Origin of the sequence: Anabaena sp. PCC 7938 (assembly GCF_049315035.1) — a bacterium.
In the GTDB taxonomy this organism is placed as follows: Bacteria; Cyanobacteriota; Cyanobacteriia; order Cyanobacteriales; family Nostocaceae; genus Anabaena; species Anabaena cylindrica.
This window is the reverse complement of the sequence record NZ_CP186034.1, coordinates 57,672-115,342: the sequence shown is the minus strand read 5'-3', so window position 1 is coordinate 115,342 and position 57,671 is coordinate 57,672. Positions and strand designations below refer to the sequence as shown.

38 protein-coding genes and 8 pseudogenes (1 of these 46 only partly in view) are annotated in these 57,671 nt (G+C 39.3%); 15 read left to right on the top strand and 31 right to left on the bottom strand.

Annotation, left to right across the window (positions count from 1 at the left end; genetic code table 11):
- A pseudogene (locus ACOWPH_RS00520) lies at window positions 1-600 on the top strand (transposase); it begins 788 nt to the left of the window's first position.
- A 27-nt stretch (window positions 601-627) separates the two neighbouring features.
- Here ACOWPH_RS00520 and fabF read toward each other — a convergent pair.
- From fabF to ACOWPH_RS00440, 16 genes and pseudogenes are all read right to left on the bottom strand, one after another.
- Complete coding sequence (fabF, locus tag ACOWPH_RS00515) at window positions 628-1,890, bottom strand: beta-ketoacyl-ACP synthase II (protein ID WP_015213484.1); 1,263 nt, start codon at window positions 1,888-1,890, stop codon at window positions 628-630.
- Window positions 1,891-1,896: 6 nt separating this feature from the next.
- A complete protein-coding gene (gene acpP, locus ACOWPH_RS00510; RefSeq protein ID WP_015213483.1) occupies window positions 1,897-2,142 on the bottom strand; it encodes an acyl carrier protein in 246 nt (81 codons plus the stop codon).
- 413 nt (window positions 2,143-2,555) lie between these two features.
- A pseudogene (locus ACOWPH_RS00505) lies at window positions 2,556-3,140 on the bottom strand (3-deoxy-7-phosphoheptulonate synthase); the annotation flags it as partial.
- A gap of 48 nt (window positions 3,141-3,188) precedes the next feature.
- Window positions 3,189-3,602, bottom strand: coding sequence for a thioesterase II family protein (locus ACOWPH_RS00500; protein ID WP_052334507.1), 414 nt, complete (start codon window positions 3,600-3,602; stop codon window positions 3,189-3,191).
- A 261-nt stretch (window positions 3,603-3,863) separates the two neighbouring features.
- The gene (locus ACOWPH_RS00495; RefSeq protein ID WP_015213482.1) at window positions 3,864-4,304 is read right to left on the bottom strand and encodes a hypothetical protein; all 441 of its coding nucleotides are present in this window, start codon (window positions 4,302-4,304) and stop codon (window positions 3,864-3,866) included.
- A gap of 566 nt (window positions 4,305-4,870) precedes the next feature.
- Window positions 4,871-5,842: a hypothetical protein gene (locus tag ACOWPH_RS00490; RefSeq protein ID WP_150110993.1), complete on the bottom strand. Its 972-nt coding sequence runs from the start codon at window positions 5,840-5,842 to the stop codon at window positions 4,871-4,873.
- Between the two features lie 358 nt (window positions 5,843-6,200).
- The gene (locus ACOWPH_RS00485) at window positions 6,201-11,249 is read right to left on the bottom strand and encodes a non-ribosomal peptide synthetase (RefSeq protein WP_015213480.1); all 5,049 of its coding nucleotides are present in this window, start codon (window positions 11,247-11,249) and stop codon (window positions 6,201-6,203) included.
- A 106-nt stretch (window positions 11,250-11,355) separates the two neighbouring features.
- Window positions 11,356-20,628, bottom strand: coding sequence for a type I polyketide synthase (locus ACOWPH_RS00480; protein ID WP_015213479.1), 9,273 nt, complete (start codon window positions 20,626-20,628; stop codon window positions 11,356-11,358).
- 358 nt (window positions 20,629-20,986) lie between these two features.
- Window positions 20,987-21,733, bottom strand: coding sequence for a 4'-phosphopantetheinyl transferase family protein (locus tag ACOWPH_RS00475; RefSeq protein WP_015213478.1), 747 nt, complete (start codon window positions 21,731-21,733; stop codon window positions 20,987-20,989).
- Between the two features lie 26 nt (window positions 21,734-21,759).
- Window positions 21,760-22,194: an acyl carrier protein gene (locus ACOWPH_RS00470; RefSeq protein ID WP_015213477.1), complete on the bottom strand. Its 435-nt coding sequence runs from the start codon at window positions 22,192-22,194 to the stop codon at window positions 21,760-21,762.
- Between the two features lie 222 nt (window positions 22,195-22,416).
- On the bottom strand, window positions 22,417-23,583 hold the full coding sequence (locus tag ACOWPH_RS00465; RefSeq protein WP_015213476.1) for an MFS transporter: 1,167 nt from the start codon (window positions 23,581-23,583) through the stop codon (window positions 22,417-22,419).
- A 66-nt stretch (window positions 23,584-23,649) separates the two neighbouring features.
- On the bottom strand, window positions 23,650-24,459 hold the full coding sequence (locus ACOWPH_RS00460) for a response regulator transcription factor (RefSeq protein WP_015213475.1): 810 nt from the start codon (window positions 24,457-24,459) through the stop codon (window positions 23,650-23,652).
- 480 nt (window positions 24,460-24,939) lie between these two features.
- Window positions 24,940-25,269, bottom strand: a complete 330-nt coding sequence (locus ACOWPH_RS00455) for a hypothetical protein (protein WP_042465773.1) — start codon at window positions 25,267-25,269, stop codon at window positions 24,940-24,942.
- Between the two features lie 419 nt (window positions 25,270-25,688).
- Window positions 25,689-26,429 (bottom strand): DevA family ABC transporter ATP-binding protein, encoded by a 741-nt coding sequence (locus tag ACOWPH_RS00450; protein WP_015213473.1) that lies wholly within the window; start codon window positions 26,427-26,429, stop codon window positions 25,689-25,691.
- A 15-nt stretch (window positions 26,430-26,444) separates the two neighbouring features.
- Window positions 26,445-27,605, bottom strand: coding sequence for an ABC transporter permease DevC (gene devC / locus ACOWPH_RS00445; protein ID WP_015213472.1), 1,161 nt, complete (start codon window positions 27,603-27,605; stop codon window positions 26,445-26,447).
- A 65-nt stretch (window positions 27,606-27,670) separates the two neighbouring features.
- Window positions 27,671-28,963, bottom strand: coding sequence for an ABC exporter membrane fusion protein (locus ACOWPH_RS00440; RefSeq protein WP_015213471.1), 1,293 nt, complete (start codon window positions 28,961-28,963; stop codon window positions 27,671-27,673).
- A gap of 1,016 nt (window positions 28,964-29,979) precedes the next feature.
- Between ACOWPH_RS00440 and ACOWPH_RS00435 the strand changes: the two genes are divergently transcribed.
- The 6 genes and pseudogenes from ACOWPH_RS00435 to ACOWPH_RS00410 all read left to right on the top strand — a co-directional run.
- Entirely contained in the window at window positions 29,980-31,776 is a 1,797-nt protein-coding gene (locus tag ACOWPH_RS00435; protein ID WP_015213470.1) for a ScyA-related TPP-binding enzyme, read from the top strand.
- A gap of 14 nt (window positions 31,777-31,790) precedes the next feature.
- Complete coding sequence (locus ACOWPH_RS00430; RefSeq protein WP_015213469.1) at window positions 31,791-32,927, top strand: 3-oxoacyl-ACP synthase III family protein; 1,137 nt, start codon at window positions 31,791-31,793, stop codon at window positions 32,925-32,927.
- 53 nt (window positions 32,928-32,980) lie between these two features.
- The gene (locus ACOWPH_RS00425; RefSeq protein WP_015213468.1) at window positions 32,981-33,967 is read left to right on the top strand and encodes an SGNH/GDSL hydrolase family protein; all 987 of its coding nucleotides are present in this window, start codon (window positions 32,981-32,983) and stop codon (window positions 33,965-33,967) included.
- Between the two features lie 17 nt (window positions 33,968-33,984).
- Window positions 33,985-35,022 carry a methyltransferase gene (locus ACOWPH_RS00420; RefSeq protein ID WP_015213467.1) on the top strand — a complete coding sequence of 346 codons (1,038 nt, stop codon included), beginning with the start codon at window positions 33,985-33,987 and terminating at the stop codon, window positions 35,020-35,022.
- Between the two features lie 46 nt (window positions 35,023-35,068).
- Entirely contained in the window at window positions 35,069-35,377 is a 309-nt protein-coding gene (locus tag ACOWPH_RS00415) for a hypothetical protein (RefSeq protein WP_250855195.1), read from the top strand.
- Window positions 35,286-35,630, top strand: a pseudogene (locus ACOWPH_RS00410) (IS4 family transposase); the annotation flags it as partial. The gene ACOWPH_RS00415 and the pseudogene ACOWPH_RS00410, both read left to right, overlap by 92 nt.
- Window positions 35,631-35,719: 89 nt before the next feature.
- On the opposite strand, the pseudogene ACOWPH_RS00405 reads toward ACOWPH_RS00410, so the two are convergent.
- Window positions 35,720-35,830: pseudogene (locus ACOWPH_RS00405) on the bottom strand (ISAzo13-like element transposase-related protein); the annotation flags it as partial.
- A gap of 13 nt (window positions 35,831-35,843) precedes the next feature.
- Here ACOWPH_RS00405 and ACOWPH_RS00400 point away from each other — a divergent pair.
- Window positions 35,844-36,213, top strand: a pseudogene (locus ACOWPH_RS00400) (IS4 family transposase); the annotation flags it as partial.
- 439 nt (window positions 36,214-36,652) lie between these two features.
- Here the strand turns inward: ACOWPH_RS00400 and ACOWPH_RS00395 are convergent.
- The 3 genes and pseudogenes from ACOWPH_RS00395 to ACOWPH_RS00385 form a co-directional block, all read right to left on the bottom strand.
- Window positions 36,653-40,214: pseudogene (locus tag ACOWPH_RS00395) on the bottom strand (NB-ARC domain-containing protein).
- Window positions 40,215-40,472: 258 nt separating this feature from the next.
- Window positions 40,473-41,672, bottom strand: a complete 1,200-nt coding sequence (locus ACOWPH_RS00390) for an ISAzo13 family transposase (RefSeq protein ID WP_081593737.1) — start codon at window positions 41,670-41,672, stop codon at window positions 40,473-40,475.
- Window positions 41,673-41,789: 117 nt separating this feature from the next.
- Window positions 41,790-41,999 (bottom strand): annotated as a pseudogene (locus tag ACOWPH_RS00385) (IS4 family transposase); the annotation flags it as partial.
- A gap of 5 nt (window positions 42,000-42,004) precedes the next feature.
- Here ACOWPH_RS00385 and ACOWPH_RS00380 point away from each other — a divergent pair.
- From ACOWPH_RS00380 to ACOWPH_RS00350, 7 genes and pseudogenes are all read left to right on the top strand, one after another.
- Entirely contained in the window at window positions 42,005-42,319 is a 315-nt protein-coding gene (locus ACOWPH_RS00380) for a P-loop NTPase (RefSeq protein ID WP_277882383.1), read from the top strand.
- A gap of 76 nt (window positions 42,320-42,395) precedes the next feature.
- Window positions 42,396-43,145: an SDR family NAD(P)-dependent oxidoreductase gene (locus tag ACOWPH_RS00375; RefSeq protein ID WP_042465771.1), complete on the top strand. Its 750-nt coding sequence runs from the start codon at window positions 42,396-42,398 to the stop codon at window positions 43,143-43,145.
- Window positions 43,146-43,179: 34 nt separating this feature from the next.
- Entirely contained in the window at window positions 43,180-44,487 is a 1,308-nt protein-coding gene (locus ACOWPH_RS00370; protein WP_015213460.1) for an MFS transporter, read from the top strand.
- Window positions 44,488-44,579: 92 nt separating this feature from the next.
- Window positions 44,580-45,224 (top strand): HAD family hydrolase, encoded by a 645-nt coding sequence (locus tag ACOWPH_RS00365; protein ID WP_015213459.1) that lies wholly within the window; start codon window positions 44,580-44,582, stop codon window positions 45,222-45,224.
- Between the two features lie 177 nt (window positions 45,225-45,401).
- Complete coding sequence (locus ACOWPH_RS00360; RefSeq protein WP_015213458.1) at window positions 45,402-45,929, top strand: MgtC/SapB family protein; 528 nt, start codon at window positions 45,402-45,404, stop codon at window positions 45,927-45,929.
- Between the two features lie 174 nt (window positions 45,930-46,103).
- Window positions 46,104-48,233, top strand: a complete 2,130-nt coding sequence (locus tag ACOWPH_RS00355) for a sensor histidine kinase (protein WP_015213457.1) — start codon at window positions 46,104-46,106, stop codon at window positions 48,231-48,233.
- A gap of 120 nt (window positions 48,234-48,353) precedes the next feature.
- Window positions 48,354-48,680 (top strand): annotated as a pseudogene (locus tag ACOWPH_RS00350) (DUF2808 domain-containing protein).
- 20 nt (window positions 48,681-48,700) lie between these two features.
- Here ACOWPH_RS00350 and ACOWPH_RS00345 read toward each other — a convergent pair.
- The 11 genes from ACOWPH_RS00345 to ACOWPH_RS00295 all read right to left on the bottom strand — a co-directional run bounded on the left by ACOWPH_RS00345 (window position 48,701) and on the right by ACOWPH_RS00295 (window position 57,222).
- Window positions 48,701-48,943 carry a DUF7219 family protein gene (locus ACOWPH_RS00345; RefSeq protein ID WP_015213456.1) on the bottom strand — a complete coding sequence of 81 codons (243 nt, stop codon included), beginning with the start codon at window positions 48,941-48,943 and terminating at the stop codon, window positions 48,701-48,703.
- Between the two features lie 8 nt (window positions 48,944-48,951).
- Complete coding sequence (gene ssuE / locus ACOWPH_RS00340; protein WP_015213455.1) at window positions 48,952-49,539, bottom strand: NADPH-dependent FMN reductase; 588 nt, start codon at window positions 49,537-49,539, stop codon at window positions 48,952-48,954.
- 12 nt (window positions 49,540-49,551) lie between these two features.
- Window positions 49,552-50,766 (bottom strand): FMNH2-dependent alkanesulfonate monooxygenase, encoded by a 1,215-nt coding sequence (gene ssuD / locus ACOWPH_RS00335; RefSeq protein ID WP_015213454.1) that lies wholly within the window; start codon window positions 50,764-50,766, stop codon window positions 49,552-49,554.
- A 170-nt stretch (window positions 50,767-50,936) separates the two neighbouring features.
- Window positions 50,937-51,737: an aliphatic sulfonate ABC transporter permease SsuC gene (gene ssuC, locus ACOWPH_RS00330; RefSeq protein WP_042464688.1), complete on the bottom strand. Its 801-nt coding sequence runs from the start codon at window positions 51,735-51,737 to the stop codon at window positions 50,937-50,939.
- A 117-nt stretch (window positions 51,738-51,854) separates the two neighbouring features.
- The gene (locus ACOWPH_RS00325) at window positions 51,855-52,898 is read right to left on the bottom strand and encodes a sulfonate ABC transporter substrate-binding protein (RefSeq protein WP_015213452.1); all 1,044 of its coding nucleotides are present in this window, start codon (window positions 52,896-52,898) and stop codon (window positions 51,855-51,857) included.
- A gap of 61 nt (window positions 52,899-52,959) precedes the next feature.
- On the bottom strand, window positions 52,960-53,769 hold the full coding sequence (locus ACOWPH_RS00320) for a class I SAM-dependent methyltransferase (protein ID WP_015213451.1): 810 nt from the start codon (window positions 53,767-53,769) through the stop codon (window positions 52,960-52,962).
- A 206-nt stretch (window positions 53,770-53,975) separates the two neighbouring features.
- The gene (locus ACOWPH_RS00315; RefSeq protein WP_015213450.1) at window positions 53,976-54,839 is read right to left on the bottom strand and encodes a TauD/TfdA dioxygenase family protein; all 864 of its coding nucleotides are present in this window, start codon (window positions 54,837-54,839) and stop codon (window positions 53,976-53,978) included.
- 37 nt (window positions 54,840-54,876) lie between these two features.
- Window positions 54,877-55,989 carry an aliphatic sulfonate ABC transporter substrate-binding protein gene (locus tag ACOWPH_RS00310; protein ID WP_015213449.1) on the bottom strand — a complete coding sequence of 371 codons (1,113 nt, stop codon included), beginning with the start codon at window positions 55,987-55,989 and terminating at the stop codon, window positions 54,877-54,879.
- Between the two features lie 74 nt (window positions 55,990-56,063).
- Window positions 56,064-56,279: a hypothetical protein gene (locus tag ACOWPH_RS00305; protein ID WP_042464686.1), complete on the bottom strand. Its 216-nt coding sequence runs from the start codon at window positions 56,277-56,279 to the stop codon at window positions 56,064-56,066.
- Entirely contained in the window at window positions 56,280-57,089 is an 810-nt protein-coding gene (locus ACOWPH_RS00300; protein ID WP_015213448.1) for an ATP-binding cassette domain-containing protein, read from the bottom strand.
- Window positions 57,082-57,222, bottom strand: a complete 141-nt coding sequence (locus ACOWPH_RS00295; protein WP_422665655.1) for a hypothetical protein — start codon at window positions 57,220-57,222, stop codon at window positions 57,082-57,084. Before ACOWPH_RS00295 ends, ACOWPH_RS00300 begins: the two co-directional genes overlap by 8 nt.
- Between the last annotated feature and the right edge of the window lie 449 nt (window positions 57,223-57,671).

The window sequence follows — 57,671 nt, the reverse complement described above, 5'->3', positions numbered from 1 at the left end:
GACGGGTTTCCCGTCGCAGGGGACTGCTGAACCCGAAGGGAGACAGATTTGACTGGCGTAATATTCCTGGTGAATATTTGCGTCAAAATAGTATTGAAGAAGATATCCAAACCAATACTTATCAAGCTACCTTACTGCACAAAGAATTTGCCCAGCCTCTTAATGTAGTGATTTTGGTAAAAACCAATCTAAAAACTAATGCTTGCAGTCACGTAATTCTGTTTTCTAGTGACATAACTTTATCTTATGAGAAAATAATCGACTACTATAAACTCCGCTTCCAAATTGAATTTAATTTCCGGGATGCCAAACACTTTTGGGGATTAGAAGATTTTATGAACAGAGGTCAAACTGCTGTGACTAATGCTGTTAATCTTTCTTTTTTTATGGTCAAGAAAGTCTCATTATCTTCTTGCTCAGTTTCGTGAAGATAATCCTGGCTCTGGCATTGTTGATATAAAGGCTTATTGTCGGGGTTTTCGATATGTTCGGGAAATGTTAAAAATGCTTCCGCAACAGCCTGAGCCTATTTTATTATCCCAGATTTTTGCCAAACTAACCTCTCTTGGTCGTATTCACAATGCTTCTACAGCCGTTTAACCCTCGTAATTTGGCTATAGTATTGAATTAGTCCTCAAATTTTTTGAAAGCTAAAGAAATATTATGTCCTCCAAAGCCGAAAGAGTTAGAAAGCGCAATATCTACTCTTTGACTTCTGCTTTCATGAGGCACATAGTCTAAATCACACTTGGGATCTGGCAGGTCTAAATTGATTGTCGGCGGAATTAAGTCTAGACCTACAGTCAACACTGTAGCAATAGCTTCAATTCCTCCAGAAGCTCCCAACAGATGTCCAGTCATTGACTTTGTAGAACTAATAGGAATTTGCCAGGCACGGTTTCCTAAAGCTTGCTTAATAGCCAAGGTTTCTGTGACATCGTTGGCTGTAGTGCTAGTGCCGTGAGCATTAATGTAACTTACTTCGTTAGGAAACAATCTAGCATCTTTTAACGCCAGTTCCATAGCTCTTGTTGCTCCCTCTCCATTAGGAATAGGAGTAGTTATATGATACGCATCACAGGTTATCCCGTAACCAACAATCTCTGCATAGATATGATTTGCTCCACGACGTAAAGCGTGTTCTAAATCCTCTATGACTAGAATGCCAGATCCTTCTCCCATAACAAAACCATTTCTTGTAGCATCAAAAGGACGAGAAGCGCGAGTGGGGTCGTCATTTCTGGTTGATAGGGTTTTAGCAGAAGCGAAAGCCGCTATACACAAAGGCGTAATTGCTGCTTCTGTACCACCACAGATCATCGCCTGAACCTGACCTGTCTGAATTAAGCGAAAGGCTTCTCCAATAGCATTAGATCCAGCTGCACAAGCAGTAACAGTACAAAAATTTGGACCTTTAGCTCCTGTATAAATTGCTGTCATTCCAGCTGCTATGTTAGAGATGGCCATGGGAATTGTAAAGGGACTACAGCGTCTAGGCCCGTGAGCCAGGAAACTCTTTTGCTGTTCTTCAATAACGGCGAGACCGCCAATCCCATTACCGAGAATAATGCCTACTTGAGTAGCATTTGAGTCATTGATTTCTAAACCAGCGTTGGCGATCGCTTGAAGGCTAGCAGAAACTGCAAATTGAGCAAAACGAGATGTGTGTTTAACATCTTTACGTTCTAGATAGTCATAGGGATCAAAATTCTTAACAGCACCTGCAATTTTACAAGTATGCAAAGAAGTGTCAAATTGGTCAATTAAACCAATACCACTGCTTCCTGAAATTAATCCCTCCCAATACTCCTTAACAGTGTTGCCTAAAGGAGTAATAGCTCCCATGCCTGTAACTACAACCCGTCTTAAATTTTTATTAATCATCATCATTAGAATTCAGATAAATACTTTTTGGTCAATATAATTAACAACTTGTTGCACTGTGATTAATTGCTTTGCTTCTACGTCTGGAATTTTTGTTCCAAAAGCATCTTCTAATGCTTGAAACATCGCTAGTAAATCCAGATAATCTGCTCCTAAATCTTGAGTAAGATTTGCATCCGGTGTAATTTTTTGTTGCTCATTTGCTAGTTCTTGAGCAACAACTATTTGAACTTTTGTAAATATTTCTTGTCTAGTCATTATTAACCTCCTCGTTAGATTATTTTCAAGACTTTCTAATGTTCAAAGAATTTAATATTTGTTACTTAAAATATATAATAATGATTTTCATAAAACAAGAGAAAATATTTTGAAAAACCAGGACATTTATTAATAATATTATTGGCATATAATCAGATTAATTTTAGATAGAGCTTACTAATCGAATGAGTTATATTATAGTCGCCTCCTCGCAAGTGAAAAGAGGGTTAAGCGTAGCGCAACCCAACATGATACTGAAAGCTTAACCGATATCTTAATGTTGGGTTTCCTTACGTCAACCCAACCTACTGATCTGGTGAGAAATTCGGGTTTTATATTGCACTTAAATCAAATAGTAGTCTAAGAGAAACATCCTATTAAAACAACCTTTAACTGACTTCTGCAAGCATCTGTTACCTAGAAATTCCAGACACAGAAATTCCACCAGCGTCTAGTCTATTATATTTATCTACACTCAAATTTTGATGAGCAGATAGAATAATTTCCTCTGTTTCTTCCCAACCAATACATTTATCAGTGACAGATATACCATACTGCAATTTTTTTATGTCCCTAGTAATTTTTTGATTTCCCTCATACAAATTTGATTCAAGCATCATACCAACGATAGATTCATTCCCATCTATAATCTAGTTTAGAACATTCTTAAAGACTCTATTTTGTAATTTGTGATCCTTGTATGAATTGCCATGACTACAATCAACAACAATTCTTTTGGGTAAATTTAAACCTTCTAGTTTTTTTTCTACCCAAGCTAAATTTGGCGCATCAAAGTTAGGTTTACCATCTCCTCCACGTAAAATAATATGACCATAAATATTCCCCTTAGCTTTAAAGGTACAAACTTTACCCATTTGGTCAATTCCCAAAAAATGGTGGAATTTATTTGCTGATTGCATAGCATCAAAAGCAACTTGAATATTACCATCAGTACCATTTTTAAAACCCACTGGTATGGATAATCCACTTGCCATTTCGGAATTTTGGAGTAGTACCTCTGGTATACCCTCATAAAGACGCAGTTCCTATAAAAAAATAGTATCAAGTAACTGATCAATAGGAGGGTCTGAGGATGGAATAAGAGGAGACCGACGACCAGAAACAAATAAATGTTGAGGTTCTAGATAGTGTCTTTTTTGGATTTGACGAGCTAATTCAAAACTAATTAAAGCTGCCATACTATGACCAAAAAAGGCATAACAAAGGTCTAAATAAGGGATTAAAACAGGTAATAAATTCTCAACCAATTGCGTAACATGAGTAAAAGGAAACTTCATTGATTTGTTTTCTCGTCCAGGAAGTTGTACCGGACAAACTTCAATGTCTGATGGTAATATCTCTGACCATTGACGATATGTTGAGGTACTACCTCCAGCATAAGGAAAACAAAATATAGAATAGGATTGATAACGGATAATTTCATTACTTATGTTGACCATGATTTCCCTCAATGCTAATAGAAATGATGTCTCAAATCAAGGTGTATTGAATATGAGTTATTTGCCTTTTTCTAACAATTCAAGAGAGTATTGTGGCGGCGACAAACCCATTAATTCAATATACAAAAAAGGGTGGGCTAAACATTGATAACTGATGTCCCATATTCATAACCAGCTTATGATTCTTAGGGACTGTAGCGCACCCTTTTAAACTTTCAAAAAATCGCAGTAAATTTGATCAAAGTCTTGCCAACATCTACTTTACTTGTGAGATGATATCTTAAATGCAGGTTTACCATCTACTAAAGTTAGCATCAGGTAACATTTACCCAACATATCACAATTCCAACGATGGACGGGAATTCCAGAACAGGTTAAAGATTCTGTCACAACTTCTGGTAAGTCTTTAAAGGTAATATTTTTGACTGAGTGCAATGATGAGAGAGCTTCTGCAAGTATCAAAACTGAACCAATTTCACTTAAACGTCTATCTTCTAGTGAAATGATATTACCATGTTGCAGCTCATTTAACTCAATATCCGATACTTTTAATCCTAGCAGATTGAAACCCTTCTGAATTTCAGGATTTCTTTTTGGAGTAGATACAGATGTTATTGGTGTTGAAGTTGCTGTAGACGTAATTTGAGGATTTTCTAATTGAGTAGATACAGACATCATTGGAGTAGGAGTGATTGTAGACATAATAGTAATCCGGTTTGATTTTGTTGAATTTATCCTAATTCACAATTAAGAAAATTAGATACAGCAAGACTTTTCTGATATGTATCTGTTACCTAATTAGAGAGAATTAGAATTATGGATGTAGTTAGGGAATACTTTTCCTAGCTGGTTCTAGAACCAAAATAAACTGTCAGTGAAAGCTAACTAAATACGTGTTTTAGTCTATTTTTATTGAAAACGTAGGATGAAGATTAATGCCAAGCTACAGAGTAGCTTCCTGTAAAGTAGGTAAAAAGAATATGAGTGTAAGAAAGTAATTTCATGCTCTGATTCTGCAATGCCCAACCAAGTATTAATCAGATTCGACATGAAACACTAGCGAAAAGTTTGTATTTTGGCTTATGGACTCGAATCTCTACCTTTTTTAGTCACAATTTCTGGGCTATGGGCGCTGATTACTGAAAATTTCTATTTCATTTTTCAGTAATCAGCACTCCTTGTACAAGTTGGTGTAAAAACAGACTATTTTAAATCAATTGGGCATCACCCATGAGTAATATCTGTGGTAATTTCTCTGCACAGTTCACTTAAATCAGATTTTTTTTGGCTTTTTGCTGTTTTTTGAGATATGAAGCAGTACCTAAAGCACCCAACATCAATAGCCCTAATGTGGAGGATGATTCTGGTACTGTAACTACTCGCAAAGAGCCGACAAACCGCAAGTTGAATACACCAAATCCGTTACCAATACCAAAACTAACATCCTCATCAACTTGGTTATCTTCCAGCACTAATTGAACTCTACCACCACCAACAGCAACATCTTGTAAGAAGGCGTTAGCTAACGCGTCTTCAAATAGATTTAGACCAGTAACTTTTGTAGCTTTAATGGGGTTAGTATAAGCAACGTCAATATCATCCCCAAGTGCTGGTGTAGGTCCGTAATCGAGAGCGACAAACAAGTCAGAATAACCAAAACTAATGATTGTAGTTGTCCCAAAGGAAAGGAATAGCTCAACATCATTTGAATTAGCTCTGTAAATTCTTTCCTCAATTGTGCTGTCAGGAGTACCAAACCAATCTTGACCCTGTATATCTTCACCCAAGTTCCATGTAGTAGTGAAACTGCGATCGCTTTTTTGTCCGAAGCCAAATCCCAAATTACTAAAATCAATAGTATTGTCAATAAACAAGCTGCTTAAGGTTGGAAAACCTGTAATTCCAGTAAGGTCTGCTGTTCTGGGAGCACCACTAAAAGGCTCTTCTGGACTTGCTTGCCGACCTGTCACGTAATAAGGAGCGCCATTACCTGTCGCATTTAAACTGATATCTGCGTGACCAACATCTGCCGCTGAGGGATCAAGATTGAAAAAACCGGAAGTACCCAGATTGTCCGATGGTCTTCCTAAAAAATCTAGACTGTATGTAAAATCCAGTGGCTTTGAGGTGAGAAATTGCAAGTCGTCAAAATTAAAAGTTGCTGCCTCAACAGGTGAGGGAGCGACGAATGCAACGGTAGAAGTAATGCCAAGAAGCATTGCAAATTTGTAGTTACGCATAGTAAACATTTGAAATTTCACTCCAATTGTAATTATTTTATCACTGTCCATGAGTACTTTAACAGTACTTTGATTGAATGCAAATCACATCTTTTTTCTATTTTTTACAAGTTGTGTATACTAACATTTCAGGGGTTATTATTAAATTATTTTGAGGTTAAGAATTTGCAATCATCCATTATATATTGGATGGTAAATTCTCTGAAAATGGTGAGTTACACTATTTGTTAAGAAAATGGGTGACTTGTCTACACAGGAAATAACTGGAAAATAGAGATTGGGAAAAGGAGGAAAATTATACTGCTGCTATTTAATTTTTGACCTTTTCCCTACTTCACATTGTTTTAATCTTCATCAGTTATGCTGTTAATTCTTGCAAACTGTTATGCAAATTAGCTTGCAGATTAGAATTGAGTCTAGGTTGAAGATCATTATTTTCCTTTATTGAGGAGGTCACAGGTACTATTGCAACCAGATCACTCACTAGTTCTAAATAACGTTCACCTAACTGATCAATAGTTGTTGATAGATGGAAGTTACTAGAATATTCAATCTCCACCTCTAAGGTACCATTCACTAAAGTAAAGAAAAACTCCAACAAAGTTGTACGTTTTTGTTGAGGAGGAGATAAGCGACGATCCCAGTCTTCTGGAATAAACTCAAATACCTCAGAGGAAGGAACAGTGCGATTACCTAAATAATTAGCTCTCACAGGCGTTAAATTAGTATCGGGATACATATAACTAGGTAATTGATCAGCTAACCAATCAAAGGACACACCATTCATCGGTAGCCATTCAAATTGTTGTTTGATTTGCTTGACTAATTGCTCCCATTTTATTTTTTCTGGAACTTGTATACCCATTGGGAAATTGACTGCAAAATTCCCCACACTCTCGAAAAATCTGTGATTATCACCCAAGTCTCTACCGTGAGAACGGTGACTTAATACTACTCCTGTTTTTCCACTCCATTCAGCCAACAAACGATACAAAGGCGCAAGTAAAAGATAATAAAGGTTAGAGCCATAGTACTGTTTTGCCTTGGTTAATAAAATTCTACTTTGGGATTTGGGTAAAATGAATCTTTTTTGAGCAGCAGAAGATTCGATATTGTCTCCTTTTTGGTAATCAAATGGAATGTGAAATATTGATTTCTCAGAAGGAAATTGGTACAACCAATAATAGATATGACTAGATAAATCTTCTTGTTGATCTTTTGCCATCAATAGACGTATATAGTCGCTATAGGAAGATTTAGGAGATGTTGGCAGATTAGCAACATTTGTATTTCCTAAAATTTGGCTGTAAGTTAACCAAAATTCGTTAAAAATTACGTTTGTACTGAGTAAATCAACGATTAAGTGATGCCCTACTAGGATAATGTCATAATATGAGTCATTAACTTTGACAATAATCGCTTTCAGTAGTGGCCACTGATCCAGTTGGAGTTGTTCTCCTGTTTGTTGTATTAAGCTCCGAATTTGTTCATCACGTTTTTCAGCTTTTAAATGACTACCGTCGTAGACAACTGCCTTTGAGGGGGCGGTTGGCTGAATAATTTTTTGTTGCCATTGACCTTGTTTTTCGACAAAGATGGTTCTCAAGATAGCATGATGCTCTATGAGTAAATTCAGAACTTGATTGAAAACATCGAGTTCTAAAGGTTGGTGGTAAAAAAAACGAGTGTAACCAGTCCATTGATAGGGATGTTCAAAGTATTTCATCATCCAGCGTTGTGCAGGGCCTAAAGGCAAGTATTCTCCGTCTTCAGAATTCTTCTGAGTAGTTTCTTGTAATTCACCACTGAGAATAGCTGCGATCGCTTTGCGGTCTAGTTTGCCATTATGATTCTTAGGTAAACTAGCTAACAATTCGATTCGGTGGGGAATCATGTAATCAGGTAACCAGCGCCCCACATATTCTTTGATTTGTTTGCTTTCCACTTGCTGACCTACTACACCAGCAACTAGTTTTTTCTGACCTGAGTCATAGTCTATTGCTACCACCGCCACTTCACGCACATCAGGATGGCTGTTGAGAACATTTTCAATTTCTCCCAGTTCTACACGGAAACCACGTATCTTGACTTGATGATCAACTCGTCCGTGATATTCAAAACTGCCATCTGGTAATTGTTTAGCTAAATCACCTGTACGATACAAATATTTACTGTTGATGTCTGCAAAGGGATTGGGGCGGAAAGATTGTGCTGTTTTTTCCGGGTTTTTCATATAACCCTGAGCCAGTTGTACACCACCAATCCATAACTCTCCTAATTCTCCTGGCTGCACAGGCTGCATTTGTTCATTGAGGAGGATGATATTAACATTGTCAATCGCTTTGCCAATAGGGATGCTAGTTTGTTCTTTGACATTACCAGTAATAATATGAGCCGTCACGTCTATAGATGCTTCTGTCGGCCCATAAAGATTGGCTAACCCAACGTTATCACCATACTTATCCAACCAACGCTGAATGAAAGATACAGGTAAAGCTTCACCACTAAACACTAACCAGCGTAAATGGGGAAATGTCTGCGATTCGTCTTCTAAAGCCGCGAGAAACTCGCCAAATAAAGACGGAACGAAGTGCATAATATTAATCTGGATGTCATTGATCCACTGAGCTAAACTCCAGGGATTTTTCACGACTTCCCGTTTTACAGGACAAGCTGTTGCTCCCACCATTAAAGGCCAGAAGATTTCCCAAACAGAGATATCAAAACAGCAGGATGTTTTTTGTGCAACCCGTTCTCCAGGGGATAATTTAAAGGCCTTCTGCATCCAGTTGAGCCGATTCATATACCCCTGGTGATTAAGCATGACTCCTTTGGGACGACCTGTAGAACCAGATGTGTATAATACCGTCATTAAGTCCAGAGAAGTATTTACACAGGGAGGAGTTTGCTCTGAGCTATGAGACCATGAGTTTTTACTAACTTGAGTTAAAATTTTGCTATCAGTAAAAGCTTCTCCTTCATCCAAAAATACTAGGGTAGACAAGGGTAACTGGGCTGTGAGACATTCTGCTAATTTTGAATTTACCCGATGCTCAGTTAATAAGGTTTGGACTTCAGCGTGTTCTAGTATGTATTGAATTCGTTCATTGGGATAAGCGGGATCTAAGGGAACATACGCACCTCCTGCTTTGAGAATACCTAGTATGGCTATCCACATCTGATAGCCAGGATTAAGCATCATTCCTACCAAAACACCAGGCTTAACGCCCAGAGTTTTTAAGTAATTAGCCATCTGGTTGGACAAACGATGCAATTCTTGATAAGTGAGTTTGATATTGTTATCAATAATAGCTATGGCATCGGGTGTGCGCTGGACTTGTTCAATTATTTCCAGGTAGGGTATTTCTATGGGCTGCTGATTCACAGTTGTATTCAGATTGAAGATAGGTGCTTGATTGGTTGTTGGTACTTGTTCTTGACTGAGAACACAAATCATCTCTCTCAGACTTCTACAAGATAGTAAAACCTGACGATTTACCTTTCCTAGGTGTTTTTCTAATTTAGTAATGATGCGGATCAATTCTAGTGAATCGATCCCCAAATCCACTTCTAAATCTTGATCTAACGCTTCATCAGAGATTAACCCGTGGCAAATTTCTGTGGCTATTTGCTGGAGGATAGACTTGATGCGAGTGTCTGTTGGTAGAGTTGACTGTGGCTGACTTTCTACAGTCGGTTGAATTTTCAGAGATACGAATTCTTTAATCTCTGCAATCAACTGTTGTAAAAAGGTATTGATGAAAGCTTCACTGAAGAAATTGTCATCATAACTGCTGCTAACGTGCAAGCAATTATCGAATATTTCTACTAACGTATCTACAGTACCGAAGTTGGTAGCAGTGGCGGCTCGATAATTAAGAACCTTGAGTGAACTATACTCAGATTTGATATGGGTTTGACCAATATTTGAGAGATATAAGTTAGATTTGACACCCATTTGAAACAAATTAGCAGCCGTAGTCGGAATTTTGCCATCTTCTAGTGCTAACTTGTCTCTAATCCACATTCCCATGAGACGAGTTTGAGCGCAGTCATAATTTTCTGCTAGTCCTTTGTGAATTTCTGAGTGAATGGTATGTAGTAAATTATGCCAATCTCCATTAACTAAAGTTCTCCCAACGGGAAAACTCAACGCTAGATTTTGGGCAAAACAGCCAATTGCTTGGGGAATATCGACCCCAGGATAAACACGACCACTGGTAGGTGTGTTGAGAATGACAGATTCTGGTAGTTTGGCGAACTGCGATGCTGCTCTTAAATAAGCGCCAACCAACAACGAATTTAAGGGTAAGCGCCATTCACGGGCGCGGTTGAGTAATTCATTGGTCACATCGGAGCTTAAACGATGAGACACATGACGATAACGAGCAGAAGTATAGCTGAGAGAATTACTTTGAGGATTCCAGAAGAATTTATTTTTGCCTTGCTTCGTCAGATATGTTTGCAGAGATGTTTCTGCTTGTTGATTTTGCCAACTGTTTAGATTTTTAGCAACTTCACAGTATTCTTGGACTGTTAGGGGAGGTGGTAAGATTGGTTCTTTGTGATTTAGTCTGGCATCATAAATTTCCATAAACTCACGTAACACGATTTGGTTACTTAGACCATCAGAAATAATGTGATGGTTTGTAAAAAAGACTTCATAGACTGAATCTGCAAGCCGAAAGACAAAAAACTTGTGTAAAGGCCACTCCGCTAAATTCCATTCCGCATTTATGCAACGATTGACTTCCTCATTGATGCAAGACTCTTGAGTTTGGCGATCGCATTCTCTAAGATCAGTAATGGAAATGCTTGGAGGTGTAAGATTGTCAAGGATCATTAGTCGATAATCCTGGAAACTGCTGGCTGCTGTAGGAATAGAAAAGTATGCTCTCAGCATCGGGTGACGAGTCAGGAGTTCTTGCCAACTTTGTTGAAAAACTTGGGTATCGAAAGCACCATGCAAACGCAACGTCGAGCAGAGACTACAAGTAGATACAGCCCAATGAGCAGCTAAAAATATATATTGGGAATCAATAATTGGCACTTCTTGTGCTATGTTTGCTTCGGGATGGGACGACAACACAGTAGCAGTTTGAGGTGAGGAAAAGTTTAGCGGAGATTCACCTGTTTGTTGCACAGTTATCCAAGTTTGAGCAATTTCTATCATTTCTGCCAAAGTTTGGATTTGCATTAATTGTTCCATAGGGACAATCTGTAAAACTTCAGCTTGTTTGGCTTTCGGAACTAATTGAATAAAGTTGTTGAGTAGTTCCACCATCTTAATAGAATCTAGCCCTAAATCACCCTCCAGATACATATCTGGTTCTAAATCTTCTACATCATGTCCTGTGATTTTTACTACTAAACTAAAGATTTTTTGTTGCAAGTTTTCGATGTTCATAATACTCCCGAAATCCTAGTAAAATATTTTTTCAACTCAACAACTATTGTTTTTGCATTTATTAGTGGTTAGTTATTTTTTGCTGAAAATAACTAACCACTAGATATTAGTTATGCAAATTATCAAGAGAGGGATAACTGAATCCAAATTTTTCGATTAAAGCTTTGTAACTAGAGTAACGTTGTTCGTGTGATAGTGGTGGCAGTTGTTCTACTAAAACCAAACAATCCATATTTAAAGCTTGCTGAATATCATGCAAATTTTCCAATTGACTGTAGTAAATTGGTGCTTTATAGGTTTTCCTTTCAAAAGGATAGGTTGGTAATAGTACTTTACGCAGTCCTTTAGGGAATAGAGCCACGCTATTAAATTGAACTCCTGCAACATATAACCGCGATATCATAGTCAACAAACAATCTATAATTGTTGATTTTTTCTGTGCTTGAATCCAAACTTGTAGCTCATCTGTAATACCTAGTTGTTGCTTGATAGATGCAGAATCTCCTAGGTATAAGTATGCGCCATGTTCACTACATACATCCTGGCAATCTGCAATCTTTAAAGCTCCAGATACTTGTAAAAGTGACTGCAATTTTTCGCTAGTTAAATTACTAGAAGATTTGAGAACTTCTGATGAAGTCACAATTGGGCAAGTCCAAACTGTGAGTGAAGTGGCTTCTAATCGGGGTTCTTCAACAGATTTGTTAATTTGCTTTTCTTCTAAATTCGCTAGTAAAACTATGGCTTGTTTCAGTGATAATGTTGCAGTTAAACAAGCTCCTACTAGAATCCCTATACCTTCTGCTAACAAAGCAGTTGGTTGCAGTTGGAGAGACATTAATAAATTGCACACAGCATATTGTGCAGCAAAAGTATGTGCTTTTTGACTAAAGTCGCTGTTCACGGTGTGTCTCCAGAGAAATTCGCAATCAGCGTAGGCTTTTCTAAATTCTGGAAAGCGATCGCTTAATAGTTTTGCGTCTTCAGGTGTGAGATTTGAACTATTATCTAAAACTAAGTAAGTTGGTGTTGCCTTTTGCGGATTAGAACGATCAATTTGCACATTTGAATTGATTTGGTCTAAACAAATGGCATTTAGGGAATCCAACAGATGTTGACGGTCGTTGACAACTAACGCAGTCTTGTAAGCAAGTTCGCGTTGGGAATTGCTGAGAGTAAAACAAATCTCTGACAATTCTTGTTCTGGGTGTTTGATGATATGCTCATGAAGCTGTTGAACAACTTCCTTGAGAACTTTTTGATTACGTGCAGTTAAGCATAGTAGATGGGGAGACAGAGAAGAAGTTGGTTCTGGGGATTTAATGGCTGATGAGAGAGGCGATTGTTCCACAATCACGTGACAATTAGTACCACCAAATCCAAATCCATTCACACCTGCGCGTAATAATTCGCCATTGCTTGACCAAGGTTTACCTTGTCCACCCACTACGTAGAATGGTGTATTGTCAAAGTTGATGTGTGGATTAGGTTGCTCAAAACCCACAGTTGCCGGAATCTTGCCGTGTTGCATTGCCAATACTACTTTAATCAAGCTGACAATGCCGGAACCAGCTAACAAGTGACCAATAGAAGACTTGACAGAACCGATACCACAAAAACTTTTAAGATTAGTGAAATCACGGAAAGCTTTGGTCATACCTTCGACTTCTACGGGGTCTCCTAAAGCTGTTCCTGTACCGTGAGTTTCAATGTAGGAAATAGTTTCTGGGTCGATGCCAAATTTAGTGTAGGCTCTACGGATAGTTTCTGCTTGACCTTCAGGTTTTGGGGCGGTGATTCCTTGAGAATGTCCATCGTTGTTGATCGCTGAACCTTTGATAACGGCGTGAATATAGTCGCCATCTTCTAAGGCTTTTCTCAAGGGTTTGAGAATTACTACCCCTGTACCTTCTCCCACAACCATACCGTTAGCACGGCTATCAAACGGGTAACATTCACCTGTGGGCGAAAGAGCTTGGACTCGGCTGAGGAATGTAAAAGGCGTAGGACTCAGGTTCAGGTTAATTCCTCCAGCGATCGCCATGCTTGTGTCACCTGCACGTATACTTTCACAAGCTAGGTGTAATGCCACTAAAGAAGAGGAACAAGCCGTACTCACTTCCATACTCGGACCAATCAAATCCAGACAATGACTCAGCCGCGCTGCAATTTGATTTAACTCATTACCAGCCGTGGCTTCGGGGAGCATTTCACTGGGTTGGAGGACTTCTGAGAGCATATCCAACAAATCTTTGTGTTCAGCCGTACTGAGTCGCTTAAACAAAGCACTATTCTGCAAACGCTGCTGTAATACGGAGTAGTATTGATAATTGAAGAAGTGTTCTATGTAGTTAATTTGTTCTCCACCAACAAAGACAGCAATATCTTTTGTGCGGTATCTACTTCCGTATCCTGCCTGTTGCAGTGCTTGCCAAGCTACCTCTAAAAAGACTCGCTGTTGCGGGTCCATGACTGTGGCTTCCCGTGGCGAAATCCCGAAAAACATGGGGTCAAAGTCAAAGGGATTTTCAATGAAACCACCACGTTTACAGTAAGTCTTATATGGAGTTGTGCCATTCTCCTCATAGTAATCCGCTACTGACCAGCGATCGCTCGGAACCTCCTGAATCACGGAGCGTTTTTCACTCAACAACTGCCAATATTGTTCTAAATTATCAGCCCCAGGAATCTTACATCCCATACCAATAATCGCAATATCTTGTTGCTTAACTTCCATAGACTTGAAGTTTGATGGTTGAGCCATTAAATGTTTTACTGGAGGCTCAACCTTGGGCTTGTTGATTGGTGTGACTGCCGATGAGACAATTGAGGCACCATACTGTTTCTCTAAATGATCTGCTAAATCATCTGGTGTTCCATACTCAAAGAATAATGTCGGAGATAATTGCTGTTTGAGAGTTAAACTCAATTGCTTGATTGCTTCTACAGCCCCCAGGGAATCTAGTCCCAACTCTGGAAAAGACCGATATCCTTCTACTTCATGTTGGGGAACCGCCAAATATTGACTAATTGTTTCCCGGACTAGACGGCGCATATTTGGAGGAGGCGCAGAAATATTTTCTTTTTCTGCCGACACTTGAGTTGTTTCTAACTCCAGCAAATCTATAATGTGAATCACAGAACTGTCCGAGGACAAACTTGTAATAAAGGCATTTACAGCCATATCTGTTTCTAGAAGCTTTAATCCTTTCACTTGCGCCCACATCACCAGCTTTTGTCCACCAATTTTGACCATTCCCTTATCACGCCACAGGGAGAAATTAACAGCGAGGGAATGTCCTGGTGCGCCTCGTTGACTGCGGTATGTGGCATAATTATCCAGGAAAATATTTGCTGCCGCATAATCTCCCAAGTTCGCACTCCATTCCGCCTTAGATGCAGCAGCTGAGGAGATGACAGCAAAGCATTTTAGAGGTTCGTCTTGGGTGAGATGATCTAAAATCATCGTTCCCTCGACTTTGGGAGCAAGCACACTAGCAACTGTTTCTGGTGTTTTTTGCGCTAACTTGAATCTCGTTCGATCCTGTACTCCCGCCGCGTGGATAACACCGTGTAAATGCCCAAAGCGCTCACGGATGTTTACCATTAACTGCTGCATCCCTTCGGCATCTGTCACATCGACAGCGTAATACAACACCGTAGCCCCTAGTTTTTCTAGGTTTTGGATTATGCGGATGCGTTTACTGGTGCTATCGTCACCTTGATGCAAGTACCACTCTGTTTTTGATGGTAGGGGATGACGACCAGTTAGGACTAAATTAATGGGGGCGCGGCTGACCATTCCCTGAGCGATTTCGGCGGCTACATCACTGACACCACCGGTAATTAACCAAGTATCTCCCGGTGTTAAGACTGGCTGATATTCCTGACTAGCAGAAATTTCCATGCTTTCTAAAGTACGGATCAACCGTTGTCCTTGACGGAGAACTACAATTCCTTCTGAATCTGGTTGGGTTTGCAGTTCTTTATACAAAATTTGAGCTAATGTTTCTGAAGATTCACTTGCAGGTGTAATATCTACTACCTTGGTTTGAATGTTGCTGTGTTCTTGGGTTAGCGTCTGGGCTAAAGTTGCTCCCATTGCTTGGTGTAATCCCTGGAGATGTTCATGAGCAGAGGTTACATAAGCACCCTGAGTTAACAGCAGGAAACTGATTGCAGAATTGGCATCATGTTTAATCAGTGCTTGCCCCAAATACAACACACTGTACATACCTTCTTGCAGTAAAGCATCATGAGCATTGATAGGCAATCGGGAGATGGCAGCTTGATGGTAATTCCACAGGTGGATAATAGCTGTAATTGTCAGCCCTTGCTGTTTTAAAGTTTGAATCAGTTGCTCATAGTCGGACGGTGAGGCAGGATTAATAGTAAAGTGCCATTCTGTATTTTGTTGGAATTTTTGACCGGCCGTGACAAAGTAAACAGTGTATTTTGCGGGGTCAAATAACTTTTCTAGGTTTTTACCAACCATTTGAGCGTCCTTAAATATTAGAACAACTCCAGATAAAATCTCTTTGGGTTCCACTAGCTGCTGTGGTTGCCATTGCCAGCTATAGAAATATGGTTGCGATGTTGGTTGGTCGAGAGGAGGAGAAGTTAACTGTGGTTCTGGTTGAGTACCCAATTTTGTCTGATTTCTTTCGTCAGTTTGAATCCAAAAACGTTGGCGCTGGAATGGATAAGTGGGGAGTGCTAACTTATGACGTGTAAAATCTTGGTCAAATCCACACCAGTCCACATCTACACCCTGGGTATAAAGTGTGGCCAAACTCTTGAGTATTGATTGCCAATTGTCTTCTTTGGTGAGAGAAGTTAACCAAGTTCCTGTTCCCTGGGGTAAACACTGTTTTCCGAGATTTGATAGGGTGGCATTCGGGCCAATTTCCAGAAATAATTCATAGCCTTGACGATGCAGTGTTTCCATCCCGGCGGAAAATCTCACCGCTTCTCGAATATGATGACACCAATAATTAGCATCGGGAATATCTTGATGACTGAGGATTTCGCCTGTCAAATTGGAAACCAAAGGAATGCTAGGCGCGTTAAACTGCACTGAGGCGGCAATTTCTGTAAAAGCCTCCAGCATTGGGTTCATTAAAGGAGAGTGAAAAGCGTGAGAAACTCTCAAAGCTTTGGCAGAAATTTTCTGAGACTCCAATTGTTGCAGAATTTCCTGGATAGCTGCTTTGGTACCGGAAATTACTGTTTGCTTGGGACTATTGACCGTAGCAATAGATACCTCTGGATAAGATGCGATTGCCTCTGCTACTCTTTGTTCATTGGTGAAAACTGCTGCCATCATGCCATTAGGAGGCAAGGACTGCATGAGCTTGGCTCTGTGGGCGATCAATTTCAAACCATCTTCTAAACTGAACACTCCAGCCGCACAAGCAGCCGCATATTCGCCCACACTGTGACCAATAACGATATCTGGAACAATTCCCCAAGATTTCCACAGTTCAAACAGGGCATATTCCAAGGCAAATAATGCTGGTTGCGTATACGCAGTTTCATTTAACACTGAGTTACTATCAGACTCAGGGTAAATCACAGACAATAAAGGTTGCTCTAGATAAGGCCGGAGAATTTGCTCACAACGTTCCAAGGTGCGGCGAAAAACTGGTTGAGTTTCGTAGAGTTGCCTACCCATACCAGGATACTGAGAACCCTGTCCGGTAAACAGAAAGGCGATTTTACGATGTTTGCTAGTTTCTGGTTGACTGAGTAAAACTGAACTGGGTTGAGAATTGGCAAAAGTCCGTAGTTGTTCGCTTAATTGGGTCGTAGATTCAGTTACCACTGCCAGCCGATGCTCAAAATGCGATCGCCCAGTGTTACTAGTGAAACAAACATCAGCTAGGGCAACTTGTGAATTAGTTGCTAAAAATTGCTCATACTTCTGTGCTAATTCCTGCAACGCGGTTTGACTCTTAGCAGAAAGCGTCAGTAAGTGCTGGGGACGCTCAAATTCTTGTTCTTTGTGACTTACTTGTGGTGCTTCTTCTAGAATCAAATGAGCATTAGTACCACCAAACCCGAAGGCACTTACGCCAGCAAATCGCTGTTCTTTACCTTTAGTCCATGTTTGGCGTTGAGTGGGAATTGACAAGCCTGTGTCTTTGATTTTGATATGAGGGTTAAGTTGTTGTAGATGTAGATGAGGCGGAATTTCTTGATGCTGTAAGGACAAAACTACTTTAATTAAACTGGCGATTCCAGATGCAGCCTCCAAATGACCAATATTAGTTTTGACTGAGCCAATCCAACAGATACATGAAGGCGTTCTTCCCTGGGTCAGTACTTCTTTTAAAGAATTCACCTCAATGGGATCTCCCAAAGGAGTACCAGTACCGTGAGTTTCTACATAACTAATTTGTGCAGGCTGGACTTGCGCCTTGGCTAACGCCTGACGAACAACTGCTTGCTGAGAAGGGCCATTTGGTGCTGTTAATCCGTTGCTGCGACCATCTTGATTAACTGCCGAGCCTCTGATCACACCGAGAATATTGTCTCCGTCTTTCTGGGCATCACTGAGGCGCTTCAGAACAACCATACCGCAGCCTTCACCGCGAACATAACCGTTGGCATTGGCATCGAATGTCTTACAGTGACCATCTGCTGCCATCATTTGCGCTTGGGAAAAGGTGATCGTTAATTCCGGCGTTAAGATGAGATTTACCCCACCAGCTAAAGCTAGTTTTGATTCTCCTTGCAGGAGGCTTTGACAAGCTTGATGCACCGCCACCAGTGAGGAAGAACAAGCGGTATCTACTATCCAACTTGGCCCGCGTAAATCTAATAAGTAAGATAAACGATTAGCTGCAATGCTGAACGCAGAGCTAGTACCAAAGTAAGCATCAGTGCCACTGGGATGATTAAACTGCAATCGTGCATAATCGTTGGTGCTAATGCCGATAAATACTCCAGTTTGACTGCCTTTTAATTTTTGTGGAGCAATCCCGGCATTTTCTATGGCTTCCCAACTGACTTCTAAAACTAGACGTTGTTGCGGGTCTATACTTTCGGCTTCACGGGGACTAATGCCAAAAAAAGCAGCGTCAAATTGATCCACATCTTCTAGGAATCCACCCCAACTGGTGTTCATTTTCCCTGGTGTTGCAGGTTGGGCATCATAAACTTGATGAATATCCCAGCGATCGCTCGGTACTTCGACAATGGCATCTGTACCATTTTGTAACAATTGCCAAAAGGCTTCGGGATTTTTAGCCCCAGGAAAACGACAACCGATGCCAATCACTGCGATCGCATCGGGAAATTGGGGTTCTTTCTCTTGGCTTGTCTCCTCCACTTCTTCTGGCTGGGAATTTTCCACCACCACGGCTAAATGTGCAGCTAAGGTAGCAATGGAGGGATAATCATAAACTAAAGTCGGAGAAAGGCTCAACTGCAACCAATCTTCTAATTCTGTAGACAGCATCATTGCCGCTAGTGAATCTACACCATAGCGAGCAAAGGGTTCTTGAACATCGATGACTTGCGGTGCAATTTTTAACTGCTGTGCAACTTTATCTACTAACCAAGCTTGGATTGTTTCTGCTTGTTTGTTTAAAGTCTGCAATGGCCGAGGAGGTTCAATCTTGGCTGTGGGAGTTTGGCTACTTTGCCACATATCCACAACATCTAGATTTCCCTCCAAAAACTTGGTGCGACAGGCATGACGCTGAATTTTCCCACTAGAAGTTTTAGGGATACTTGCAGGCTTGAGCAGTACCACAGCATAAACTTGAAGTTCGTGTTCCTCAGTTACCGCTTGCCGGATAGTTTTCACCACTTCATCGATATTCAGTTTGCGAATGGCAGTCCGTTCCACCTCAGAAATCACAACAAGTTGTTCTTCGCCATCTACTTCCACAGCAAATGCTGCCGCAAAACCAATTCGTAAAGCTGGATGACTTTTGACCGCCGTCGCTTCGATATCCTGGGGATAGTGGTTGCGACCCCGGATAATAATCATATCCTTAACGCGTCCGGTGACGAACACCTCACCATTGTGCAGAAATCCAAAATCACCAGTGCGGAGAAATGGGCCTTGTTCGTCTGCTAAACAAGCTTGAAATGTTTGTGCTGTCGTTTCTGGTCTTTGCCAATAACCTTGCGCCACACTATAACCAGAAACCCAAATTTCTCCAACTTCGTTAGCGGCACAGGACTCCATTGTTTCTGGGTTAACAATGAGAATTTGCGTATCTAGCCAAGAGTGGCCACACCCTACCAAATATCTAATATTTTTGGTATTTTTGTTAGCTAAAACAATACGGTTTTGTTCGAGTGCTTCGGCTTCGACTTGAAAGTAAATCGGTTCATCTTGGATGTTGCCACCGGAAACCATCAAGGTAGATTCCGCCAATCCGTAACAGGGGTAGAAAAATTTAGTTTGGAAGCCAGCCGGTTTAAATTTAGTGGCAAACCGTTCCATTGTTTCTTTACGCACAGGTTCAGAACCACTGTAAGCGCTATGCCAATGACTCAAGTCGAGGGATTCTATTTGTTCTGGAGTGAGTTTGCTACTAGCACAAAGGTCATAACCAAAGTTGGGGCCACCGGAATGATTAGCTTGATAGCGGGAAATTACTTGTAACCAGCGAATTGGTCGCTGCACAAAGGATGCAGGGGGCATGAGGATACATTTAAATCCTGTGTATATAGGTTGTAAATGTCCATCAATTAGACCCATATCATGGAAACCGGGTAACCAAGACACAGACACCGTATCAGGAGTAAGTTCAAATGCCTGTTTAATGTACTCCAAGTTCTGTAACAGATTGCCATGACTCACCATGACTCCCTTTGGTGTACCAGTGGAACCCGAAGTATATTGCAAAAAAGCCAAAATGTTGCTGTCTACTTTCGGGTTTTGCCAGTTGGTGGCTAATTCTTGGGTAATTTCATCAGTGGCCAGTACTTCGATTTTTGTGAGTTCTGGATCTTGGGTAAAGCGTCCTTGAATGTTCTCAAATAAAGATTTAGTCGTCAGAGCTACTTTGGCTTGGGCATCTGTAATGATTGACTGTAATCTAGTGAGCTTTTGATTTTGTTTTGGTGGATAAGCCGGAACCGCTACTACCCCTGCATATAAACAGCCGAAGAAAGCGGTAATAAATTCTAAGCCAGATGGATACAGTAATAAAGCTCGTTCGCCACTAGCTCCGATAGATTGGAGATGAGCTGCGATCGCTCGTACTTGGGTATCTAATTCTTGGTAAGTTAAACTAGCTGTCTCTATTTCTCCATCCTGTAAAAAAACAAACGCTAATCTATCAGGTTGGTGTAAAGCTCTGTGACGTAGAAGTTCTACTAATGAAGAAAATTGCAAGTTAGGAAAAGACACATTCATACTACCTTTTACTTGGTATGAGAAAATAAGAACTGTGGGCTGGGAAAATATTTTTATTCCCTAATTGGGTACAAATTAATCAGGGTATTTATCTGAGAAAAGCTGGAAATTAACTAAAGTAATTGAAAATTTGAGTCCTGAATACTGCGATCAGCTTATTATTATCGATTGTTAGAGTATTCCTGCAACTCCTCAATATTTTATCTGCGAATATTTAAGTTACAGTTATTAGTGACATAGTTAAATTTACGGAATGTCAAAGATATAATCAAGGGAAATTCTTTCGCTAATTAGGGATGTATATTAGGAAGTAGTGAGATGAAGTAGAAATCACTACTTTGTCTCTATCTCCTTCCTATTACTCCCATTGCCAGCATTTAAGCTGCCAATCGTGTCCTTCTACAGCTAAAGCGCCGACATAACCAAAAGCAGGTATCAGATATTGCAGTGACCAACGAGTGACAGTAGAGCGATCGCCTTTGATGCTATAGAGTTGAACTGGTTCTTTAGGAGATAATGAAACATCTAACTGATCCATCGGAAAAAGTAGTCCATAGCCAGTAGCTTTTAAATAAGCTTCTTTGCAAGTCCAACAATTAAAAAATGCCCCTAATTTTTCATCTTTAGGTAATTGATGAAAAACATTTTTTTCTCGCTCGGAAAAACATCGATCGGCAATTTGTTCAAAGTCAGAAATAGGACGGATATATTCAATATCAACACCAATTTGTCGTTTGCGGGTTATGGCATACAAAACCAATTCGTGAGAATGAGATAAATTAAAACTCAAGACACTACCACCAGATGTTTCTGCCAAAGTCGGCTTACCATGTTGTCCATAACAAAATTGTAATTGACTAGCATTCGTTCCCAAGTAAGAACCTAATATTGTCCTTAGTAAACCTCGTCCAACAATGAAACGTTTTCTATCTCGTTCCAAGTAAAAACGCTCGGATCTAGTGCGTTCATCTTGTGAAAGTAATTGTGCTAATGTCTGAATCCGAGATGTCGATTGATTTAAGAAAGTACACCAGACATGAACATCTTCGCTTAACAATGACCAGTTTGTAGGTGGAGAACGCCACAGGTAATCAACAGTGATCATAATATTTCATACTTCGTAGTTCGTGATTAGGATACGCAGACGTATTCAACTTCCTTGGCTAAATACTGTGCTAAAACCTCAACCGTCGGATATTTATACACCAACTCTAGAGACAGCCTGTATCCTAGCCAAACTTCCATAGCGTGGGTTAAACGTAGCGCCTCTAGGGAAGTTATTCCGTAATATTCCAGGGGGAGATGAGTGTTAATCTCATTGTGATTCACTAATAACAGCTTGGAGAGATAGAAAACTAACCAATTTTTAATGACTTCTTCGGTTAGAGAATGTTTTTGTGGAAGCTGCATTTCAGAGTTATTTCTAGACAATGAGGTATCATGATCGCTGCTAATATTTTGTATCCACGCAAAAAATGAATTTTGATTGTCTGTTAAAAACTTAACTAAGCTAGTATTGGTGACAGCATTAGTTACAGATGCAATTTTTGTTTCCAGTCCTTTCATAGTAAAGAAATGTCCTTTTTGATGATACTTCGTGGATGATTTGATTAACCCTCTTTTGTCACTTTGGGAGAATCCAGTCGCTCAAATGGTTACGAGGCTTTAGTTTCTACTTTTTATCTATAGATTTTAGTTTCTGTTAGGAAATAAAGCCTCAAACCTGGCTTAAATCAAACTCTCAGAATTTGGCTGAGATTATTGTTTTCCGAGAGTAACAAAACAGGGTTAATATGCTCTTTCAAGTTTGTGCAATTCCCTGATTATGTATGAAGCTATGATTATAAAAGTAGTGGCTGATAAAATAAATACTTGATTTCTGCCAAAGATTTGCATGATGAGGGAAGAAAGTATCGGACCCAATGTACATCCGAAACTATATATTGTTGTGAGTAAAGCACTTCCAGAAGATAACTCATTTCTAGAAAGTTCATCTCCCATCATTGCTATTGATAGAGGCAGAATCGGACTGACACTTGCTCCAATAATAAATGTCAGTATTTGAATAGTTATGTTATTTGTAACTATTCCCAGAGACAAGATTGACAACAGTGCAACACACATAGTTGCTAAAAGAATCTTTAATCTACCAAAACGATCTGCTAAATGAGTAATTGGCACAGTTGCAATTAAACCGCCAAACACAAATACAGCAAATGTCAGACCTATCTGCTCTACACTATAATTTTGTTGTAGTAAATAAACTGGGTACAAAGAAACCAATGTAGCTTCAGTAAAACCATAAGCAAATGCACTTTGTAAAGGCAGTTTTAACTTTTTCATTAGTTTTATTCGTGCAGTAGCTTGAAAAACTACTGGCTTTTCTGGTAATCCCAAGGAAACTGCAACTATACCGCAGATAATTAAAAGACTACCTAACGAAAAAGTTAATTTTGGAGAAATATTGTAGAGAGAAGAACCGATAACTGGCCCAATACCAAATCCCAAGGAAAATGCCAGTGCATACAAACCATTGGTAATTGCTCGATTGCTATCATGACAGAAGTAATTTAATGCTGTTTGCCCACAAACTAAGTACAAACAACAACCAAAACCCATAATAATGCGGATAACAAACCATAAAGATAGTTGGGTTGTCCAGGGAAATAAAGGAGCGCTAATACCCATAAGTATTAAACCCAGCATCATAGTTTTACGGAGTCCTATGCGATGCAATATTTTTGCTACTAAAGGAGTTCCTAAAGCTATCATCAGAAAATAGACTGTAGAGTTAGCACCTATCCACAAATCACTAACTTGGTATTGAGCCATAAGTGTGGATATAAACGGATTAAATAGCCCTAAAGATGTACCTGATAATAAAGCGATGATATACAAGGCTGGTAATCCAGTAGAAAAGGGAGAGCTTGATTTAGTTGAACTTAGATTTTGCATTGTCTTTGTTGAATTAGGAAATATATGAAAGTCTGGAAATTGACATCATCTTTCAGAAAAATGCCTTTAGTTCAAGGAAGATAAGGCGGGAATATATGGAATAACTGGTTGTATACGAGATGTATTTCGCCATTCTTTTGGAGGAAGTTGATGAATTTGACGGAATAAGCGAATGAAATAACCAGCATCGGGATATCCCACTTTATTAGCAATTTGATTCACGGTTTTGTCAGTATTTAGAAGTAAAAAACGTGCTTCTGTCATCCGGCGCTCAACAATCCAATCACGTACTGAACGCTGGGTTTGACGTTTGACTAAATGAGTTAAGTAAGCATGAGAGTAGCCTGCTGCTTGAGCTACATCAGAAAGATTGATTTGCTTATGATAATTCTCCTCAATGTATTGGAATACTTTACTAAGACGAGAACTATGAGGATAAAAATTTGTCGTATCTGTAGATTCTGACGTAACCGGCGATCGCTGATTTAAATACCACTGTTTCAGTACTGTTTGTTTGTTTAATTGAGCCGTTATTGCTGCTGATAATTCTTCTAGAGTACAAGGCTTAGTAAGATAATCATCTGCTCCTAAGTTCATGCCTTTACGGAGTTCAGCTTTGCTAAGTGTAACAGTCAGAAAAATAACAGGAACAATTGCTGTTAGTGGATCTTGCCGTAGTGTACTGAGAACATCATAACCATCAATTCCTGGCATAAGAATATCGCAAAGTACTAAATCTGGTAAGCATTCCCGTGTTCTTTGGATACCCTCAATCCCATTTTCAGCCCCAACTGTGGAAAAACCTTGAGATTTCAGGTAATTCATAAACAGGTTACGGGTTGTTGTCTCATCTTCAATCACTAAAATAGTATTCATGATTTTTCCTGCTAATGATTTCTTCAATTACTGAAGAATAAAAACCAGAATGATTTTCTTTTCCCACAGTAGAATGTTAAGCCTAAAACTGTGACACTACAATTTTGTAGGTTAAATCGAATTTGCAGGAATTAAAATAATTAACTCCAACTTGAGAAATCCTGACATTTTTCAACCTTTTTTTTGGCTCAAGAAAGATGATTGTGCTTATAAAAGCTTATCTGCTACAGGAGCTACATTTATTCGCAAACCTTGTTATTTATAAGATTGCCAAATTTTGATTTTTTCTACCAGTCAATATCTAAAATTTAAGGATAAAGTTAAAGTATTTTTTGATTCAAATTAATTTCATTAAATAATAAAGCTACCCACATTCTATCCTCATGGTATGGGTAGCTTATTGAAAAATAATCTTTAAAAATGAATTTTGTTTTTAGTGAAAATTTGGTAAATGTTTGCTAATGAACTAACAATTCTTGTTTAACTGCTTTGTTCTACGTATTTTGTTATTAGGGCATATAAAATAGAGCGCATTGTAATTTGTTTCTGTTTACAGCAGAATTTAAATTGCTCTTTAAGATTTTTGGGTATGTATCCTTTAATTTCTTCCAATTCTTCATCAGGAATATTACTAGGTAATTCATCAATCGGTAATCCCGTTTGTATCCATTGTTGAATTAAGATTTCCAATACTTCACTCATCTCAAAATTGTTTCTCACACAAAAAACCTTGAATTCGATTTTTAATGATTTTGGTATAATTCCCTTGACTACTACATATTTTCTGGTTTCGTTTGGAGCCACTATCATAAAAACTTTATTGACTAAACTATTTGAATTCATTCAGGGAATAAAATTTGAGGCTATTTGTTTGAAGTGTTCATATACATTAAAAACAATCTGTAGCTATTTACTTATGTTAGAATATTTTATGTTAACAACAACTAAACATCTTAAAGATAAGCATCAACTTTAGGTAATGCGCTAATTTACTTGAGTTCGTGATAATCTAAAACCTTGATTCTGTCATCAGTTCGGATGAATTACTTACGATACGTGGCGTTGTGAGTGGAAGTGGCATGACGCGAACCTAAAGATTTTGGGATTGTTTACCTTTGATCGCTATGATAATTTTTCTACAACCCGAACTGACTTGAACAGAAGTGGTAGATTGTCCTAACCTAGGTTATGAGAAACTACTTTGTAGCAAGGGTCACTTGTTCTGGTGTTCAACTTGCATTGATACCATCAGTTTTCAGCTGACCATCTTCCATATAAATAATACGGTCAGCAATATCCAGAATACGGTTATCATGGGTAACTAGCAAAATTGTACAGTCTTGTTCTTTGGCTAACTTCTGCATTAATTCCACAACATCACGCCCAGATTTTTTATCCAGTGCAGCTGTAGGTTCGTCTGCTAAGACAATTTTAGGATGGCTGACTAAGGCACGAGCGATCGCTACCCGTTGTTTCTGTCCCCCTGATAAATTCTCTGGATAGTAATTAACACGCTCTCCCAATCCCACAGTTTCTAGCATGGCAATCGCTTTGGCGTTGATATCTTGATTGAGAAATTGCTCATGCAACTCCAGAGACATCCGGACATTTTCTTGCGCTGTCAGAAAAGTCATTAGGTTATGCGCCTGAAAAATATAGCCAATCTGACGACGAAGTTTAGTTAACTGCTGTTTACTAGCTCCACAAATTTCCTGTCCTAAAATTTTCAGGCTACCTTCTTGGGCAGAACGCAATCCACCCATTAAGGTGAGTAAAGTGGTTTTGCCTGAGCCAGAGGGGCCAGTCATAATCACGATTTCACCAGCATTAATCTCTAGATTAATGTCAAATAAAACTTGTTTACGCAGTGTACCTCCACCAAAGTAGTGATTAAGCTGGTGAACAGCAATCACGGGTTCCACAATAGAAACTGTCGAGTTAAAATTTACTGGTAAAGATGTTTGTAACATGGTATTAATTAAGAGCTAAAAAACATCTGCGGGGTCGGCATCTCTGAGTTTTCGTAGAGCGATCGCCCCAGAAAAACTACACATAATTACAGTTAAAATCCACACCGTGAGCGCTCGTTCCATTTTCATGAAAATGGGCAACATGGTGGCAGATTGAGCCACTTGATATAAACCAGCTGAAAGCAGGAATCCGGGAAGAAAACCCAAGACTGCTAAAAACATGGCTTCTTGAAGTAAGACTTGTAAAAGATAAAGATCGCTGTAGCCCATTGCTTTTAGAGTGGCGTACTCTGGTAAATGGTCAGAAACATCAGAGTAAAGGATTTGGTAAACAATGACAATGCCCACAATGAACCCCACTGCTGTACCTAAACCAAAGATAAAACCAATACTAGTACCAGTTTCCCAGTAGTGTTTTTCAATTTGGGCAAACTCTTCTGTAGTTAAAACTTTGACATCATTGGGTAACTCAGCCACAAGTTGCGCTTGCACTGCTTCGGGAACGGCATCTGGCTGTAATTGAATTAAGCCAACTTCAATTTGATCGGGTCTATGGGCGGGAAAGAGTTGTAAAAAGGTAGAATCACTAGTAATAACGTTACCATCGGCAGCAAAGGAAGCACCATCAATAAATAAGCCTTTCACATCAATGGCAATGTTATTCAGCTCTGTCTTAAAGTTACCTGTTTTGTTAAATATATCTGCCACTTCCCCATATTCTGGACGACCTGCTTGATCGAACAAAACTTGATCCAACTGTTTAAGATGACTCTGATTTTCATTGATTTCAGGTGTTTTAAATACCGGTTGTGCTGGGTCGATACCCCAAACTAGGATGGCTCGCTCTTGTCGTGTTTGGGGATTTCGCCACTGTCCAGTAGCAACGTAAACTGAACTGACTGACTGCACTCCAGCATAACCTAGTGTTTGATAAAGTCGCTCTCTAGAAAAACTTTTAACGGAAAATAGAGTTTGCAGTTGGGGATTAATCAAAACTAAATCTGCTTGCAAGTTACGATGGGGTTTCACAGCAGCATCAAACAACGCACTTTTAAACCCTAACTGAATGAACATCAGCATATCAGCAAAGGCAATTCCTGCTACTGCCACTGCCAAGCGAGTTTTTTCTTTCATTAACTGCCGCCATGCAAGTGGCGTTTTGCGTAATAGTTTCATAGGGAGTAAATTCTTCGTTCCCAAAAGTTCTTGATTTTGAATTTTGAATTGATTTGATCTAGTGTTTACAGTTCAATTGCTGTCTGTACTTGCAAGTTTGTTAAACCTGCAACTTGTTTGCTGTCTTCGGAGCTAAGGCGAATTTTGACTTCAACTACACGGCTATCAAGATTTTCTCCGGGCTGATTACTAAACACATTTTGTCGATTCACTTGCAGGCCAATCTGAGCAACAGTGCCTCGGAGTTCACCAGGAAATGCTTGACTGGTAATCACGGCTGAATGTCCTAGTTGCACTTTGCTGATATCGGTTTGATAAACTTCTGCCACTGCCATCATTTGGTCGGTTTGGGCTAAGTCTGCAATGCCACTACTATTAATTTTTTCTCCCACTTTGGTATGAGTTTTAATGATCTGCCCGGCCATTGGTGCTTTGATAAAAGCCCCATTTAACTCGGTTTCGCTGCGTTTGAGTGCGGCGATCGCATTTTCTACTTTTGTTTTTGCTAGTTCAATATCTACAGGTCGAATCTCTGCAATACTAGTCAGTGTAGCTTGAGCTTGTCTGAGCTGTTTGTTACTGGTGGCATTAATCCGGGTGAGTGTTATTTCGGCTTCGGCAAGTTGTCTGCTGGCAGTGGTGTTGATGCGGTTGAGAACTGCTTGAGCTTCGTCTAATTGTTGTTTGGCAGTTTCCCAACTCAAACGCTTACTGTCAAAGGCCGAATGAGAAACAGCTCCTGCCAAAGATAGTTGTTCATAGCGTTGATATTCGATTTGTGCATTTTCAAGTTCTGCTTCTAATTTCCTAATTGTGGCTGCTTGCGCGATTTGATCTCCTTGCCATTGTGCTTGGATACGGCCAACTGCTTCTTCTTGCGCCGTTCTTTCTCCTGCCCATTGTGCTTTTATGCGTTCAATGTTTGCTTGCTGTGCCTGAATTTCTCCGGCTCTAGCTCCGGCTTCAACTTGAGCAAGTCTAGCTTGCGTCATTCTCACTTGTTGTTTAGCTTGTAGCACAGCAGTTTCTAAGCGATCGCGTGAGTCTAGAATTGCTACAGTTTGTCCCTCGTCCACAAGATCGCCTTCTTTAACTAAAATCTGGGCAATGCGATCGCCGTCTAAAGCTAAAGGCGCAGATAAGCTAATGACTTCCGCTTCTGGCTCTAGTCGTCCTAATGCTGTGACTTTTTGCCTGCGTGGGGGGGTAGTTGGTATAGTTTCAGATGAAACTGCTCGACTAAACTGCCCAGATTGGGAAATACCATATACAATGATTCCACCTGTAATAGCAGTAGCAGCAATTATTAAGGCAACTAATTTTTTATTTCCTGGTTTTAGTAATAGTTTTTGACTCATATTATTTATCCTTTATGAAAAATCCATTACTTTTTCTGACGTTGCACAACAATGGCTGAATTTAAACACGTAGGCCTTCAGGTAGTGGAACTCTCTCCTTTCCCAGTCAGTTTGCCAATTATTCTGGAGTTTTACCAGTAAATATCTGAAATTTAAACAGCAACTTAAGAACAGGTCGTTTATTTCTGTGTAGACAAAAAAGCTGATACGATATCTCTGTACCCAGTTATGGTTATTTCTAAAAATTTGTAATATGGATCACAAATAATCCTAGATTTCCTTACTAAATTTTAAGTTGTTGCTTAAATTTGTGATCTTAAATAGACAAAATTTCCCTGAATGGCGAGACTGAACTTGAGAAAAATGAAAGCCACCTTCGGGTTGACTACTCTAAAACTGCTGATTCTCAAATTCTCTATCGTTCTTCCAGGAAAGCGCTTTATGTTAACTAAAATACACTTTACCCACGAGTTACATAAAACCTTGAAAATTAGCAAATCGATCAAACAATAACCATAATTTAAACGAGAATTAATTTTTTTTTAAACGATTTAGTGTTAGCTTCGTGGTGATTTATGGAAGGATATTGACAGCCAAGCTTTGTTACCACAGAGTATCTAGTTAATTTCTTCTCTGTTACTCTAACAGACAAGGTTTAGTGATCTAATTGAGAATTGTTTGTTTAGTTTTTTTTTGAAAAAGGGCTTAGGCACTTTTTATTTTCTGAAGAAAAGGACTTAGGCACTTTGTACCACTTCAAAACTCAATAGAGACTTTTGCAGTAATTGTGATACTTCAATTCTGTACTTTAGTAGGACTTACGCAATAACTCTCTGAAATCTTCTTTCCTTTGTGTCCTTTGCGGTATGCGCTTCGCGAACGTTTTTTCATGATTTTGCGTAAATCCTGTTTAGATGGCGTTACAAATTACCACTAGGGAGTCCAAGATTCAGTATGAGTTGCACCGGTGTCAAGTTAATCCCTGCATACACGAAATTGAGAGAGAATAACAAATTATGTTAGCAATACCAGAAACAACTTTTGCTGCCTTTCCATCTGCCTTAGTTGCGGATAAATCATCTATTGCAGATATCCCATCAAGGTTGGCGTTGGATAAATTTTCTCCTCATCAAGATGCAGCGCCGGTCTCGGTGGCCTCGGCAATTGTGAAAATGTTAGAAAACTTAGGTGTAGAATATGCCTTTGGTGTATCAGGAGGTGCGATCGCTCCTATCTGGTATACACTACAACATAGTGCTATTCAGTTACGTCATTTTCGCCATGAAGCCGGAGCCGCTTTCGCCGCTACAGAAGCATACTTTACCAGTGGTCGCCCTGTTGTAGTATTTACAACCACAGGTCCGGGGATTACAAATGCACTGACAGGCTTACTAACTGCACGCTGGGAAGATGCCAAAGTAATTTTTATCTCCGCTTCTACCTCAGCACCAAAGCGGGGACGGTGGGCGCTGCAAGAAACAAGTAATTACACGATGCCCAGTTCTGGAATTGTTACTTCAGAACCAATCTTTCATTATGCAACAACTCTTGAGTCCAACGAGGAACTACCAGAGGTATATCGCAGGTTAGCGAAAGGTTTAGCCAAACCCAATGGCTTTGTTGCTCACTTGAGTGTACCCACCAACATCCAAGCAGATGTAGTCAAGACATCTTTAACTCCTGTAAATCTTACTTCCACCCCACCAACCGCCAGCGCAGAAGTAATTTCTCAATGTGCAGAGCTGTTGTCAGCAGATAAATTTGCTATCTGGGTTGGTTTTGGCGCTCGTTTTGCGGCGACCGAAATTCGTCAGTTGGCTGAGAGGACGGGGGCTGCGGTCATGTGTTCACCCCGTGCTAAAGGTATTTTTCCAGAGGATCATCCCCAATTTGTCGGAGTTACAGGCTTTGCTGGACATGAATCGGTGCTGAAATATTTGCAAGAATCTCGTCCTGTGCGAACTTTGGTACTCGGAACCCGTCTTGGTGAATTCACCTCATTTTGGAACCCTGCTATGGTACCACCACGGGGATTTGTACACGTTGATATTGACCCAGAAGTACCAGGAACAGCTTATCCATCGGCCGAAACTATCGCCATTCAATCAGAAGTAGGAATTTTTGTCAAAGCTCTGCTCAAGCATTTCCCAAAACAGGAAACTTCATCTAAAATCCCACCTTTACCAAGACCAGAGCGGACTTTAATCAATCCTAGTCAAGATAATTGTCTAGTGCAACCAGAAGTTTTAATGAACGTCCTACAACGAGTCATCGTTGAAGGCAGTAATGCAATTGTCATGGCTGAAGGTGGAAACTCATTTGCTTGGGCAATTAACCTCCTGCGATTTATTAAACCCGGTCGTTTTCGGGTAAGTACCGGCTTCGGGGCTATGGGGCATTTTGTCACCAGCGTTGTCGGTGCAGCATTAACACATACAGGAAAAGCTGTAGCGATTGTGGGGGATGGTGCCATGCTGATGAACAATGAAGTCAGTACTGCCGTTAGTTACCAAATTCCTGCTGTTTGGATTGTCCTCAATGATGGACTCTACAATATGTGCCATCAAGGTTCACAGATGCAGGGTTACAAAGATATGGATGTGAACATTCCCCAAGCCGATTTCGTAATGTTGGCTCGCAGTATGGGAGGTGATGGCATCCGTGTGGAAAGAGAGTCTGATATTCAAGCAGCGTTAGAACTGGCAATGGCATCAACCAAGCCGTTTGTTGTTGATGTAATTATCGACTCTAGCAGACTTGCACCAATTGGTACTCGGATTTCCAGTTTGATTTCACAAGGCGCTAAAAATTAAAGGAGATGATCATCATGTCTCAATCAGTAGGTATTCGCTCTTTAGCATTAAGCTTGCCCAATATTAAACGTACAAACGATTACTACCGAGAAAAATACCCAGAGTTAGTGGCACAATCAGAGCAAAAAAGTCTTGCCAAGTTATTTTCGGTGACGAATAATCCTCGTAACGAATTTGACTTCAATATGTTGCCTTATCTACAAGACCCCTTTCGTGGTACTGTGCAACGCTGGGTACTAGCTCCAGATGAATCTTCACTGATGCTTCAAGAAAGAGCCGCTCGTCAAGCTCTAGACGCTGCCAACTTGACTCCCCAAGAAGTTGATTTAATGCTTGTTGCCTCGGTTTGGCCAGAAAAAATTGGCTTTGGTGATGCGGCTTTCTTGGCTCGTCAACTGAACTTACAAGGTGCAGCTTGGAATATTGATGCCGCCTGTGGGGTGACTCCAGTGGCGCTACAAACTGCTTGTGCCTTAGTGCGATCGCAAGAGTACCGCCATGTGTTAGTAGTTATTTCATGCTCATACTCTCGCTTCTTTGATGAAGACGATACCCTCTCATGGTTTATGAGTGATGGTGTAGGAGCTTTTGTCGTGAGTTCACTAGCACCACATCAAGGTATTCTGGGGACAAAAACCATTCATACTGCAGCTTTATGTGACATCTTTTTTGCCAAACTCACAGAAGATGAACAGGGTAATCCACAGGTGCGAATGCGAATGGATAAAAGCGCTAATCAAGCAATTCGTGGAACGGCTGTAGAACAGTTGCGGACGTGTTGTGAAGGTGCAGTTGCCGCAGCTAGTGTAACGATGGAGCAAATTGACTTTTTTATTTTCAATACATCCACTGCTTGGGCAACCCAATTCTGCGCCCAGGTACTAGGCATTGATGTAGAGCGCACAATCAATCTCTATCACCACTACGCCAACCTCGGCCCGGTAATTACCGTCGCTAATCTATACTATGCTGCCCAATTAAATAAAATTCACGAAAATGACTTGGTTCTCATCTATGGCTTGGGTGCAGCAGGTGTCGCCTCTGCTAGTGTGATGCGTTGGGGTGATGTAGCATTGGGTTCCATGCCACATCTGCACGAATTTGACTCGGTGTTGAGGCAGTCCGAAGAACAGAACTTAGTTCTTTGTTAATCATCTCAGCGTTACAGCCTCAACAAGATTTCTGACTTTTCCCATCTCGGAGTATGCAAAAACAAATTTTGGCAGCAGGATTTTTTCTACTATCTCTTATGTTGCCGATGCAAGCATCAGCACACAGTTACGAAGAGATTTATATCTTTGGTGATAGCTTCTCTGATACAGGAAATTTATTCAATTTCTCATCTGGTGCAATACCCCCAAGTCCAGCTTACTTTGATGGCAATTTTTCCAATGGCCCCTTGTGGGTAGAATATCTAGCATCAAATTTAAATTTAACTGTCAATCCCCACACTAACTTTGCTTTTGGTGGTGCGACTACAGGATTCGATAATCTGGGGCTGTCTATTTTGCCAGGATTGCAGCAACAAATTAATGATTTTACAACAACGAATTTGTCTGCTAATTCCAATGCTCTTTATATCCTATGGGCTGGCACTAATGATTACCTTGATTACTTTTTCAATAATCTTCCCAACCCAAAACAGTCAGTTGCAAATTTGTCAACAGCAATCACCTCCCTAGCTGCTGTTGGCGCTCAAGATATTATGGTGCTTAACTTACCCGATTTAGGCAAGTTTCCTGTGACAGGAGGTGATAACAATATTACCAGCGCTCTGAGTAATTTGATTAACCTCCATAACTTAGGCTTGGCTACATCCATCGATGTTTTGAGTCAGCAACTTAGTCCGGAAATTAACATTATTTCTGTTGATGTTAATAGCTTATTTAATCAGGCGATCGCTGATCCAGCAAAATTTAATTTGACAAATGTTACCGACTCTTGCGTTGGAAACTCACCAGTAGTACCTATCACCATTCCCACACAACCAGTTTTATGTATCCCAGACAAGTTTTTATTTTGGGATGAAGTCCATCCCACAACCACCACCCATCAGCTAATTGGCAAATTAGCCTTCTCAGCACTTGGGAAAACGTCTATTCCTGAACCTTCTTGTTTATTAGGAATATTGGCAATTGGTGTGAGTGCTACATTGCTACGCAAAGATAAATTACAGTCAAAAATTCAATAGTTAACCTACTAAAAAAAATGATCAACCAACAAACTTGTATCGATATCCCCAAACCCAGAACAGATGAACGCCAACTTTGGGATATGATTTCTGGCAATATTGGATTTGGAGCCTTCTTAGTTGCCTATGATCTCCAACTGTTTCCACTGTTATCCGAAAAACCACGGACTCTGACAGAAGTCTGCGAACTGCTCAAAATTCATCAACGTCCAGCTAAAGCTCTCTTAGCCATGAGTGTTTCTCAGGGGCTATTACAAATCCAAGATGAATTTTATGCACTGACTGCCTTTGCAGAAGATTACCTTTTACCAAGCAGTCCGACTTATTTAGGTGACTTCTTAAACTTGACAGTTGCTACTGCTTCTGTGTACTCCTTTGAAAATATCAAGCAAGCCGTACTTTCTAATTCTTCACAGATTTACTCTGGTGAAAAACTATTCCAAACCCATCAAGAACAGTCTGACTTAGCCCGTGTTTTCACTCGTGCAATCCATAGTCGTAATTTAGGGCCAGCACAAGCTTGGCCAGAAGCCCTAGATTTATCAGCACACAAACTCTTGCTAGACATTGGTGGGGGATCAGGCGTTCATGCAATTAATGCCATTTTGAAATGGCCAAACTTACAAGCTCTAATTCTTGACCTTGCTCCTGTATGCGAAGTTGCACAAGAGTTTATTAAGAACTATAGCTTACAAAGTCGCATTAAAACTCAAGTCAGTGATATGTGGAGCCAGCCTTTTTCTACAGCTGATATCCACTTTTATTCTGATATTTATCATGATTGGCCTTTAGAAAAATGTCGTTTTCTCACCCAAAAAAGCTTTGACAGTTTAGAAAAAGGAGGCCGTATCATTATTCATGAAATGCTGTACGATGACCAAAAAAATAATTCTGCGGTTGTTGCTGCCTATGACATTGCCATGCTTTTGTGGACAGAAGGTCAGCAATATTCAGGTAAGGAATTATCAACAATGTTGCTGGATGTAGGTTTTATCGATATTGATGTGAAACCGACTTTTGGATACTGGAGTATTGTCACTGGTTGTAAACCGTAACGCCAAAAATTAGAGAATGTTTGACGAATTAAAGGAGATGATTTCCATGAAATTCAAATTTAAGACACTGAGTAACGTGATTGCTAGAAAGTTGAAAAAATGGCGCAATAATTCTCGCAAGAAGAAAAAACGTATCCCCTCAATCTTAGTGGTGCAGAAAAGTCCTGAAAAGTTGATAAATGGGGAATATCACGGTGAGACAAGAGTGACAGAGTGGGGGACAACATGGGATGCTCTTGTTTCCAGACAAAAAATCATCCAATATGTCAATCCCCCAACTTTATCGTCAACTGCAAGCGCAACTAAGTCAATGGATTTGTCCGCAAGACCAACGACATTTGCAAGTCTTTTGTGAAAATATCGCCGCAATTTTACAAGCACAAAGCGCCTGTCTGAGCCATTGGCTGCCCTATCTAAGTCATCGGGATTGCAAAGCTCGCAGCCACATGGAACGGTTAAACTACTTTGTCCATAATCCCAAAATAACTGCCGAGACCTTCTATTTTCCAATGTTGCAGCAGTTTTTGAGTTCCTGGGAGGGCATGGCGATGACGCTCACGCTCGATACCAGCGTGTTATGGGATCAATATTGTCTGATTGAGGATTGCTATTCCTGTTGCCAAAGATGGAAAATCGTGGTCTAATACCTTGATTAGATTATTAGTATAAATACTTCCTTCTCTGTATAAATTACCAATCAACTCTTTTTTTTACTATCCATACTAATCACTGGGTTAGCCTCAGAAAAATACTGGTTTTTGAGGCTTTCAATCTTCTCAAACTGCTCATTACGATTTTCGCTACTTCCACATTCCTTAGCGGGTGAACCTTGGGCTGTTCTCTCCGATGTGCCACCATCTTTGCAGACCTTTGAGGTCTATGGTCAGCGATTTGGAGGCATCGAGCCACATTTTAAGGATTATAAGTCAGCCGATGAGTGAACTCATCCACTCCCACTTGCGCGACCCTCAAGCTCTGAGTTGTTTGTTGATGCTGCTCGCGGCTGCCTCCTTGATTGCTATTGCTGTTGCCCTGGTGGTGGTTGCTCAAGGTCGACGTAAAATGCTGGATTGGCATAGCCAACGGGGTTTGAGTTTCTTACAATTAGGATTACGCGAGATTAAACGGCTGTGTTATCAACATCTTCCTGTTCCCAGTTTACCCACCTTACCTCAAAAGAGTCCTCCCCCTTAGAGATGCGAATTGAATTCTCTCGTGTCACTGTTTTCTCTTCTTGAGACTCCAAAAAGTTTTCTGCACCACTAAGTAATCTGAGTCACATCTGCGGAATGTGGGATAAAAACTTTTGCAAGAGGTCTAATGACCGGATGTGGCCTTGGGATGGAGGTCAGTCTACTCCAGCTAATATTGGCCCTGGGGATGTACTATCTCTACTGCCACATTTTGCCCCAAGAGATATTGTGAAACCTAAAGATACTTTAAATATCAAAAGATATGGTTACACTTACGACACTATTCAACGTACCCGAATAATATCAATAGGGTCACGTGAATGGTTGAACCAACGGCTGAAAAATTTCTTCTAAGACATAATTTCAGTCAAGAAATAGTGCTGAGTTCGAGAGTGTGTTTTTCATGTTTAACTTACTCTCAAAGATGAACTAAACGACTAATTCTGTGGGTATTCAACTGCTCCTAACGCTTTTAGAGTAGTAATGGTCGCTAAATTTACACCTGTAATACCACTAATATTCATACCTTCGTAATGCCTGGGACTTTTCAAAACGTCCAGGCATTCACCGCTTTTGACATCCCAAAGTCTAATTGTGGCATCTTCACTAGCGCTTACTAAAATTTGATCGTCAGGGCTAAAAGCAACTGACCAAACCCATTTGGTATGCCCTACTAAAGTTTTAGTACATTTATCGGTGCTGAAATCCCAAAGTTTTACTGTTTGATCCCCACTACCACTAGCAAGAGTTTGACCATCAGCACTGAAAACGACTGAGTACACACCTTGATGATGTCCTGCTAAAGTACCTAAACACTTACCAGTGGACACATCCCACAGTTTCACTGTTCGATCTCCGCTACCACTAGCAAGGGTCTGGCCATCAGCACTAAATGTAACAGACCACACCCAATCAGTATGTTGCTTGAGAGTAGCAATGCAGTTACCAGTGGATACATCCCAAAGCTTCACTGTTTGATCATGAGAACCACTGGCTAAGGTCTGACCACCAGGACTAAAAGCAACAGACCAAACTCGATGGGTATGTCCATGTAAGGTCTTGAGACATTTACCTGTACCGATATCCCACAACCTGACCATTTGGTCTTGAGAACCACTAGCTAAGGTCTGACCGTCGGGACTAAAGGCTACTGACCAGACTCGATGGGTGTGTCCACGCAAAGTCTGGAAACATTTAGCAGTGATCATATCCCACAGTCTGACTATTTGATCCTCGCTGGCACTTGCTAGAATACGACCATTGGGACTGATAGCAACTGATGTGACTCTACTACTGTGTCCACGCCAGGTTTTTAAACGTTTACCAGTGTTGGCATCCCACAAACTCAGTGTTTGGTCGTTACTACCACTAGCAAATATGTAACCAAACTCTGCCAAAGGTACTGTGCGAACTGGACTGAAGGCAATTGACCAGATACCACTGGTGCGACCCTGTATAACTCTCAGACATCTACCAGTTTTAACATCCCACAGTCTCACTGTTTGATCATCACTAGCACTAGCTACCATTTGTTTGTCTGGACTAAAAGCTACTGACCACACTCGCGTGTCATGTCCATGTAGGATATTGAGGCATTGACTTGTACTAACATCCCACAGTATCACTGTTTGGTCGTCACTGGCAGTTGCCAGATTACTACCATCCCTACTAAAAGCTATGGAATTTACCAAGTCAGTGTGACCTTGGAAGGTATCAAGGCATTTACCATTGTCAATACTCCACAGTCTCACTGTTTGGTCATGAGAAGTACTTGCCAATATTTTACCGTCGGGATGAAAAACAACAGACTGTACTCTACGAGTATGTCCCTGTAAAACTTGGCAACATTTGCTGGTATTAACGTCCCATAATTTTATGGTTTGGTCATCATTTCCGGTGGCAATTATGTGATTATCTGGACTAAAAGCAACTGACCAAACTTGACCACCTAGTGTCTTGAAAGTCTGAAGGCACTGATTAGTAACGATATCCCACACTTTTACTGTTAGTATCTTCACTACCACTGGCCAAAATCAGACCATCTGAACTGAAAGTGAGTGACCAAATACTACCACTATGACCTCGTAAAGTATGAAGGCATTGACCAGAGTTAACATCCCATAATTTGATTGTGTTATCATCACTCCCACTAGCAATAACTTGACCGTTGGGACTAAAAATTACAGGCCAGACCCAACCTGTATGGTCTTTGCAAATTAGCAGTTGTTTTCCATCTGCAACCTGATATAGGCGCACTTCTCCGTTGGTATCCCCTGTAGCTAGGAGCTTACCATTAGGGCTGAATGCTACCGAATGAATGCCACCAAGTGTTTCAGCAAAAACACTTTTAGCTAAGTTTGCACAAGCAAAATTTGTGTTGTGTAAATTCACATTTCGCAAATCTGCTTGCCAAATAGTCAGGTCAGAAAAATTATAATTACTGAGGTCTGTTTCTAGATGGCACAGCAAATTAACAATATTGCCAGCAGTATAACTTTGTTCTAAGGGAAATGTTTCTCGTAAGGTTGTTAAAATTTGATTTAGCTGAGTTTCTAGAGTTTTTTTACTTCTGAAGATGGCAAGTAATCTTTCAACTACTGGTTTAAGGATAAAGTGAATTTGACTTTTTCTCACATAGTCTTTTGCCGTTGCTTTGATTAAAGCATGACATGTAAAAAGTTGGAATTTTTCAGTGACGATCTCTTGACAAACTTGTTCTACTAATTTGTTAATTACATAATCTGTAACTACTGGTTGAAGAGTGAAGAGTGCTTCATTTTTTTCAACAAGCGATCGCCTTACCAAAGACTCCAAAAATTCTAATAATTTTTGTGGTGGTAATGCCGATATAATATCATTTTGTAATTCTGCAAGTGACACTGGCTCATGATTAATTGCCAGCCAATATAATATTTCTTTTCCTAGGTCTGATAAACGTTCAAACTGCTGTTCTAAAATATCCCAAATATCACCGAAAACAACTGCATCTTGCTTTAAAAATTCTGCTACATTACCAGAGAATAAATCTTGAATTGTTGTAGCAACTACTTTTAAAGCCAGTGCATTACCACCGTAGCGTTCAACTAATGTTCTCAATTCTGGCTCCGCAGCACATATTCCTTTAACTTTTAAAATTTCTTGTCCGTCATTTGCTAAAAGACCTTTGAGAGGGAATGAACGAACGCGTAAAGCTTGTCCTTCTAGTGATGCTATCTCTTTGGGTTTTTCTCTACTTGTCAGTACTAAGCAGCTTTGTTGTTCTGTTTCTCCTAACCGTTTTAAAAGTTCACTATATCCTTCATATCCTTCTCGATAACGTCCAGCCCGGCTACCACTACGCAAAATTGATTCTAGATTATCTAGGATCAGTAAACAACGGTGCTGTTGCAAATAATAAAGTAGTCGTGTAACTCTTTGACCTGTACCTGCTGGTAAGACTAATTCTGTTTCCCGTTCATCAGAAAGAAATTGAATTAGACTAGCTAAAAGTGTATTAATTGGTGGAGCATCTTGTAGCGATCGCCAAATCACATATTCAAAATTTTCCTTGATCTTGTCTACAAGCTTCACACAAAGAGAAGTTTTACCAATACCCCCCATACCTAAAATCGCGACTATCTGACAGCGATCTTTCAAAATCCACTGTTCTAATGTGGCAATTTCTGCTGTACGCCCATAAAAAACTGGTGTGCCAATTGCTTCACCCCAGTCTAAGTGTCGAGTTTTATCCGAATTTGTATAATCAGCTTTATCTAGCTTTAAGTTAAAAGCTTGGAAGAACAGCTCAATTGATTTTTTATCAACTCCTTCTTCTCGAGATAATACTTTAGAGATGGTGACAGAATTTACTCTTACTAGTTCACTTAAATATTCAAGAGTATACCTATTTCCATAATTTTCTTTCTCTTCAAAGGCGATTTTGCCAGCTTGAAGCTTTTGTAATCCTTCGATTGTCAGGATAATTCCGCGCTTACGCTTCTGCTTTGGAGGCTGTATCATAGTTTTTTACCTTAACACCGTAGAATAATTGACTTGTGATTAATGATACGTATCTCAATCAAAATATAGTCATCATTATCTTTTCTAGACGCAACTAAATTTCCAGCTTTTTGCTACATTTATCTGCCAGTAAATATGGCAAATGTATAAAACTTATGCCTTTGCTTGCAGTATACTAACGCGAATAAGGACATAAGTCCCTAAATAAATTCTGTAAATTTTCTTTAAGAGAACTCCACAAAAAAGATGATCCAATAACTATGCTGGTTTAGTAAAAATTTCCACAAACCATTTTTTGAGATCAGGAAGGCGGTGAATCTGTGTTTCCAGTTCTGCCATCGCTAAAGTTGTGAGTTTAACTCCTGTGGAATAGACTTTTTCTACCAATGTGACAACAGGATTTTTACCCTTAAATGTGAGAGTTTGAGCGAAATTTAGTACGGTCTCAACAGTATCAAGTAAACTACCATTCCAATGCTGTTCCAACCAACCAAAGCAACGTTCTATGGGGTTGTATTTGCTGTGATAAGGCGGATAATAAGCGAGTTGTAAATTCAGTTGAGATGATGCGGAAAAATCGACAATCCGCTTCATAAACTGAGTCCGAAGAGAATGATTTTCCGGACCATTATCCTGATTAATTACCAGTTTTTGAATGTGAGTAAAACGGTGTTTGACAGTTTGCCACCAGCTTTCAAGTAAGTCAACAATACAATCAGCAGTTAATTTGGAAGTAACGAAGAATAAAAATAACTCCTTGTACTCAGGGATAAAAATACCATAGGGAGTCAGAGTTGTTTCCGTCGGAAAGTCATGGTCTAATGAGACTGTTGGCATCCGAGTTGTACCACCTCGGTCAAATTCTCCCACCTTAACTGCCACATGAGCATCAATAGATATCCGTAGAGTATGAGGATCATTGTCAGCTTCAATATTAATTTGTTCAACTTGTTCAAAAATTGCTTCTGTTTCCGGAATTTTCTTGATAGGCTTGGTTTTCAGGACTCTTTTTAAGGTATAGCCTAAATCATTCAATTTTCGACGAATTGTTTCTGATGAAGGTAATTCTTCGTCTGTGTAACCATATTGTACAATTAGTTGACGACGCACTTCACCTGCCGTTATGCGTGTATATAACCTGGTACTCTTAAAGCTGGGGTCAGTTTGACTTTGTGGGTCTACTAAGGATTTTATATCCTTCAATAAGTTCGGTAATTTTACTTCTGCTCCCTTGCGTCCACTCCGGTCGAAACCATCAATAAAAGGCTTACCGCTCTCCAATTCTTGCATCCCTTTCCTGATGGTACGTCTATTCCATCCTAACTCCCGTTCTACTAAAGTCTGTCCACCTATTCCCAATCCTTTGACTACTTCTGCCATGAATTGTCTTCGGTCACTTCCCTTGAGTTTTTTGGCTGTTTTTATGTACAGAGATTTTAGGTTCTCCGTGAGTTCAATGATAGTTTTTGGACGCATTAGGTCAGATGCACACTGAAATTATCTTCTCTCATTATAGGATCAATCATTCTGTGGAGTTCTCTAAAAAAGAATGTCTAATTCAATACTGTAGCCAAATTACGAGGGTTCAACGGCTGTAGAAGCATTGTGAATACAACCAAGAGAGGTAAGCTTGGCAAAAATCTGGGATAATAAAATAGGCTCTGGTGGTTCTGGAAGCATTTTTAACATTTCCCGAACATATCGAAAACCCCGAGAATAAGCCTGAAGATCAACAATACCAGCACCGGGATTATCTTCACGAAACTGAGCAAGAAGATAATGAGACTTTCTTGACCCGTCGCAGTATTTATATGTTTCGCCAAGTGGGTGTTCCTGTTCTCGGCATTATCGAGAATATGAGCTATTTTATCGGCGTAAATGGGGAAGAAACTCCAATTTTTGGTAGTGGTGGCGGTGAAAAATTGTCCAATGAACTCCAAGCACCGCTTTTAGGTAAAATTCCCCTCGATCCTCGGATCTGTAATGGTGGTGATACTGGTCAACCGCTTACCCTGGCTGACTCTAGTTCAACTACAAGTCAGGTATTTATACACATTGCTGCGGCAGTAGAGGCTACTTTTCTTGCTTTTTCTAGTTATCTGTGAGATGCTTAATTTTAAATCTACAGTAACTTTATCAAGATACAGTATTTTTAAATTAATTAATCAATGGGTGTTTACTATGGCAGGTAAATTAGACGGGAAAGTGGCTATTATTACCGGGGCTTCTTCGGGAATTGGTAAAGGTACAGCGATCGCTCTAGCGACAGAAGGAGCAAAAGTAGTGATTGCAGCCAGAAGGGGCGATCGCTTGCAGGCTGTAGCAAAATACATTACTGATAATGGTGGACAAGCATTATCCGTTATTGCAGATATTACCGATGAAGCTCAAGCTAAAAACCTGGTACAAAAAGCCAATGCAGAATTTGGACAAGTAGATATTTTAGTAAACAATGCAGGTATATCATTTCCCGGCAGGATTGAAAATGCCGATCCCGCAAACTGGCGAAAAATGATTGATATCAACGTTTTGGCATTAATGTACACAACTTACACTGTATTACCTATTTTCAAAGCCCAAAAATCAGGACATATCGTTAATATTTCATCCGTGGCTGGCCGCATAGCCCGCGCAGGAATGGGAGCCTACAATGTCACTAAATGGGGTGTAAATGCCTTTTCGGAAGCATTACGGCAGGAAGTATATCAAGATAATATTCGCGTTACTATCATCGAGCCTGGCTTAGTAGAAACAGAAATTGATCAGCATATTACTGATATAGTAGCAAAACAGGAAATTGAAGCCAGACGGAAAGCGATCGCACCATTACAAAGTGAAGATATAGCAGCAGCGATCGTTTATGCTGTTAGCCAGCCACAGCACGTTAATGTGAATGAAATCTTAATTCGTCCCACTCAGCAAGAACGGTAGTTATCAGAATTATACCGAAAAATAGGCAATATTAATGTTACAAGAAAATAGAACGTCTTTAAAGAAAAGCAAAAAAATATTTGCTTTTCTGGAAACTTTACCTGCAATTAAATCACCCAATTTATCGTGTTTTCTCATTGGAGAAAGCTTATCCTTTTTCGGCTCTTGGATGACACAAATTGCCTTAATATGGATGGTCTATCAATTAACAAATTCAGCCATGTTAGTTGGTATAGCTGGGTTTAGCAATCAAGCTATGGGTTTAGTTATTACACCATTGGTAGGAGTATTGCTAGATAGATGGAATTTAAGATATGTTTTATTAACTACTCAGATAGTCTCTGTTTTTCTATCTTCATTACTAACTTTTTTGACTGTCAGTAATCAGATTAATTTTACACATATTATTATCATTGGTATTATTCAGGGTATAGTCAAAGCTTTTGATTTACCAGCACGTCAAGTTACTATTCCCAAATTAATAGTTAATAGAAGTGATACTTATAGTGCCATGTCTGTGCATTCATTTTTAATTAATACAGCTAAATTTGTTAGTCCTATGATTGGGGGTGTTTTAATTGCTAAAAATGGAGCAGCTTCATGTTTTTTGGTAGATACTATTAGCTATTTACCTTTTATCTCCGCTATCTTGACTATACAAATAAAACCAAATATCAATAATTCATCAACAGCCAAATCTACAAAGATTTGGCATAACCTCAAAGAAGGATTTATTTTTGCATATAACTTTTTACCTATAAAATCTATTTTAATATTACAAATTATAGTTTGCTTTATGGCAATGACTTATGTAAATCTTATACCTGTATTTGTCAAAGAAGTGCTGAAAGGTAACGCAGAAACGATGGGTTTTCTGATGACTTCTACAGCTTTTGGTTCTATATTTTCTGGCATTTATCTAATGGGGCGCAAGCAAGTAATAGGACTAGAAAAAGTTATGGCAATTTCTACTCTAGTGCTGGGAATGTCGTTAATATTATTTTCTCACTCAACCCGGTTAGAAATTTCTTTGGTATTAATCTTTATTGTGGGATTATCAAACACCTTAACTCTAGCTTCGATTAGTAATTTTCTGCAAGTAATTTTAGTGGAAGAAGATAAAAGAGGACGAGTAACCAGTATATTTATGACTACTTTTTTAGGAATATTACCTTTTGGTAATTTATTTTTCGGAGGATTAGCAAATTATATAGGTGTTGCTAATGCTTTATTATTTGGTGGTCTTTGCTGTATTTTGGGAACTTATTTTTTTGCTAGACAAATATCAAATATCAGAAAAATGGTAAGCCCAATATATCAAGAAATGGGATTACTTTCTTAATGAGTATTCAGCTATAATGCTCGGTTATATACTACTTAATTATTGTCTAAATGCGCCGATTAGCAATCCAATGGTAAATTTGAGGTAACAATATGAGCAAAAATGGGTTCAAACTTGTAATTTTTGATTGCGATGGAGTGTTAGTTGATAGCGAACCAATTATAAATCGCATTTTCGCGGAAATGCTTACTGAAGTTGGTTTTCCTATCACCCATGCAGAAGTAACTCAAAAATTTATAGGAAAGTCTTTCAAAACCTGTTTAGAGATTATTGAGCAATCCTACGAGAAACCATTGCCCCAAAATTTTATTGAACTTTGTAAGAAACGAGAATTCGCTGCATTGCAGCAAGAATTACAGGCTGTTTCAGGCATTAACGAACTATTGGAGCAAATTACATTACCAAAATGTGTGGCATCAAATAGCAGCCACCGTCATATTCAACTGGTCTTGAAATTAACAGGACTTATACATCAATTTGAAGGAAAAATATATAGCTGTTATGATGTTCCGCGTCCTAAACCTTTTCCTGATGTGTATCTCTATGCAGCCGAGCAAATGAACACAAATCCAGAACATTGTGTTGTTATTGAAGACTCTGTCCCAGGTGTGCAATCAGGATGTGCGGCAGGAATGACTGTTTTTGGTTATGCCCAACATAGCTATTGCACTGCTCTTACTGCTGCTGGAGCGAAGATAGTTTTTAATGATATGCGGCAGCTTTCTCAACTGCTGTAGCTATTGGGCGTACCTCAGTTATTTTACTTATTTTTAATTTTCTGCTAAAGTAGCAATAAACTACTTTAAACCTATCAACTTACCGGAGTTAGATTGACACTGATAACGAGTGGGTAATCTTTCACTTTGCGGGTAAGAGGTGCAAAACACCGTTCCATCTTACAGAGGAATCAATCCATGAGTGCAATGTTTTTGGCTGCCGATGATTGGGTACATATAGGTTTTAGACTCATACTGGCACTTTTAGTCGGTTGCATAATTGGATTTAATCGTCAGAAAGGTGGTAGATCAGCAGGGATGAGGACATTTATGTTGGTAAGTATGGGAGCAGCACTATTTGTGATGATTCCTTTACAAGCTGAAGGTGATAGTTCCTTTGCAGCTACTAATGCCCTGAGTCGCACGATTCAAGGTGTAACTACTGGTATAGGCTTTCTTGGTGCAGGATTAATTTTGCAAGAATCTCCTAGAAAATCTGAAGTGCCAAAAGTACGGGGTTTGACTACAGCAGCCTGGATTTGGACAGCAGCAGGATTGAGAGCAGCCATTGGTTGTGGTTTGTGGCAAATGGGATTATTGGGAGGATTCTTGACTTTAATCACCCTCAGTGGTGTGAAGCGGCTTGATCGGTTTTTGAGATTTTTAATTGGTCAAAATAGTCAAGAAATTGCTTCACAGTTAAATGATTCCACTGATGATAATTAACACTAAACAAGTAATAAAAATACTTTTCTAATTAGTAATTAATATGTGCATATTTAACTCAATAGAATCAGATTCATTGTCAAGAATCACTAGTAATTCTATTTATCAGCGTGGCAGTAAACATTACGCCTGAAGGCTCAATTCTATCTTTATACAACTAAGTAATAGCAAGCCATGAAACTCCTGATTAAAATTGGTGTTTTAGCACATCGAGATATCCAGAACACGCTACAAACTTGGCAAAAAACAGCAGATTATCTTACTTCAGAACTTCCTGAATACCACTTTATTATTGTTCCTCTAAATTTCACTCAAATTGAGGCTGCTATTGAACATAATACAGTGGAGTTTGTGATTACCAGTCCGGGAATATATGTGGAATTTGAAGCCCTTTATGGAGTAAATCGGCTGGCAACTTTAAAGCACCTGCGGATGGGAAAAGCTTACACCATGTTTGGTGGGGTAATTTTTTGTAAGGCTGATTGTGACAATATTCAGAGTCTGACGGATTTGCGGGGTAAAAACTTTGTTGCTGTTGCGGAAAATTCTTTTGGAGGTTGGCGATCAGCATGGCGAGAAATTGTAGAAGCGGGGATCAATCCTTACCGGGATTTTCAAAGTCTGCATTTCACCAATAGTCATGATGCAGTAATATATGCGATTGGACAAGGTAAGGCAGATGCAGGAACTATTTCTACAAACGTATTAGAACAGATGGCTTTAGAAGGAAAAGTTGACTTGAAAAACTTCAAAATCATTAATCAGCAGACACAGTATGGAGAAAAATTTCCCTTTGCTTTGAGTACCCGGTTATATCCCGAATGGCCTTTTGCTGTCACCCAACAAACTTCGAGTGAATTAGCCGAACAAGTAGCGATCGCATTGCTAAAATTACCAAAAGACCATCCCGCAGCGATCGCAGCAAAATCGGAAGGTTGGACAATTCCCCTCAATTATCAATCAATCCATGACTGCTTTCAGGTTTTGCAGGTTCATCCTTATAAAGATTTCGGTAAAATTAGTTCCAGCTTTGAACTTGCAGTCAAGGGATCAAATGATGGTTTGTGGGACTGGAATCTAGAAACAAATGAAGTCTTCTTCTCTACCCGCTGGAAAGAAATGTTAGGGTATGCAGAAACGGAGATCCCCAATCACTTTGAGGAATGGAAACAGCGTTTGCACCCTGATGATAGCGATCGCGTTTTGACAACTTTTCGACAATACTTTGAAGGACAAATTCCCACTTACGAACAGGAATATCGCTTGCAACATCGCAACGGTAACTATCTCTGGGTACTTTGCCGAGGAATACTGGTGCGAGATATTGGAAATAAACCATACCGCATAGCAGGTTCTCACACTGATATCACCCGACGCAAACAAGCCGAGGAAGAATTACGACAGTCTGAATTACAGCTAAAAACTCAAACTCAGTATTTGCGACAAGCACTGAAAGAATTGCAACAAACACAAATGCAATTGATTCACAGTGAAAAAATGTCAAGTTTAGGGCAATTGGTAGCAGGAATTGCTCATGAAATTAATAATCCAGTAAATTTTATTTATGGTAATCTCAACTGTTTAGAGGAGTACGTTGAAGGCTTATTGAATACAGTTCATATATACCAGCAATCCTATCCCCAGCCGATAGATTCAGTTCAGATGGCAATGGAAAAATTTGAACTTGATTTTGTTAGTAATGACCTGCCACAATTACTCAATTCTATGCGGTTTGGCAGCGAACGAATTAGAGATATTGTGCATTCTTTAAGAAATTTCTCACGTTTGGATGAAGCAGAAATTAAATCAGTCGATATCCATGAAGGTATTGAAAATACATTATTAATTTTGCAGCATCGGCTGAAGTTAAAGTCCCACAAATCTACGATTACTCTTCATAAAGAATATGGTAATTTACCAGTAGTACATTGTTCACCAGGACAACTAAACCAGGTATTTATGAATATTTTGAGTAATGCTATAGATGCTTTAGAAGAGACTATTACTCATCAGCCAAGTAATTTTATTCCTACCATTACTATTCGGACTAATGTGATAGATAATCATTGGGTTTTAATCTACATTGCAGATAATGGATTAGGCATGGGAGAAGAAACGAAGCTACGAGTATTTGATCCCTTCTTTACAACCAAACCAGTTGGGCAAGGAACAGGACTAGGATTATCAATTAGCTATCAAATAATAGTAGAACGACATAGTGGCAAACTTGATTTATTCTCAGAACCTGGGAAGGGAACAGAATTTCAGATTCAGCTTCCCCTTTGTCGAGACTTGGTAACTTAAAAATGAACAGCTTTATAACTCTGTGTAAAACCCTATTTATGGGTACAGTAATCTGTTTGCTATCTCGTTAAAACAACCTATAATCAAACTAGTGCTTGGGGAGTAACCTATTATTTCACAATCAAATTACCCGCTTTGACTGCTAATGTACCACTGATACAAGTAGCACTCACACAAATAGAAGGATTGGAAACTATTGACTTCGATGAAAAAAATAGTGTTGCTTTTGTAGAAACAAATGGACAAAAATAAAAGCTAGGTGTCACCCTAGCCAAAAGTGAAAATCAACCGCAAACTCTTATTGTCACCTTTGATCAACCAGTTGTAGCTGGTAAAACAATCACTGTCGGTTTAAAACCTTTTCATAATCCCACTTATGAAGGCATTGATCAATTCCGAGTGCAGATTGTCCCCTCTGGTAAAATGACAAATAATTTAGTAAGTTAAAACTTGGTTAATATTTTCCTTCAAACTAATATTTTTTTCTTGGTCGTTTTTAGCTGTTTCCAGAGGACTTGAATTTGTTTATACGCCTCTTCTGAAGAAAGTTTACCACCAGTTTGTAGATTGCAAATATAGTTCACTCGTTGAGAAAAATCTTGGAGTTGAGCATTAAATGCTAAATATTCTGAGTTAATTTGCCCATAATATGGACTACGAGGATAAAGAAAATCAGATAGTTCCGATAACAAATCAGAGTATTGATTCATAGATACCTTTAATTACTATAAGTTAGTTGTTTGACATCTAACTGGGCATTATTTACAGTTTGTACAAATTCTTTTAAAACTTCTTGTAGGCGTTCTTCCAGTTCTTGATCTAATTGAAGATTGCCATCAGCTTGAATTTGAATTTGCTTATCCACTGCATAAACTGTACTTAAAATATGCCTTGCCCCTAATTCACCTAAAACAGGTTTTAAGGCATATTCTATTGATAATAAATGAGCAATAGTACCTCCAGTAGCTAAGGGAAGTAAAACTTTACCAGTCAAAGCTTTCTGGGGTAATAAATCTAAAAAAGATTTGAGTAAGCCAGTGTATGCAGCTTTGTAAATTGGCGTAGCGATAATTACCCCACTTGCTTTTTCTAGGAGTGCTTTTGGTTTTTCTAAAGCTGGACTATTGTAACGTCCATAAACTAAATCCTCAGCAGGTAAATCCCGCACAGAAATGATATCTGTTTCTAACCCTTGCTGGGAAATAAATTGAGTTGCATATTCTAAAAGTCCGTAGGTTCTGGAAGGATGAGAAGGACTACCAGCGATGCCTACGGCGACCGGTGGTGACGCTAAAATATAAGTCATGTTACAAAACCTCTAATTTGAATTATTTTTTCTATCTGTGTCTCTGGGCGATTTTGACCAAAGACTTAATTCTACAGTAGCAACTGCTTTCTCCCTGGGTTGCTGTTTAGGAAATTCCCGATTAGCAACAATCTCGCCAAAAGGACTTAATAGTTGCGGTTCTACTGTTGGTAAATTATCTAAAGGTAAACGAGGGAAAAGCAATTCTGCGACCCGATAAGCTTCCTCTAAATGGGGATAACCAGAGAAGATAAAACTATCAATTCCTAAATCTGCGTACTCTTGCATTCTTCTAGAAATGGTATCAGGATCACCTACTAACGCAGTCCCCGCACCACCGCGAACTAAACCAATTCCTGCCCATAAATTTGGGCTGATTTCCAAAGCTTCACGACTACCGTTATGTAATTCCTTCATCCGCCGTTGTCCGACTGAATCCATCCGGGCATAAGCTTGTTGGGATTTAGCGATCGCATCTTCATCTACATAACGAATCAAATCATTGGCTGCATCCCAAGCTTGACTCTCCGTTTCTCTGACAATCACGTGAAGACGAATCCCAAAACGTAATGTTCTCCCTTCTGCTGCGGCTAATCGTCTTAAATAAGTAATCTTTTCAGCTACCTGTGCAGGTGGTTCACCCCAAGTCAGGTATACATCAACGTGTTTAGCAGCAATTTCTTGGGCAATAGGAGAAGAACCACCAAACCACAAAGGTGGATAAGGTTTCTGCACAGGGGGAAAAAGTATTTTACCTTCTTTGATGTTGAGATAATCACCTTCAAAGTTAGCAACCTCACCCGCAGCTATTTCCCGCCAAACTGATAAAAACTCATCTGTCAGTTTATAGCGATCGTCATGACTAAGGTGCAAACCATCTCCCGCCAATTCTACGGGATCACCACCAGTCACCACATTAATTAATAACCGTCCGCCAGAAATCCGATCAAAAGTCGCCGCCATTCTTGCCGCTATCCCTGGTGACATCAACCCTGGACGTATCGCCACCAAAAACCGCATTTTTTTAGTATGAGTTACCAAAGTTGATGCTAACACCCAGGCATCTTCACAAGAACGACCTGTAGGTAATAAAGCACCCGTAAATCCTAATTGATCAACGGCTTGGGCAATCTGTCGCCAATAATCAAAGTTGACCGACCTGCCGCCTATAGCAGTTCCTAGATAGCGTCCATCGCCATGAGTGGGAATAAACCAAAGTACTTCCATGATTCTTATTTATACTGGTTGTAAAACTTTTAAATCTCAAACTACGATAAATCTATCGACAAACCGTACTACATGGATGATGCCCCATATCATTACATATATGGGTTAAGAAAAGCAATAGCTTTACTAAATAAATACTGTAAACCTATCAGATATGTGTAGATTTAGTATTAACCCTTCAAATAACTGGGGTTCCACTGCAACCAGTAATTCTCTAGACTTTTAGCCACAACATCAGCCAGCTTACCGAACAGGGCATATAACACAATACTTAGGACTACTACATCAGTTTGCATGAATTCTCTAGCATTCATTGCCATATAGCCAATACCTGAATCAGCAGCAATGGTTTCTGCAACGATGAGTGTCAACCACATAATCCCTAAAGAAAAACGTACACCCACCAAAATCGAAGACATAGCCCCTGGAAGAATAATTCGCCAGAACAACCCCCAAGTACTTAAGCCGTAAATTTTACCCATTTCTATCAAACCATGATCGACACTACGAATACCGTGAAAAGTATTTAAATAAATGGGAAACATTACACCTAAAGATACAAGAAATAATCGCGCCTCATCCCCAATACCAAACCACAAAATCACCAGCGGAATTAATGCTAAGTTAGGAATGTTACGAAGCATTTGCATGGATGTATCTAATAACTTTTCAGCAATGGGAGAAATACCATTAAGTAAACCTAAACTAAAGCCTATACTCCCTCCAAGTAAAAAACCAGATATTGCCCGTAGAGAACTAATACCAATATTCCTAAAAAGTTCACCTGTTTGAGCCAATTTAATAGCAGCAGTGAAAACTGCTAAAGGCGCTGGTAATATTCTTGTGGGAATAACACCAATGGCGGACAAAAGTTGCCAAACAATAATGATTGTTATTGGTACAATCCAAGGTATAAATGATTGAAAATAGCGATTTTGGAAAAACTTAAAATGGAACTTATTTTTTTTCATTGAATATTTAGACGAAAAATCAGTAAAATAAATTTTCATGACCATTTTTCATTGATTAAGATTACAGTTATGGGCAGTATTTAGCCGCCGTCAAAATGTGAAAAAAATCAACACAAATTATTTTTTGCTAATTCTTTGGGGTGTAATAGCTGCATATTGTTGAGAACTGAGAACAGATTCTCTGATGGCAATCTGTTTAGGAATAACTTTTTCCTTATAAAACAAATCAGCAATACGTTGTTGTTCAGCAATCAGAGACGAATTAATAGGTCGTAACCGGAATGTACGTCTACGAACTACTACTCCTAATAGTGACGGATCAAGTTTTAATTCAGGAGCAAGAATTTTTACAACCTCGTTAGGATTAGATTCTGCCCATTCTCCTAACTTATCAACTTCTTCTAAAACTATTCGCACAACTTCCGGGTTTTCAACAGCAAAATTACGTCTAGCCATATAAAAACCACCCTGAGTAGCAATTCCTGAAGCATTTCTCAAAACACGAGCATTAGCATTTTTTTGGACGAAGGCAATAGAAGGGTCCCAAGCTACCCAAGCATCAATTTTCTTTTGAATAAAGGCATCACGGGCTTCAGCAGGAGTTAAACTCACGGCTTGAATATCACTAAATTTTAAACCTACTTCAGCTAATGCTCGAAGTAATAAATAATGTGAAGCAGATCCTTTTTGAAAAACAACTTTTTTACCTTTAAGATCCTTAACTGTTTTAATAGGAGAATCTTTCTGAACAACAATAGCACTACCTTCACCTTTACTGGGTTTACGTCCAGCAATATAAACTAATTTAGCACCAGCAGCTTGGGCAAAAATTGGTGGTGTTTCTCCGACAGAACCAATATCAATTCTATTTGCATTCATCGCTTCCATGAGTTGTGGACCAGCAGGAAATGGAAACCATTCTACCTTGACACCTAAAGGCTTGAGACGCTTATCTACTACTCCTTTGATTTTCACAATATCGCCAGAAGTTTGATAAGCAAGTCGTACTACTTTGGTTTTAATACCTGTTTTATTAGTTGTATTTTGGGCTTCGACAATATTATTAGAAATCGGTACACCCAGAGAAACTAAAGCTAATGCTGATACTGAGTATTGAACGAATTTTTGTAAAACTGTGCGTCGTGGTAAATTAAAGTTCATGATTATGCCTCCTCACTAAATTTGAAATTATTGAAATTATTTGATTTTTGAATTATTAGTCTCATTTCCAAGCACCAATAACTGTAATCGGCAGTTCTTCTATAAACTGTCCTGATGGTTCAACTGCAAGCAGAGATTCTTTTAAATCAGCTTCAAAGTTAGCGCGATTTTCACCTATAAATGAAGGGAGGCAAAAAGCTGTCGAATATAGATAGCCAAGATATGTATCAATCGTCCAAGATTTGACATATTTGATTTCATAATTCGCTTGGTGTGAAAAAGGAGATTTTTCCAGAATTTCTTCATGAGAAACTTCTAGATTCTTCCATAAACCCCTACCACTACGACCAGTACGCCGTTGTTCTCCTAGCCAATGTTTAACAACTGAAATGGCTGTTTTTTTCCAAGGATGGTTACTATTCCAAGGGTCTTCGTAGGTCTTGATAATAGCTACACCACCATCATCAGAAAGTAAGTCATAAATGCGGTTGATGACAAATTCTCGCTCCATCCAATGAAAAGCTCTGCCAATGGTGACAAAACGGAATTTACCTACAGCGGGAGAGAGATTTTCGGCTCTATCATGTACCCAACTGATATTTTCTGCACCAACTTCTGCTGCTTGTTCTTGAGCAACTTGGAGCATTTCTGCATCGGGATCAAGACCAATAACTTCCTCAAAACTATGGCGTAAGGGAATGGTAATTAAACCAGTACCACACCCCAGGTCTAGTAGTCTTCCTTTACCATTAAGATGGAATTTATCTATCAATAAATCAAACAATGCAAGTGGATACTTAGGTCTATATTGACCATAATACAACGCAGCACCTTCAAATAAGGTTGGATCGTATGCAGGAATTGTTGTCATTTTAGCAAGTCAATTTATTTTGGATTTACGTTAGCGAAGCGTACGCAGCGCAGCGAGTATTTTGGATTAATTCCGCCCTGAAGAGGTGGGGCTTGTACCGAAAATTCCTAATCTAAAATCTAAAATTCAAAATCTGAAATTTTCGGTCACACAATTTTGGATTTTGAATTGGTTATTGAGTAAGTCCTATAGCTAAAACACAGAACCTAAAATGGGCGACTACCTGCTAAACTAATCCGTTTCATCACCCGACGTTGATTAGGATTAAAAGCTTGACGGTAATGCAAAGTAGATTGATTATCCCAGTAGACAATATCACCAACAGACCATTTATGTTGATAATAAAACTGAGGTTGGTAAAGATGTTCTCTCAATTGTTCAATTAATTCTTTACCTTCTTGAGGTTCTAAACCAACAACTTCAACTTCTGTGGCGTAATCTAAATATAAAATCTTTTTGCCACTTTCAGGATGTGTTCTGACTAATGGGTGGGGGAATATAGGACTAATTAGAGGAATATTTTTATCCTCACGATATTTTCTGCGGGGTTCTCCTGGTTTATTTAAAAATGGGTTATAAGTAATCAACCGCAAATCTGCAATTTTTTTCTTTGTGAAATCATCCAAAGTTTCATAAGCTAAATTCAGATTTAACCAAGAGGTATCTCCACCTTCAGATGGAACTTCTAAAGCATAGAGTAGAGAACCACTGGAAGGATAGGGTGTCCATTTGTGATCAGAATGAAAAGCTAATTCACCTGTACCAGTGTAGCCACCATCAACATTAGAAACAGGAATAATTACTGGTGTGACTCCTGGCTGAGAAGCTAGAACTGGAACATCATCTGGTGGTACAAATAATGAGCCAAAGTTAAACGCGAAGTTTAAAAATTGCTCATTATTGAAAGTTTGATTTTTGAAGATGAGAATATGATAATCACGTAATGCTTGTTTAATCTGTAAAATTGCTTCAGGTGCAAGAGATTTTTCAGCATCCAATCCAGTGACAACTGCTCCCAATGGTGCATTAATGGGAGTAATTTGAAAGTTAGTTAAAGTGAGTGTTGGCATAATTAAAAATTAATTTCAAGTTCACCAAAAATAATGGCTATTTTTGAGCAAGCACTTCTTTGGGCGTAATTTCTGCATATTGTTCAGGAGTTAAAAAACCATCTCTGACATTTACCCTTTTGGGTATTAATCCTAAACTTAACCATTTATCGGCAACTTCTTGTTGTTTATTGATTACTTCTTCATTAATGGGTACTAAAGCAAAATCGTATTTACTATGCATTTTTTCTAATGTTGGTACATCAAGCTGCGTTGCCGACGTGAGCAATTGAGCAATTTCTTTAGGATGATTTTTTGCCCAGACTTGAGAATTTTGTAGTTCCTCCAGAAATACCTTAATGACTTCAGGATTCTCTTGATAGAATTTGCGATTTGTAGTGTAAAAGTTGTTAGTATCTCGTAATCCACCGCTACCATCTATTAGCACGCGACCAGCTTTATTTTGTACATTTCTAGTCACAAATGGCTCCCAGATAAACCAAGCATCTACTTTCTTTTGACTAAATGCTACATTTGCATCGGGAGGTGCTAGAAACACTGACTCTACATCACCCAGTTTCATCCCTGCTTTTTCTACTGCTCTCACTGTCAGGTAATGACCTATTGATGCTTTTTGAAAAGCAATTTTTTTACCTTTTAAATCTTGGAAGTTTTTAACTGGGGAATTAACAGGAACTAAAAGTGAAATTGCTTGACCATCTGAAGAGTTGGCAGCTAAGTATACAAGAGGTGATCCAGCAGCCTGAGAAAACACGGGGGGTGATTCTGCGGTAGAAGCAATATCAAGTCCACCTGCATTTAAAGCTTCTAGCTGTTGGGGTCCGGCAGCAAATTCAGGCCATTCGACTTTGTAACCTAGCGATTCTAATCGTTTTGTAAGAGTACCTTTTTGTTCTAAAACTGCTAGGGCTGTCAGTTGTTTTGAGCGGACAATTCGGACTACTTTTTTAGTATTACTATCACTAGCAGCAGTTGTAGTAGCTGTGTTATCTGTAGAAGAATTTGCTTGTTTTTGAGTGTTATTTGGTGAGTTACTGCAACTAAATAGCAGAATAGATAAGACTAAGCTGTGTCCAAGAAAAAATAGTGTGTTACGACGGTTTATACGTCGGACTTTCCATGATTCAAACTTATTTTGCCAATCTTCCATAAATTTATTTACCTCTTGTTAACTTGGCTTCAATTCAAAATTGAATTAATTTTCAAGCACCATAAAATAGATGTTTAGTGTGACACTTGCGTAAGTTTTACTACAAAAGTGTAGGAATTAGTAACAACGGCAGTAATATCTGGCAGATCCCAATGACCAAAATCAGAACCTAAAAAAGCTTTAACTCGATCGCCAAAAGGATGAGCTTTTCTATTAAAAGTATGGGCAATTTTGGGAATACAGCGATCGCACACCGCACATGACCAGGAATTTGAATCGCTTTTCGGCATTTATGCAGACATTGAACTCAGCAAATAAGGAGATTCGGCTATCAATTCTTTTTGTGGGGATTTTTGCTTACCCATTACTCTATCTAAGATTCTCTCCACGGTTTTTGCAAACTTTGCATCTCCTCTAGCCCGTGGACGTGGCAGGTCAATTTTCAGATTCATACTAATTTGACCATTTTCAAGCAAAATTACTCGGTCTGCTAGTACAACCGCTTCTTCAACATCATGGGTAATTAACAGTGCTGTAAATCCTTGTTCTTGCCACAAACGTTCTAATAATTGCTGCATTTCAATTCTGGTTAGGGCATCCAACGCCCCCAAGGGTTCATCTAGTAGTAATAAAGAAGGTTTAGTTGCCAACGCCCTAGCTAAAGCTACCCGTTGCTGTTGTCCACCGGAAAGGACAGAAGGCCATTCGAGGGCGCGGTCTTCTAAGCCCACTGCACGCAGCATTTGTACAGCGGTTTGCTTGGCATAAACTTTGGAGTTAGAACCTAATAAACCTAACTCTACATTTGTTAACACTCGTTGCCAAGGTAAAAGTCGTGCATCTTGAAACATCATGCGGATAGTTGGATTAATGCGCTGCTCATTATATTTACCATTTAACAAAATATCCCCGTCACTAGGAGCATCTAACCCAGCAACTAAACGCAACATTGTACTTTTACCACAGCCACTTCGTCCCACAATGGCCACAAATTCTCCTGGCTGAATCTCCAAATCAATTCCTTCTAAAACAGTTTTGTTTCCAAAAGATTTTTTCAGCCCTTTAAGATTTAATTGCATTCCTTTCACTTCATTAGTCATATTCAAAACCTCTCATTTTAGATTTTTTATTGGTCAGCCTCAGCAAATCTATCAACGAAACAGAGGCTGCGATCGCATAACATTCTTTCCAACCGAAATTTAGATACTGTTTATCTGCTTCAATGTTTCTCAAACAAAAGCTTCAGTAAATCAAGTATGTGACATTTAGGACTAAAGCTGCGTGTCACACTAAAAATCTGTTGTAGGATGTGGTTCGGCAAGCTCACCAACCACGTCAGACTGCATAAATCTTGCAAATAAACAGATTATTGACATCTGACGCACCATACCAATGTGCCAGTTGCGTAAGTCCTGACATTGATACCAATACGCTTGTTGTTTAACTCTGTCTTAGATACAATCTACATTAAATCGGTAGGAATACCGTAGCTTTATATTAGTCTGGCATAATTAGATAAAAAATGCAAGTATTTTTTAGAATAAATGTACAAAAAAATCCCCACTTGTCTATGGGGATTTACAGCATTCAAAATTTTGACAATTAACTAATTAATTGCTCACATCAATTAAATAATCTCTCTTTAAAAGTTACAGAATATTGTAGCTAAATAAAGCTGACAG

Excerpts from the sequence above, each read along its gene's own strand:
- fabF (WP_015213484.1), bottom strand. The coding sequence starts at position 1,890 with ATGATGATGATTAATAAAAATTTAAGACGGGTTGTAGTTACAGGCATG.
- acpP (WP_015213483.1), bottom strand. The coding sequence starts at position 2,142 with ATGACTAGACAAGAAATATTTACAAAAGTTCAAATAGTTGTTGCTCAA.
- ACOWPH_RS00500 (WP_052334507.1), bottom strand. The coding sequence starts at position 3,602 with ATGGTCAACATAAGTAATGAAATTATCCGTTATCAATCCTATTCTATA.
- ACOWPH_RS00495 (WP_015213482.1), bottom strand. The coding sequence starts at position 4,304 with ATGTCTACAATCACTCCTACTCCAATGATGTCTGTATCTACTCAATTA.
- ACOWPH_RS00490 (WP_150110993.1), bottom strand. The coding sequence starts at position 5,842 with ATGCGTAACTACAAATTTGCAATGCTTCTTGGCATTACTTCTACCGTT.
- ACOWPH_RS00485 (WP_015213480.1), bottom strand. The coding sequence starts at position 11,249 with ATGAACATCGAAAACTTGCAACAAAAAATCTTTAGTTTAGTAGTAAAA.
- ACOWPH_RS00480 (WP_015213479.1), bottom strand. The coding sequence starts at position 20,628 with ATGAATGTGTCTTTTCCTAACTTGCAATTTTCTTCATTAGTAGAACTT.
- ACOWPH_RS00475 (WP_015213478.1), bottom strand. The coding sequence starts at position 21,733 with ATGATCACTGTTGATTACCTGTGGCGTTCTCCACCTACAAACTGGTCA.
- ACOWPH_RS00470 (WP_015213477.1), bottom strand. The coding sequence starts at position 22,194 with ATGAAAGGACTGGAAACAAAAATTGCATCTGTAACTAATGCTGTCACC.
- ACOWPH_RS00465 (WP_015213476.1), bottom strand. The coding sequence starts at position 23,583 with ATGCAAAATCTAAGTTCAACTAAATCAAGCTCTCCCTTTTCTACTGGA.
- ACOWPH_RS00460 (WP_015213475.1), bottom strand. The coding sequence starts at position 24,459 with ATGAATACTATTTTAGTGATTGAAGATGAGACAACAACCCGTAACCTG.
- ACOWPH_RS00455 (WP_042465773.1), bottom strand. The coding sequence starts at position 25,269 with ATGATAGTGGCTCCAAACGAAACCAGAAAATATGTAGTAGTCAAGGGA.
- ACOWPH_RS00450 (WP_015213473.1), bottom strand. The coding sequence starts at position 26,429 with ATGTTACAAACATCTTTACCAGTAAATTTTAACTCGACAGTTTCTATT.
- devC (WP_015213472.1), bottom strand. The coding sequence starts at position 27,605 with ATGAAACTATTACGCAAAACGCCACTTGCATGGCGGCAGTTAATGAAA.
- ACOWPH_RS00440 (WP_015213471.1), bottom strand. The coding sequence starts at position 28,963 with ATGAGTCAAAAACTATTACTAAAACCAGGAAATAAAAAATTAGTTGCC.
- ACOWPH_RS00435 (WP_015213470.1), top strand. The coding sequence starts at position 29,980 with ATGTTAGCAATACCAGAAACAACTTTTGCTGCCTTTCCATCTGCCTTA.
- ACOWPH_RS00430 (WP_015213469.1), top strand. The coding sequence starts at position 31,791 with ATGTCTCAATCAGTAGGTATTCGCTCTTTAGCATTAAGCTTGCCCAAT.
- ACOWPH_RS00425 (WP_015213468.1), top strand. The coding sequence starts at position 32,981 with ATGCAAAAACAAATTTTGGCAGCAGGATTTTTTCTACTATCTCTTATG.
- ACOWPH_RS00420 (WP_015213467.1), top strand. The coding sequence starts at position 33,985 with ATGATCAACCAACAAACTTGTATCGATATCCCCAAACCCAGAACAGAT.
- ACOWPH_RS00415 (WP_250855195.1), top strand. The coding sequence starts at position 35,069 with ATGAAATTCAAATTTAAGACACTGAGTAACGTGATTGCTAGAAAGTTG.
- ACOWPH_RS00375 (WP_042465771.1), top strand. The coding sequence starts at position 42,396 with ATGGCAGGTAAATTAGACGGGAAAGTGGCTATTATTACCGGGGCTTCT.
- ACOWPH_RS00370 (WP_015213460.1), top strand. The coding sequence starts at position 43,180 with ATGTTACAAGAAAATAGAACGTCTTTAAAGAAAAGCAAAAAAATATTT.
- ACOWPH_RS00365 (WP_015213459.1), top strand. The coding sequence starts at position 44,580 with ATGAGCAAAAATGGGTTCAAACTTGTAATTTTTGATTGCGATGGAGTG.
- ACOWPH_RS00360 (WP_015213458.1), top strand. The coding sequence starts at position 45,402 with ATGAGTGCAATGTTTTTGGCTGCCGATGATTGGGTACATATAGGTTTT.
- ACOWPH_RS00355 (WP_015213457.1), top strand. The coding sequence starts at position 46,104 with ATGAAACTCCTGATTAAAATTGGTGTTTTAGCACATCGAGATATCCAG.
- ACOWPH_RS00345 (WP_015213456.1), bottom strand. The coding sequence starts at position 48,943 with ATGAATCAATACTCTGATTTGTTATCGGAACTATCTGATTTTCTTTAT.
- ssuE (WP_015213455.1), bottom strand. The coding sequence starts at position 49,539 with ATGACTTATATTTTAGCGTCACCACCGGTCGCCGTAGGCATCGCTGGT.
- ssuD (WP_015213454.1), bottom strand. The coding sequence starts at position 50,766 with ATGGAAGTACTTTGGTTTATTCCCACTCATGGCGATGGACGCTATCTA.
- ssuC (WP_042464688.1), bottom strand. The coding sequence starts at position 51,737 with ATGAAAAAAAATAAGTTCCATTTTAAGTTTTTCCAAAATCGCTATTTT.
- ACOWPH_RS00325 (WP_015213452.1), bottom strand. The coding sequence starts at position 52,898 with ATGAACTTTAATTTACCACGACGCACAGTTTTACAAAAATTCGTTCAA.
- ACOWPH_RS00320 (WP_015213451.1), bottom strand. The coding sequence starts at position 53,769 with ATGACAACAATTCCTGCATACGATCCAACCTTATTTGAAGGTGCTGCG.
- ACOWPH_RS00315 (WP_015213450.1), bottom strand. The coding sequence starts at position 54,839 with ATGCCAACACTCACTTTAACTAACTTTCAAATTACTCCCATTAATGCA.
- ACOWPH_RS00310 (WP_015213449.1), bottom strand. The coding sequence starts at position 55,989 with ATGGAAGATTGGCAAAATAAGTTTGAATCATGGAAAGTCCGACGTATA.
- ACOWPH_RS00305 (WP_042464686.1), bottom strand. The coding sequence starts at position 56,279 with ATGCCGAAAAGCGATTCAAATTCCTGGTCATGTGCGGTGTGCGATCGC.
- ACOWPH_RS00300 (WP_015213448.1), bottom strand. The coding sequence starts at position 57,089 with ATGACTAATGAAGTGAAAGGAATGCAATTAAATCTTAAAGGGCTGAAA.